Origin of the sequence: Metabacillus lacus (assembly GCF_009674805.1) — a bacterium.
GTDB lineage: Bacteria > Bacillota > Bacilli > Bacillales > Bacillaceae > Metabacillus_C > Metabacillus_C lacus.
Genome location: NZ_WKKI01000016.1, coordinates 1 through 57,671 on the forward strand (window position 1 = coordinate 1; position 57,671 = coordinate 57,671).

Genomic DNA, 57,671 nt, shown 5'->3' on the forward strand with positions numbered 1-57,671 from the left:
AAAGAAAATAATATCCAATTTTTGGATAACTGGGTTCAATTACAACCCCCTAGACTTTTTGGCTCTGAACGAAGAAGTTTGGATGGTAAAATTATACTTAAATTACATATAGAGTAAACTCGGTATACCCTTGTGGATATTTTTACAATGCTAGTGGAATTACTCCGTTTATTTCGGCTGATGTTCGGTATTTTTTTTGAATAGGCGGAATTACTCCGTTTATTTGGGTCGATATTCGGCGGCGGAGTTCCTCCGTTAATTCGGTTGATCTTCGGAAAAGGAATACCTCCGTTCAAATAAGTACAGCGCCTTTCACAAACCGCCTCCCCAACCTATCTAAAGCCTCTGTTTCTGCAAAATCAGAATCCCAAAATAAAAAACATTGAAGTCCCCAGTGGAACTTCAATGTTTTTTAAAATTATTGTGCATCAACGATTTCAGCTTTGTACATTTGCTTCTTATGCACTGTGATTCCGAGTTCTTTTGCCAGTTTTTTGAGTTCTCTCTCTTCCCTTTCGGTGACGATTGAGATCACTCTTCCCTTCGCACCTTGTCTGCCTGTTCTGCCTGATCTGTGTACATATTGGTCAGTGTCTTTTGCCAGGTCATAATGAATGACATTTTCCAGTCCCTGAATATCGAGGCCTCTTGCCGCTACATCTGAGGCCAGCAGCAGGTTGGATTTTCCGGAGCGGAAGTTTCTTAATGCTGCTTCTCTGTCGGCTTTTTTCGATTCACTGTGGAGGACGCCGTTTTCCAGACCTTTGTATTCAAGCTTGGATGATAGTACAGATAGCTCGCCAATATCCTTGATAAATGCGAGAGCTTTCATGTTCTGGGTTTTAATCAGCTTATCGAGTATGACGATTTTGTCGCGGGCTTCCGCCACAAAGTAAATGTGCTCCACATTGCCACGGTCAGCTTCCTTTCTTTCAACCGTGATGACCTCTGGATCCTTCATCAGCTGAAGCGCTTCTGAATGTGTTTTTTCAGGAAGTGTCGCCGAGAACAGCAGCAGCTGCCTGTCATTCAAGGTTGATTTAATAATTCCTTTTACTGTGTTGCTGTGTTCGGGAACAAGCAGGCTATCGGCTTCGTCCAGCACAATTGTTTTCACTTCATGCATTTTTAATTTCTTATTCTTAATAAGTTCAGAAATTCTGCCAGGCGTTCCTACAACGACCTGCGGGCGCTTTTTCAGCTTGTCCAGCTGTCTTTTCATATTCGCACCGCCAATGAAGGAAGCAGAAGCAATGCCGCTCCCCTCAGACCATTTTTGAAGCTCCTGAAGAATCTGCATCACCAGTTCGTGTGAAGATGCCAAAATAACAGCTTGAATATGTTTTTTCTCAGCATCTATTTTGTTCAGCAGGGGCAGCAGATAGGCGAGGGTTTTTCCGGTACCTGTCGGAGACTCTGCCAGAACATCCCTTCCTGCCAGGATAACTGGAACCGCCGCGTTCTGAATATCTGTAGCGTCCTCAAAGCCTGCTTTTTCCCAGGCTGTTTTTATAAAAGGTTTCATTGTGTTTACGTCCATTCTGTCTCTCCTTCAATTCAGGCTATAGCTTTGAAAGCTGTGCCGGTTCTATAAGCTATTATAAAGCAAAATGATCTGAAAAGAAAAAGCAGACAGCGGACAAGTCTAATTGCTTTCTCTCAATAATATATTGGTTGAGAAGGGAGTGAACCATTCATCATGTTTCAGAATAAAAAACTTACAAGAAGATTGCTCTATTTTTTTGCAGCTGTACTGCTGTTTAGCGGGATCGCCACAGGTTTTCTGTATCACTATACCAATAGGAGCCTTCCGGTGAGCTCCGGGCAGCTTGTGATACCCGGGTTAAAAGAGAAAGTGACTGTCTCAAGGGATGAAAAGGGAGTTCCCCATGTGTATGCTGAAAATGAGCAGGATTTATATATTGCCCAGGGATATGTACAAGCACAGGACAGATTGTTTCAAATGGACTTAAGCAGAAGACAGGCTTCCGGTACGTTGAGCGAAGCCGTCGGGGAAGCCGCTGTTGACCGGGATAAATTTTTTCGTACATTAGGTTTGAGAAGAGCAGCAGAAAAGTCATATCAAAATTATGAACATAACTCAAAAAAGGTGCTGCAGTGGTTTGCCGATGGTGTTAATGCGTTCATTCAGGACGCATCCCAAAAGGGCAGCCTTCCTCCTGAATTTACGGTGCTTGGGTATCAGCCACAGCCCTGGACGCCTGTTGATTCACTGACGATCGGAAAATATATGGCCTTCGACTTGGGAGGACACTGGTCCGGGCAGGCTTTCCGCTACTGGGCCCTTCAAACATTCCCTAAAGAAAAGGCGATGGAGCTGTTTCCTTCCTATCCCAAGGATGCACCCCATATTCTGGAGAGCTATCAGCAGGCAAAGCTGGATCTTGAGGACAGCTTTACTTCAGCTGTTATTCCCCCTGAGCATAATGGCAGCAATAACTGGGTACTCAGCGGAAGCAAAAGCGCTAGCGGAAAGCCTCTGCTGGCCGATGATCCCCACCTGTCACTAGGCACGCCTTCCATTTGGTATCAAATGCACCTAGCTACCGATGCTCTCAATGTGAGCGGTGTGATATTCGCTGGAATTCCCGGCATTATTCTTGGGCACAACAAACATATTGCCTGGGGCGTTACCAATACAGGACCTGATGTGCAGGATTTATATATAGAAAAGAGGCATCCCAATGATCCACATGTTTTTCTCTATAACGAGAAATGGGAAAAAGCAAATGTCATTGAAGAGCCCATTCGTGTCAAAAACGGAACTGCCATTCCATATGAAGTCATTGAAACACGGCACGGACCCATCATTTCTGAGTTTGCGCATGATCAGAAAAAGCGGACCGCACTCTCCATGAAATGGACTGCTCTTCAGCCCTCGGCTGAGCTTCAGGCAATTCTCAACATGAATAAAGCTCAAAATTGGAATGAATTCGAAAAGGCCCTGGAAGATTTTCATGTTCCTGCGCAAAATTTTGTTTTTGCTGATATTCATGGAAACATTGCCTATAAGGCAAACGGGAAAATTCCTATTCGCAAAAAGGGAGACGGTATGCTGCCAGTTCCGGGCTGGACAGATGAATATGAGTGGGAAGGGTTTATTCCTTACGAGAAATTGCCGAAGTCGGTGAATCCCGAAAAAGGCTATATAGCAACTGCCAACAACAAGGTTGTAAGCGACTCCTACCCTTACCATATCAGCCACCATTGGGCTCAGCCTTACAGATATATGAGAATAGCAGAATTTCTCGAAGAAAAAGAGACTTACACACTGGATGATATGCAGAATCTGCAAATGGACATCAAAAATTTATATGCAAAAGAATTTCTTCCCCGCTTCCTAATGAAACTGCAAGCTCTTCCACTGACGGAAATAGAAGAAGCTGCCCTAAGGGAATTAACTAACTGGGATGGTCAGGACGATAAAAATTCCCCTGCTCCGCTCATCTTTCATCTTTGGATGAAACAAATAGCTGATGTGCTTTTCAAGGACAGCATTCCAAAGAAGATGGACAAATTATTTGAGGGCAAACAAAGTATTACAGATGAATTGCTCAGAAGATCTTTTAGTGAAAAAGACCCTGTTTGGATAAAAGAAAAAGGCGGTATAAATAAAGTATTGGCTGTATCGTTTCATCAGACAATCAACAAGCTTGACGAACAGTATGGAAACGATCCAGCCACCTGGAAATGGGGACATTATCATCAACTGGATTTTCCGCATCCGCTTTCCTCTGCTTCAGGCCTGTTAAAATCAATATTGAATCCTGTGAAACCAACCCCTCTCGGAGGAAGCCAGATTACTGTCATGGCAGCAAACTACGGACAGGACGGCATTGTCCGCCACGGAGCTTCCTGGCGATTTACGATTGATATGGCCGACAGCTCAAAGGGGCATCATATTGTTGGACCCGGACAGTCCGGGCACTTCAGAAGCCGCTGGTATCATGATCAGTATCAGGACTGGGTTCAAGGAACATATCATATCACTGATTTGGACAAAAAACCTCAGCAGCCAAATATTCTATATTTGGTTCCAGGTTCGTAACTGGTTCTTTATGGACCAGTTTTTTTCATGGGTATTTTACGATTTTTAATGTTATACTGTGTGAGTTATGAAATGGAAAAAGTAAGGAAGTGAGCTGCATGAAACAGTTTCAGATCTTCTTTGTGCTCACAGGCATTATGATGATTTGGGGATTTAACGTTTCAGCTATCAAAATCATTGTTGAGGATTTTATGCCAATCACCATTACAGCTCTCCGTATTTTTATAGCGGGCTGTGCTGTGCTGTCCGTATTGGCTTTGGCAGGTAAATTTCGGCTGCCGGTCAGAAAGGAATGGAAGTTCATCACCATTGGCGCTTTGTTCAATGTTGTGGGGCACCATTATTTTCTGGCGGCAGGTCTTACCCATACTTCTGCGGTCAATGCCGGGCTTATTCTCGGGCTTGGGCCATTACTGACCGCACTATTATCTATGATGTTTTTGAGAAAAAAACCGACTCTCATCCGGTTTTCAGGATTTATCCTGGGTGCAGCAGGTGTAAGTGTCACCATTCTCGGGAACGGGTCGGGCCTTAGCGGGATGAGTCTTGGTGATCTGCAAATCTTCTTGTCTATCTTCTCTCAGGCTATTAGTTTTATCATTATCAGCCAGGCAGTGAAATCTCTTGATCCAAGGCTGCTCACCGGCTACATGCTGATATTCGGCTCTGCCGTCTTATTTATGATCAGCCTTGCAACAGAGCCCGGCGGACTCGCAAGCCTCGCAGAAGGATCTGCCCTATCCTGGTCTGTCATGCTGTCATCTGCCATTCTGGCCACTGCCCTCGGGCACATGACCTATAATGTGGCCATCAGCAGAGTTGGTGCAGCTGAAGCTTCAATTTTTATCAATCTCAGCACATTCTTCTCTCTGCTCGGTGCAGCCATCTTTTTGGGAGACCAAATCGTCTCTGCCCACCTGTTAGGGCTCGCCTTTATCATCACAGGAGTTGTCCTCGGATCAGGTGCATTCGAAGAAATAATCAGAAGAACAAAGCAGCAGCCAGTAAGATCTTAATGTATTCTTCAGAAAAAGCTCCGAATGCCGGAGCTTTTTTTATTATGAAGATAGGAACATAGTGAATTTCTTAGTCCCAATAGTTAAAGAGAATCTGTCCAATTGTTTCAGGACTCCAGAAAGAAATCTGTTTGACCTCTGCACTGTTTAAATCTGTACTCTTTAATGAAGCCAAATGAAAGGGGGCATTCAGTTCATCTGCACCTATGATCTCATAATGGGAAGAAAAAGGTTCATTCACAGCAGCAGGGCTGTTAGTGAATGCTATGCCTTCAAATCCCACCTCTGAAGCAAATGCTAGATATGGATAAACTTCATTCAGCAGAATATAAAAATGGTTATCCCTCATTTCAACATGTGCGCAGAAAAAGTTAGCTGGATATTGAGGTGGAGAAACATTGTTCACTTTTCCGTGATTATCACGTGCAAAATAATAGCACAATTCTTTGAATAGATGCCCATCAACCTGATGAGGTGGTGAATGATTGTCATCAGTAAAGCCTGTTATTCCATTGAGCAGAAGCTTTTCCATTGTCTTTACCCTTCTTTCTAATAGGGGAGGGGCTGTTTTACATGCCGGACGCTTTTTTTATAAGGGATTCTCAGGATGATAGAACAAAGTGATCTTCTTTGTTCTACTATTTTGCTAAATTCCAAAGATACTATAACAAACACCACCTTTTTGTTATACTATCTCAATTATAGTAGAAAACAAAACGACCCTCTTTGTTATACTATCTCGCTAAATTCCCAAGATACTATAACAAACACCACCCTTTTGTTATACTATCTCAATTATAGTAGAACAAAACGACCCTCTTTGTTCTACTATCTCGCTAAATTCCCAAGATACTATAACAAACACCACCTTTTTGTTATACTATCTCAATTATAGTAGAACAAAACGCCCCTCTTTGTTATACTATCCCGCTAAATTCCGAAGATACTATAACAAACTCCACCCTTTTGTTATACTATCTCAATTATAGTAGAACAAAACGACCCTCTTTGTTCTACTATCCCGCTAAATTCCCAAGATACTATAACAAACACCACCCTTTTGTTATACTATCTCAATTATAGTAGAACAAAACGCTCCTCTTTGTTCTACTATCCCGCTAAATCCTGAAGATACTATAACAAACACCACCCTTTTGTTATACTATCTCAATTATAGTAGAACAAAACGACCCTCTCTGCTCTACTATCTCGCACTATCCCAAAAACCATCCCCTAAATAACAGTAAAATGCCTCCACTCATATGGAAAGAGCGACTGATATTTGCTGTATAGAAATCTGTCGTCAATGAGGACGATCGTTCCTTTGTCTTCTTCCGTCCGGATCAGCCTGCCCCCGGCCTGAAGTACCTTGTTCATGCCGGGAAATGTATATGCGTAGTCGTAGCCGCTTTTTCCGATGCTATTGTAGTAATTCTTCATCAGGTTGCGCTCCAGTGAGAGCTGCGGCAAACCGACTCCTACTACAATCACCCCCTGCAGCGCATCACCGCGAAGGTCTATACCTTCTGAGAAGATTCCTCCCATGACTGCAAAGCCGATCAGCTGACTTTTCTCCTGCTGCTGAAACAATTTTAGGAAGTCCTCCCGCTCACTTTCCTGCATGATCCTGTTTTGCGCAATGGTTTTCACTTCGGGATAGATTTCAGTAAAGCTTTCATACAGATTGTCCATATATTGATACGATGGAAAAAACACGAGAATATTTCCCTCCTGTTCCAGGGAGGTGTTCCTGATTGTCTCCAGGATCTGCTGCTTTGTGGTTTCCCTGTCCTTGTACCTTGTGGACAGGGGCTTAATGTGAATCTTCAGGTTTTCTCTTTGAAATGGAGAAGGAATTGACTTGCTGTCATATTCTTCACCTGCGCCAAGGATTTCCTGAAAATAGTCGAGAGGCATCAGTGTTGCTGAAAAATAAATTTTAGCTTTGTAGCCTCTTCCCTGTTTTTGAAGAAGATGTGATGGATCCAGGCATAATAGTGTGACAACCACTTCGCTTCTTTCACAGTGAAACAGTGTTAAAAATCTTTCGTCATAGAGGCCTGAAATTCTTAAAAAATTACCGGTTTGAAAGAAAGTGTCCAGCAAAAGAGCGCTATCCTCCGCTCCCTGCAGCAACTGCTTTTCAGCGGCGCTAATAAATTGTTCAGCAAGCATAAGCAGCTCTTCCGGAACCTCTTCTTTCACCCCTTCCTTTTCTGGCTCCAGTTCCTTTCTGATCTTTAAAAGAAAGCTGTTCAGTGCCTTTGCAGCTTCATGCACTTCCCTGTTTTTCCCCTTCCATTCTCTTTGAAGCTGAAGAAAGGATGACTTTTCAAGCGTTGCAGAAAACATGCCCCTCGCCCTGTCCGGCAGGTTATGGGCTTCGTCCACAAGGAGAATACTGTTCTTTTTATGTTCCTCCAGAAAACGTTTTAATGAAATTCGCGGGTCAAATACATAGTTATAATCACAAATAATGATATCTGCCAAATAAGCGAGATCCAGCGAGTATTCAAAAGGGCAGACGGTGTGCTTTCTTGCATACTTCTGAATCACGTCTCTGGTCATCAGTGTTTCATTTCTGAGTATATCAAGAACTGCCTCATTGATTCTGTCATAGTAACCTTCCTGAAAAGGACAGGCACCGCTTTCGCAGTGAAATTGTTCTTTAAAGCACATTTTCTCCTTCGCTGTCAGAGTGACTGTATATGCATGCAGTCCGGCCTTTTTGAGAAGGGCAGTCGTTTCTTCTGCTGCAGTTCTTGTGATGGTTTTTGCAGTCACATACAATATTCTCTGCGCCAGCCCCTCCCCTATGCTTTTGATGGCCGGAAACAGTGTGGAAATGGTTTTGCCGGTCCCTGTCGGCGCCTGTGCAAACAAGTTTCTATTGTGGGCAATAGACTGATAAACAGCACCGGCAAATTCCCTTTGATTGGCCCTGTAGGAGGAAAAAGGAAAAGAAAGCTGTTTAATGGTTTCTGTCCGTTTTTTCGTATGATGTTCCCGCAGCTCTGCAAACGGGGTATAAATGGTGAGGACGTTCTCTACAAATGCTTTCAGCTCAGGCAGTGTGCAGATTCTTAAAAATCGCTTATGCTCTTCAGTTACCGCATGGACATATGTAAGCTGCACAGTAATCTGCTCCTCTTCTTCTTGAAGGGCGTACATATAGGCATAAACCATCGCCTGTGCCCAGTGAACTGGATAGCTGTCCTCTTCAAGCTCAGAAAGATCCCGTAACGTTGTCTTAATTTCATCTATGACCATGCCGTTGTCTGTTAAAAGGAGGCCGTCACATCTGCCTTCAAGAGCAAAAGTGTAGTCTCCGTGATTCACGATTGCGCTGAGATATTTTTCTTTTTCATCTTCATCACCGTATGCTGCCTGCACTTTTTGATGAAGTCTTGTTCCCTCAGACATTCTTACTGCTGATGTGAAGCTTGAAGAAATACTGCCGCTTCTGAATGCATATTCAACCAGTGTTCTAACTGATATTTTCACCTCGGTTTTCATACAATTCCCCTTTGCTAGGGACGCGGGGACGGTTCCCTTGTCCCATGATGATCTTATTTTACCAAAGAAAAGAAGCATCCATATGGTGAAAAGCTTTCACCTGGATGCTTCTCTTTTTAAGTTGTCTATTTCCAGTTAAAATGTTAAGGAATACACAATGCTTTCATAAGGGCGGAGCTTGATTTTCCCCTCTTCCTCAGCACTTTCCTCCCCATAGTTTCCGATCAGCTTTTTCTTTGTTACAAAGCCGCCAGCTTCTTCAGGCCATTCCAATGCTGTTTCATCACCGTAAAAGTTGTTGACCACCAGCAGCTTTTCATTGCCCAGTGTTCTGATATAGGCAAAAATGGAAGGATGATTTTCGAGAATCAGGTCATACGCTCCGTACACAATGATCTCATGTTTCTTCCGCAGCTCTATCAGCTTTTTGTAATGATAAAAAATAGAGTCAGCATTCTCAAGGGCACTTTCTACATTTATCTCATGATAATTCGGATGAACTCCGATCCACGGCTTCGCTTCCGAAAAGCCTGCATATTCGCTGCTGTCCCACTGCATAGGCGTTCTGGCGTTGTCCCTGCTTTTTGCGTAGATAGATGCCATAATGTCTTCATGCTGCTTTCCTTCTTCTAATGCTTCACGATAGTAATTAAGTGTTTCAATGTCTTTATATTCTTCAAGGGATTGAAATTGAATATTGGTCATTCCAATCTCTTCGCCTTGATAAATATAGGGAGTGCCCTTCATCATATGAAGAATGGTAGCCAGCATTTTCGCAGACTCTGTATGATATTCACTGTCATTCCCAAAACGGGAAACCACCCGCGGCTGATCATGATTATTCCAGTACAAGCTGTTCCAGCCGTTATTTTCGAGCTCCTTTTGCCACTTGGTTAAGTTTTGTTTCAGTTCCAGCAGATTCAGCGGTTTTAATCCCCACTTTGGTTTGCCGGGATATTTATCAAGCCCCATATGTTCGAATTGAAAAACCATATTCAACTCTTTGCGCTCCTCCCCTGTATACAGCAGGGCCAAGTCAGGAGAAACCTTCGGGCATTCACCAACTGTCATCATGTCGTACTGTGACAGTACTTTTTCATTCATTTCCCTTAAGTAGTCGTGCACTTTTGGACCGTTGAACTGATAATCCATCAGTACCTCACGCCCATTTTTATAGTCTTCATAGGAAGAGAGAAACTCTTTCTTTGAAATCATGTTAATAACATCCAGCCTGAATCCGTCTATTCCCTTATCAAGCCAGAATTTCATCATATTATACACTGACTCGCGGAGCTTTGGATTCTCCCAATTCAAATCTGGCTGCTTTTTTGAAAACATATGAAGATAATATTCATCTGTAGCTTCATCATACTCCCAGGCTGAGCCCCCGAATGTGGCCTTCCAGTCTGTTGGAGGACCGCCATTTTTCCCCGGTCTCCAAATATAATAATCACGATACTCGTTATCCTTGGATTTTTTCGATTCCATAAACCAAGCGTGCTCATCTGACGAATGATTCACTACCAGATCCATGACAAGCTTCATTTCTCTCCTATGCATTTCTGCCAGCAGAGTATCCCAGTCCTCCATGGTGCCGAATTCTGTCATAATTTCTTCGTAGTCGCTGATATCATAGCCCATGTCATCATTCGGAGATTGATAAACCGGCGAAAGCCAGACAACGTCTATGCCCAGGTTTTTCAAATAATCCAGCTTTGTCAAGATTCCCGGGATATCCCCGATGCCGTCTCCATTGCTGTCCATAAAGCTGCGGGGATAAATTTGATATACAACACTTTCTTTCCACCATTGTTTACTCATAGATGTTCACTCCTTGTATGTCTATATACTACTTACACTTTGTCTGATACAAATATTGTGGGGCAGAATCCGTTTTTCATACAACAATTCGCCTGCTTCAATTCCCTGTATCATCATATTTGCTGCCTCCCGCCCCAGAGCTGTATAGGAATACTGAACTCCTGATAACGGGATAATGGAAGCCTGGGCCAAATCAGTATCATCCAGACCCATCACTGACACGTCTTCCGGCACCCTGTAACCGTGCTGAAGCAGACAATTTACAGCACCGACAGCCATGCCGTCATTTCCCGCCAGTACTGCAGTAGGCTTTTCTTGTTCATTAAGAATTTGCTTCATCAGCGTGTATCCGTCCCCAATATGATAGGAGCCCCTTTTTTGAAGTGCAGGACGCAGATAGACACCATACTCTTTTAATGCTGCTTTTACACCGTTTTCTCTCAGTACAGCACTGTCCGAGCTTTCCGGACCTCCTATATAGGCAAACCTCCTGTGCCCCAAAGAAAGCAGGGAGGATGCGGCTTCTTTCGCAAGCTGAAAATTGTCAAAACCTGCATTGGAAATACCTGCACTGTCCGTATCCTGCATTAGAATAACCACCGGGAAAGGTAATTTTTTCATAATCTTTTCATGTTCCTCTGTAAACTGGCGCGTTGCAAAGACCATGCCTTCAACCCTTTTCTGCCTGAACAGCTCTATCTGTTTCATTTCATTTTCAAAGATGCCATTGGAACCGGCAATGAGAAGACTGTAGCCATTTTCACTCAATTGCTCATTTAACCCGTTTACGGCTTTTGGTATTCCTTCCCCTGTCATCGCATGAACAATCAAACCAATGAGATTGGTTTTCTTTTCAGCTAATTCCCGAGCCAAAACATTGGGGCGGTAGCCTGTCTGTTCAATCAGTTCTTCGATCTTTTTCCTGGTGCTTTCTTTCACTTTTCCGCTATGATTCAGCACCCTTGAAACGGTTGCGGTGGAGACTCCCGCAAGCTTCGCAATCTCCTTCATATTTAAATCATTCACTTTCATCATGAACCCTCTTTTAAATTGCATATAAAATGTAATGCATTACATTCCTCGTAAATAAGTATAGGAGAAAAAGAGATCAGGGTCAAACACATCTTAAACCTCCTGAAATGACTCTTATGTTACAAAATATTTACACCAATGTTTCTGTAAGCGATTTTCCTGAAGAATCCTGCTGATATAAGGAACTTTAGTCTTCCAGAATAGGAAAATTATTATATACTTTCCCTTTTAAACACATAATTAGCCAATAATTGTTACATTTCTCTATTTAACTGTAATAAAAATAGAATAACACTGAAACACCCCTGTCATATAAAACTGATATCTTAAGTCATTATAAGAACAACAACAAAAGGGGACTTTCAATTTTGAAAAAGTTTATTGTAACACTCTCAACTGTTATGCTTTTGTCACTTGGGTTTTCTGGTCAAGCTTTTGCCGCAAGCTATAAGGTTCAATCAGGCGATACGTTGTGGAGCATTGCAAAGAAAAACAAAGTTACCGTTGCACAGTTAAAAAGCTGGAATAAACTTTCATCAGATAACATTAAGCCCAATCAAGTTCTTCAGCTTTCCGGAAAGAGTGCACCAGCTGCTGCTTCTGCAAAAAATTCTGCTCCTACCCAAAACTATAAAGAACTGACAGTAACAGCAACTGCCTACACTGCAAGCTGCAAAGGCTGCAGCGGCATTACAGCTACCGGCATTAACTTAAAGAAAAACCCAAATGCAAAGGTTATATCCGTAGATCCGAGAGTCATTCCGCTTGGATCAAAAGTATATGTAGAAGGCTATGGATATGCGATTGCTGCTGATAAAGGCCATGCAATTAAAAACAATAAAATTGATGTATTCTTCTCCTCTCATTCAACCGCAAAAAAATGGGGAGTTAAAAAAGTGAAAATTAAAGTGTATCAATAATCAATAGAATACGAAAAAGGGTGTTCCAATAGCAGATGCTGGAACACCCTTTTTCGTATTTGTCGTTTCAGCTTATATTGGAACACGATTGATCTCGAAAAGAAGTGCAGCGATGCCAATTTCAGAACATAGAAAAAAAGCCAAATTCACATTGGCTTTTAAAAGAATATGTGTCAGAAAGTGAGTACTGTTTCTGCAAACATATCAGCTGCACTATTAGATTAGTAACTTGTGTCTAAGGTCCAATCCGGCTCATTATTACTGTGTTTTTGCAGGAACCTTTTGAGCGATCAGGGCAGGCTGACTTTTATCCTTGAAAAGAGGGATAATAATTGCCACGCCAATGATGAACAGCACGGCGGATGTTTGGTAGACGGCTGTAATTCCTGCGAGATTCTTTATCGGACCAGCCAGGCTCATCATGACCACCATTGCCCCCATAAAGAGCGGCGTCATAATTCCGTTAACTCTGCCGACAAATGCTTCTTCCGAGTTTTGCAAAATCATGGTATTAATGCTGATCTGGATAGCAGGCATCATGAGGCCGCTTAGAAATTGCGCTGCGAGAGAAAGCCAGATTATCTGTGAAAAACCCATAATAGAGAATGAAATGGCGTCAAACACCATGCCTGCGGCCAGCAGTTTGATAGGGGCTATCTTTTTTGAGAGAACCAGAGCAGCTCCTCCTCCAAAAATCATGGCCACTCCATTCACCGCCATAAACCATTGCAAAAACTCTTTTTCGGCACCCAGCTGTTCTGTGACGATAAAAATGCCAAGCGGCTGAGTCAAACCGATTGCAAGGCCCGCCACAAAAAAATTGCCTCCGAGAATGGTCAAAAAACGATTATTTCTTACATACTGAAAGCCCTTGATTAAATCTTGCTTAATGGTTGAAGTTTCTTTTTGCGCAGCCTGCTGATCTTGCGGAAGAAACAGCAGCGCTCCGGCAGATAAAAGAAACATGATGCCGGTTATAGCGATGGATATGATGATGCCATACTGCTGAAAGACAAAGGTGCCGATGACCGGGCCGAGAATCATAAAAATGGCGAACATAGACTGATAGATGCTCATGCCCATTTGAATCTGTTCTTCGGGAACATGCTTTTTGAACAGCTTCATCCCGGATGGCTGGGAAAATTGTGACAAGATGGCTGAAATGAGCATGGCAAAAAACACTGCTTTCCATGTACCGAACTCAAGGGTCAAGAGCACCGCAAACACAGATACAGCACTGAGAACATCACACCAGATCATGGTGCGTTTCGGCCGCCAGCGGTCTGCAAAGGCTCCCCCGATAATAGAAAATATAAAGATGGGAGCAAACTCGGCCACAGAAATCATTGAAACGGCGAATGGATCTCCATTTGTCATTTCCATTACGAACAACAGCACAGAAAAATTTCTTATCCAGATGCCAAGCTGCAAAAAAAGCCCGGATAGCAGAATTGCCCTTACGAATCGATTTCGCAATAAAGCTGAAAGTCCTGCATTTTGACTCATCTCACTTCTTCCCCTCGCCCTGATTTCAAAAGTATCTATATCATCTCAACAGAGTTATTTTTTCAGCTGTATGCTTTTGCCTTTTCATCTCCAGGAAGCAAGATCGTAACCGTTGTCCCGGTGCCTTCTTCACTCTCAATGGTCATTCTGCCATGATGGTCCTCCAGTATTTTAAAGCAGGTCATCAATCCGAGACCTGTACCCTTTTCCTTTGTGGAATAAAAGGGTTCTCCAAGCTGAGAAAGGCGATCCTTTGGAATTCCGCAGCCATTATCTGCGACTTTTATGGAAATACTGCCTGATGATAAGGCTGAAATCGTTACCTCTACGAAACCTCTTTCTCTGATTGCATCCAGAGCGTTTTGAATTACATTTAACAGCACTTGTTTTAATGAATTTGAATCTCCGAGAATTTCCGGGATGTGTCCCTTTACTTTCAAAGAAATATCCTGATTCTGCAAAGCCGCTTGAGCCTTTAAAAGCTGTACAACCTGCCTGGCTAAATCATCTGCTGCAAGATATTCCTTCTTTTCAATATGTGGCTTTGACATGCTCAAAAACTCTGAAATAATGCTTTCTACCCTCTCCAGCTCCTGCAGCACAATTTCTGTATACAGGGGATTATATTCTTTTGTAGAAGAAAATAATTGCATAAAACCCTTAATAGGTGTTAATGGATTTCTGATTTCATGTGCAACTGCAGCTGCCAGCTGTCCAACAACAGCGAGTTTTTCCGATTTTCTGATCAGCTGGTTGGTCTCGACTCTTTGCTGTATATCACGTGAGACTGAAATAAGCTCCCGAAGCTCATTAGTAGCATCATCAAACATTCCTTTAATAGCAGTTTCCATCCAGACAAGAGAGCCGTCTCTCCTGACAGCCCTAAACTGCACAACTACTGCAGGGTTGTCGGGGCTCATTCTGCTCACAGCTTCCCTCAGTAAATGATGATCTTCTTCAAGTATATATTCCAAAGGCCTTTTATAAATCATTTCCTCTGGTAAAAATCCTAAGATTGTTTGAACAGAAGGACAAACATATAAATAGGTAGAGTCCACATCATGAAGATTTATCATGTCAGTGGAATGCTCTGCAAGCAGCCGGTATTTTCGCTCGCTTTGTACTTTCTCAGTAATATCAATTACCTGTGCAAGAAGGTAATCCTTCCCTGACGTACAGTCCTGGATAAGTGAAACCTTGAGAATTCCTATTTTAATGACTGTATTTCTCGTCACAAACCGCTTTTCTCCTTGAAATTCCTTTTTATGTCCGGATGCGATGGTTTTCAACACCATGATATCCTGCTCTCTGCTTTCAACAGGAAGCATTTCACTGAGTGTCTGAAGGGTCAGATCTTTTTCTTCATAGCCAATAAACTCATAAAATGCAGGATTGCAGGCAACCTCGCTAAAATCTGTTGTACTGACCAACTGAGGAAGACTTGACTGATAGAAAATTTCTTTAAATATAGTTGACTGAAACATTTTTCCCTTCACCACACTCCTAAATAGATACACAACTTTAAATATAACAATAAATTACATTTATATCTATAGTGATTTATTAACGGATTCATAGACGGCTATTCAGCAGATCAGGGTTTTCAGCATCCACTATGTTGTACCCGGCATCACCTGCGCAACTGTAATAAGCGGAGCCTTTCCGGTTAAACGTAAAAATGTGCTATTTTTAGTATAAATAAGGGCAGCTTTTTCGGTTATGCTCCTGAAAAACCCTTATTTCAGGCTGTTTTGGGTCCATAGCCGGAAAACCTCCGGCTATTCAGGGCTTTTTTTATGCTATTTATCCAATAAGCGGAATTGTTACGCCTATTCTGCAGGCCAGGGTCCTCGGCACCTCCCATGTTGTACCCGGCATCACCTGCGCAACTTTAATAAGCGGAGCCTTTCCGGTTAAACGTAAAAATGTGCTATTTTTAGTATAAATAAGGGCAGCTTTTCCGGTTATACACCTGAAAAACCCTTATTTCAGGCTGTTTTGGGTCCATAGCCGGAATACCTCCGGCTATTCAGGGCTTTTTTGCTGCTATTTATCCAATAAGCGGAATTGTTACGCCTATTATGCAGACCAGGGTCCTCGGCACCTCCCATGTTGTACCCGGCATCATATGTGAAACCAAAAACATGCAGAGCCTTTCTTTGCTAAACCGAAAACTGTGCTTTCTTGGTGAAATTAAGGGCAGCTTTTTGAGTTATGCCTGTATCGTTCTATAAAAAAAGAGCAGAAATCATATAGATTTCTGCCCTTCATGAACATGCGCTAGTAAGAGTTCCGCTGTATGAGCCAGCGTGTTAATAGAACCCACCATATTCTTTGTATTGTCTCTTTGGGATGAAGTTAATGCCTGAATTTCTTCTGAGCTTGCAGCAAGCTCTTCCACAAAGCCCGAAACCTCTTCAATCCCCGTGGAGATATCTTTAAAGTTTTTGATTACCTCAGTGAAATAGCTGCTCATCTCCCTTACTGCCGTCAGCGTTTCCATTGAGTCTTCCGCAATTTGATTAAAAGAAATTGTTCCGCTTTCCATCACTGCATTCTGCCTGCTGAGCTGTTCATTGCTCAGCGATACTGCTTTTTCGGTCTCAGCTACTTCAAGTGTCAAGCTTTCCACTACCTGAGTAATTTCATGCGTGGCTTTGGCCGTCTCCGCAGACAGCTTTCTAACCTCTTCAGCAACAACAGTAAAGCCCTTGCCATGTTCGCCGGCCCGGGCCGCCTCTATGGAAGCATTCAGAGCCAAAAGGTTTGTCTGTTCCGATATGGTTGATATCCTGTTTGTGAATCTCTCTATGCTCTCAAAACTTTTGGAAAGCTGCTGTATGGAAGCCGTTGAAGAAGCAAGGCTTTCCTTTAAATCATCCAGCTGCTCCCCTGCTGTTTTCATCACACTGATGCTTTGCTGTGAAACGTCAGAGGATGACTCTACTTTTTTCAATGCTGCATGAACCTTTTCTTCAGCGGCAGAGAGCACCTGTTCACTGCGATCATTTATAGAAGTGATTTTTTCCAATTCTCCTGCGTATCTAGCTGTACCCAGCGACATTTCTGTCATGGCAGCTGCTATTTCCTGCATAGATTGTCCTGACTCTGACAGTCTTTCCTTCACATCTCCTGAGGAAGAAAAAACGTGCTGAGCCGTCTCTTTGGAACGCCCGATCACCTCTGACAGTTCCCCGGACTGCAAAGTCATTTGCCGCTCTTTTTCCATCACAGAGCTGATAACTCTTCTTCCGCAATAGCTGACAAAAGCAGCAGCAAGCCACGTCATAATATAGAGGACAAACACAATTGTTAAATCCATTATATTTTCAATGGAAGACTTTTCTGAAGCAACAAACAGCACCAGCAGGATGAGCCCGTAAAAACCTCCGAGCAGGACAATTCTTGTACTTAAATACAACATAGTCAGTACCAGATATAAAAACAAAACAATCCAGATTCTGTCTGACGGAAGGATGTATATGACGATTCCAACCACTGCAACAGTCACTGTAACGACTGCATATTTTGTCCACTGAAGGTTACCCTTCCATTTATAAAAACCCAGCAGCACAAGCCCCAGAGCGAAAGTAGAGAAAATAAACAGCAGCATGTCAGCAAAGCTGATAAAATCCATTAAATGAAACATAATTATCAGCGGATAAGCAGCCAGCAGCATTCCGCTAATCAAATAACTGAGCAGCTTGGTTCCCAGCACCTCAAATTCAGAAGCTTGTTGATTTCCCAAAAAACATATCCCCTTTAGAATAAAAATAAATACCTCTATATGGTATATCGGTCCATATTCCTATATCACAAGGTGTTTTTCTGGGAATTTTTTCACACTGGTTTATAAACGTGAGACAGCCTGAAACTGGCTGTAGTAAAGATGATGGTAAAATCCCTTACTTTTCAAAAGTTTGCTGTGAGATCCTCTCTCACTGATAACCCCATTTTCCAGCACAAGTATTTGGTCAGCCTGTTTAATCGTATTCAGCCGGTGAGCAATGACAAAGCTTGTCCTTCCCTCCATGAGCCTTCTCACAGCTTCCTGAATCTTCAGCTCAGTGATGGTATCAATGCTGCTTGTTGCCTCATCCATAATCAGAATCTTGGGATCAGCAAGAATGGCCCTTGCGATAGAAAGCAGCTGCTTTTGCCCTTGGCTGATGCCGCCCCCTTCCTGCGAAAGCACTGTATCATAGCCGCCGGGAAGTCTTTTAATAAAGGAATGCGCGTTGGCAAGCTTTGCAGCCCGTTCCACTTTGGCATCATCCGCATCAAGCTTTCCGTACCTGATGTTTTCCCTTATCGTACCCTGAAACAGAAAGGAATCCTGCAGAACAAAAGCCATTTGCCGCCGCAGACTTTCCCTTGTAACAGAACTTATATCTGTTCCATCAATATAAATAGAGCCGCTGTCAGGTTCGTAAAAACGGGACAGAAGATTAATAACCGTCGTTTTTCCCGCACCTGTTGGCCCGACAAGCGCAATTGTTTCTCCGGGATCTGCAGTAAAAGATAGCCCGGAAACAGTTTTGCTTTCTTTTTCATAAGAAAATGAGACAGATTGAAAGGAGACTTTCCCCTGCACCTCGCCAAGCTGCGCCGCGCTTTTTTCATCTGACTCTTCTTCCTCTTCATCAAGAACCTCAAATACGCGTTCTGCACCTGCTACTGCAGACAGGAGTGTATTGAACTGGTTGGCTAAATCGTTTAACGGCCTTGTAAACTGCCTTGCATACTCTGTGAAAATCACAATGGTACCGATTGAGATCATTTGATTCAGCGCCATTACCCCTCCCACTCCCGCAATCAAGGCAAAGCTTACATTATTTAAAACGTTCATTAATTTTGGAATAAAACCAGAAAAAGTTTGGGCCCAAAATCCAGCCTGCCGAAGTTTCTCGCCTCTCTTCATAAATTCATCGGCCACTTTTTGCTCCTGAGAGAAAGTCTTGACTATTTTCTGGCCTGAAATCATTTCCTGAATATACCCGTTCAAGCTGCCGAGATTTTTTTGCTGCTCCTTATAAAGCTTGCCTGTTCTGCTTGTAATCCACTTCATCCCAAAATACATGACTGGAATAATCGTCATTGTAATGAGTGTCAGCAAAGGGCTGAGATAGAGCATCACCGCAACAGTGCCAATCAGGGTTAATATGCTCGATACTATTTGGATAACGGAGGAATTCAGGGTAGAACTTACATTTTCAATATCGTTTGTCACCCTGCTCATTAGTTCACCATGCTGCCGCTTATCAAAATATGAGATAGGCAGACGGTGAAAATGGCGGAACAGCTGCTTTCTCATAGAAGAAACAGTTCCCTGTGCGATGGTGATCATCCAGAAATTCTGAAAGAGCATGCTAATCGAATAAATCAAATAGACTCCAGCCAGAAGAAGCAAAAGAGCGAAAAATCCATCCGGCTCCCTGCTGACAATAAAGCGATCAATTCCCCTGCCTACAAGATAAGGACCCAGAAGACCCAGAGCCGAACTTATCACCACCATCAGCAGAACGAGTGTAAACAACCCCCGGTATCCTGCAAGGTAACGCCATACGCGCATAACCGTCCCGGACCAGTTGCGCACCTTTTTGTTCCCGGGCTTTTGCTCCGGCGCGTTCTCTTTTCCTGTATGAATGGGCGGTTTTTTGTAGCGAAAGGGCTTACGGATTTCCTCAAGCATGCTCTTCCTCCTCTCCGAATTGCGTAGAATACAGCTCCTGGTAAAGTGTGGACTCTCTCAGCAGCTCTTCATGAGTACCGTTTGCAGTTACCCTGCCGTCCTCAATCAGCAAAATTTGATCCATCTTCATCGCAGTGCTGATTTTTTGGGTAATGATGACAAGAGTAGATCTGTAGGACTCTAGATTTTCCAAAAGCAGGGCCTCTGTCTGAAGATCAAGTGCACTGGTGCTGTCGTCGAGCAGCAGAATAGCTGGCTTCCGAATCAGGGCGCGCGCAATTGAAATACGCTGTTTCTGTCCCCCTGACAGGTTCACTCCTTTTTGTCCAATAACAGTTTCGTATTGCTTAGGCAGCCTCATAATAGTTGAATGTATTTGTGCGTGCCTTGCTGCTTCTTCAATTTCTTCTTGTGAGGCATCTTCTTTTCCCCAAAGAATGTTTTCTTTGATCGTTCCCGTAAAGAGCATTGCCTCCTGAGGCACCAAGCCAATTTGCTTTCGCAGCTGCTTTACCGGAAGATCCCTGACATTTTTTCCGTCAATCCTCACTTCCCCTTCAGTTGTGTCATACAGGCGGGGAATCAGCTGAAACAGCGTGGATTTGCCAGAGCCAGTTGCACCAATGACTGCCGCGGAGCTTCCTGCAGGAACCGTGAATGTCAGCTCCTCCAATACATTGCCCCCTGATTCAGGATATTGAAAAGAAACATTACTGTATTCAATGCCTCCCTGAATACGTGATGAACTTTCAAGATTACTTCCATTAAGAAGATCAATGTCTGTTTCCAGCACCTCCGCCATTCGCGCAGACGAAGCTCTTGCCCTTGAAAAGGCCATAATAATGAAAGACATAATTGATAATGCAGAGGTAATTCGAAAAGCGTAATTCACGACTGCCACCACTTGTCCGACCTGTGCATCCCCTGCGGTTATATGAACTCTCCCAAACCAAAGAATGGAAAGTACGCTGACATTCATCACAAGCAGCAGTACCGGCATTGTTGTTTCCATGATGCGCAGAGCACCTACTGTTTGATCCTTCAGCTCCTCGTTAGAGTCTGAGAACCGGGTGATTTCGTGATTTCTTCTCAAAAATGCTTTGATCAGCCGCATGCCTGTTAAATTCTCCTGCATCACATTGTTGACAGAATCCAGACGTTTTTGGACTTCGTTAAACATTCTTCCCCCTTTTTTCATCACCCACAACAGGAATAGAAATAAGACAGGCACAACGATTGCGAGCAAAAATGCAAGCTGCACATGCACAAAAAACGCCATCAGCACTCCGCCCACAACGAGCAAAGGCGCCCTGAGCATAATGCGAAGAATCATAAACACCGTATTCTGCACTTGAGTTACATCATTGGTCAGACGGGTGATTAGTGAAGATGTTTGAAATGAATGGAAATTAAAAAATGAAAAGTCCTGAATTTTATTGAATAAGCTTTTTCGCACATCAAATCCAAAGCTTTGACTAACATGTGAAGCATAAAAAGAGTTAATAATGCCGCATGCAAAGGCAAAAACTGAAAAACCGAGGAGCACCCCTCCCCATCTGAGCACAACTGCCAGATCATTTTGCAGGATGCCGTCATCAATAATTTTTGCAATAATTAAAGGCTGCATCAGTTCTACTCCCAATTCAAACAGCATAAGAGCAAGTGCAATTGCAACAGCCACCCTGTATGGATTTAAAAACTTGAACATTATTTTCATAAAATCCTCCAAGTATGTTTGTTCCGCTTCAGCTAACAATGAGTATGTGTATGTTTCATTCTAACTTGTTTTTACAAAAATTATAAATAATAAGAGTTTAGACAATCGAAATTTTTTCAAGAAGCGGGCAGTCATTTTTGTTAGTGCCTGGAGTGAGGACAAAAGTGAAAAGAACGGCAAGTGAATATGGGTTATGAAGGACAAAACTCGGTGAAAATGCTGCAGGAATGTCCTTCATAAGGGCGATGAAGGACAAAACTGGGCGAAAATGCTGCAGGAATGTCCTTCATAAGGTCGATGAAGGACAAAACTGGGTGGAAATGCAGCAGAAATGTCCTTCATAAGGTCGATGAAGGACAAAACTGGGTGGAAATGCAGCAGAAATGTCCTTCATAAGGTCGATGAAGGACAAAACTGAGTGAAAATGCAGCGGAAATGTCCTTCATAGAGGCGATGAAGGACAAATCTCAGCGAATATGCTGCACAAATGTCCTTCATAGAGGCGATGAAGGACAAAACTCAGCGAAAATACAGCGGAAATGTCCTTCATAAGGCCGATGAAGGACAAAACTCGGTGAAAATGCTGCAGGAATGTCCTTCATAAAAGGCGATGAAGGACAAAACTCAGTGAATATGCTGCAGGAATGTCCTTCATAAGGGTCATGAAGGACAAAACTGGGTGAAAATGCTGCAGGAATGTCCTTCATAAGGGTCATGAAGGACAAAACTGGGTGGAAATGCAGCAGAAATGTCCTTCATAAGGTCGATGAAGGACAAAACTGGGCGAAAATGCTGCAGGAATGTCCTTCATCAGGCCGATGAAGGACAAAACTGAGTAGTACAGCAGCTCAAATGTCCTTCATAAGGGCGATGAAGGACAATACTCAGCGAATATGCTGCACAAATGTCCTTCATAGAGGCGATGAAGGACAAATCTCAGCGAAAATGCAGCTCAAATGTCCTTCATAGAGGCGATGAAGGACAAAACTAATCGAAAATGCAGCTCAAATGTCCTTCATAAGGCCGATGAAGGACAAATCTCAGCGAAAATGCAGCAGGAATGTCCTTCATCAAACACTTATATAAAAGTAAAAATACTCTTTAAAGAAATATTGACTATTCAGCTACCCCTCATATAAATTGAAAACAGGAGGCTCTACAGATGCAGGAAACAGATGCTGATCAATACACAAGTGCGTCAACACCACATGTTGATGGAAAAGACGAAGGAATTATCAATGACCCTTCCGCTGCACAAAGTACAACAATGGGAATAACCGTTGACACCAATAGAGAATTTTCACAAAAAAGCGGCACTTTTCAAGGAGTTCATTTACGTCCTGACAGCAGAATGAGTGATTTTTCGACACTCATGAAAGGAAAAAAAACTGAATAAAACAGCTAAATTACTTAAAGGAGTTACTTTTTTTACCTGAATGGGTACATAACAAGTAACCATAGCAAATGAGGAGGTGCAGTAACATGATTATTGTATATTTAAGCATTGCTCTTGTAGTTGGTTCTTTAATTTTTATGGGGATATATGCGTTCAAAACCTATAAACAGGTGAAACCGACAGTGAATAGAATTATCAATACGACCACAAGAATGAAGGAAAGCACCGATACAATTAAGGCAAAAGCCAATGTTCTTGCAGCTAATCAGCAGCAGCTGATAGAGGATATTGACGTTAAAAAAGAAAAAGTGAACTTTACAGTGAAAACAGCAAAACAAACTCCTAAAACACTAAAACAGTTTTGGAATATTAACCCTTTTGCTAAAGACCGCCGCTTACAAAGAGAACGAAGCAAAAGACGCAGAACACTTTATTCACAGCAGTAGAACACAAGGACTTCCCTTGTGTTTTTTTTGGATTATTTTATGTAAATAAACTATATTATAATAATATCCTAACTATAGTTAATTTTACCTATAGTTCTTTTGTTTCTTTTTCCTCAAAACTATTGCACTTCCTAAATTTCCAAAAAATACTTTTAAATTTTTATCATAAAATAAGTTTTCCATTAATTTATATTGGGAATATAAGCTATATAACAATAAAAAAAATCTTAGAAAAGGAAAGGTGATTTCAAATGGGTTTTATTATGTACTTAATCGTCGGAGGTATAATCGGCTGGTTAGCAGGACTTATTCTTGGTAAAGACATCCCAGGCGGCATTATCGGAAATATTATTGCAGGTATCATTGGTGCCTGGATTGGTGGATCACTTCTTGGAGACTTCGGTCCAACCGTAGCTGATATTGCATTAATTCCTGCATTAATTGGTGCAATTATTCTGGTTTTCGTTGCAAGCTTGATTCTTCGCAACATGAGAAGAACTGCACGATAATCCAACTGTATACAATGATACTCAAAGAGGATGACCTAAAAGAGCCGAAGCTTCGGCCTTTTGGGCCATCCTTTTTGCATGCATTCTTTGTCTGAGAGATTCTACTCTGGGAGGGCTGCTTTGAGAGAGAGGTGTGCATCCTCATTCTTCGGGGGAATCATTGCTGAAGTTTGCTTCTGCTGAATATAAGGTTCAGATGAAGGAACCAAGCCAAGGAAAATAAGCGAATCTTTTCCGGTTAATTGCAGTAAATAGCTTTTCTTAGTGAAAATAAGAGAAGACTTTCCGTTTATGCTGTTGAAAACCCTCTATTTCTTGCTATTTGAAACTCATAGCCGGAATGTCTCCGGCTATTAACAGCTTTTTTACTGATTTTTTTGCTTAAGGGGAAATTCTACGTTTATTTATCTAAAAAGAAGCTTAACCAGCTTCCTCTGCCTGCCTTATGTTGTGGCGTTGAGATAGATGCATTTCACAATAACATAGAATAATTTACTGTTTCTGGTATCATATAAAGAGAGGCTTCTTGAGATTACGTGGAATAGAAGTTATGAAAAATGTATTTACTAATAAGGGGGATTACAGATGAAAGATCCAATAAGAATTATGCTGTTAGGAATTGCAATATTGATAGTGAGTGTATTTATTCAGAATATGTCTCTAGGAGGAATGGACTCTCCTTCGAACACTGTGCAAATTATCTTTGCAATAGGCCTTATTACTACACTAGCAGGTTTTTTCTACAAGAAATAGTGGTGGAGCTGCATTTTACTGTACTCCCTTCTGCATAAAAAAAACAAGTCCTATTTTCAGGACTTGCCATGTCATAACCGCAGTGCTTCTATTAATCTTATTTTTGATAAGTAGATTGATTTCCACCAGTGGTTTTTCGCTTGTTCAACATCTTTCTGGCAATTGGGTAAATGATTGGAGCCCATTTAATTGCACTTCTGATCAGCCTTCCCATCTCTACCATCCTCCTCGGGTAATGTATTAACCTTTTCCCCTTTCAGAAGGCTTACAAACTCTTTAGTGGCTCTAGAATAGATCATCGTGATTGTCGAGTCCGCTAATCTGAAGCATAACAAGCAGCCGGATGGTTTCATCATAATAATTTCCCTCGTAATTTTCATCAGCAACTGTATTCCATAAATCTTGATGCCAGCTGCTGTCACCTTCAACCGCATAGGCAGCTGCTGTAAACGGAGCTGTAAAGGCTAAATCGGAATGTGAGGAAACAGGTGTTCCATCGAGCCTGTAGCCCGCGAGAATACTTTCCGGATTTCCCCCTGTCTCCTTCTTCATCCATTCATTCAACTTCGTGATCATGCTGCGGAGCCTTTCATCCTCTTTCACTGCTAAACCGGCAGCAGCCCTCCATGGATATCTGCAGGCATTGTAATAATAGTCTCCATCGTAAGGCGATTCTAAAAACTGTGCCTCGACCGGAAGAAAGAGCTCTTCTTCTTTTGCGGCAAAGTCAGGCATCAGAGCTGTGGCTGGGGAATGCTTTTCATACAGATCCTGCATGATGGCAATGGTTTTCTCATACACATTCATCCACCTGCTGTCCCCTGTTGCTTGATAAAATGCATAGAAGTGTCCCGGCATCCAGTCTGAGCTTCTCGTTGCCTTCCTGTATTGCATGTCTCCCTTATCTGCCCAGTCACCAAGCAGAAGGATCCAGTCCTCCTGGTCCACGACCGACTCCATGAGAGCTTCAATAATTTGTAATGCCTCTTGTTTGTAGTCGATCTCACGGCTTCCCCATTTTTGGTCTGCAATTAGGAGCGAGAGCGCGATGTCCATATCTCCATCCGCTGCGGAAGATGTTTTTTCAGGCTGCATATCCTCCATCCTTCCGTCACTCCCTCTCACCTGCTTCCAAGCCATCAAGGCACTGTTTTCCGATGAGGGAAAACTTTTAAAGTACTGAAACATACCGTCAAAATGCTGTCTTGCTGAAGAATCATGATCCGCCATGGCAGCGAAAATGAGCATGCCATAGCCATGCGCCTCAGAGACGGTATCGTGGCTGCTGTTGTAGGATATGTAATAACCTTCGTCAGCAGCTTTCACGTACCTTTTCTTCCAATCCTCATACACAGATAATGTTTCTTCCACTCTGTGATCTTCTTCCATAAGTGCCGGGGACAGCTCCTTTATACTTTTTACGTGCAGCAAAATTGCAATGGCAATCATGCCTGTTACGACTGCGAATAAGCATGCTGAAATTTTCAGAGCGGTTCCCTTCATAATAAAATGAGATTTTCCTCCTTTAAGACGTTAAGCTCCGATGTCCGCTTCATTCGGCACTTCCTGTACGCTTCCTGTACGCTGAAGCTTATTCCAGCCCATCATACCGCCGCGCGCCGCAAATACGAATGATTTCCAAACAACAAGAGCAAAGAACTGCCGATAGACCATGCGCTGAATAAACAGCAGAAGCAGCGGCTTTGTTTTTTCTCCTTCAAGCTTGAAAGCATATACTGAAATACATGTGTCAATCAATAAGAATGCAAAGTAAAAGCCCAGGACTTGGGGGGACTTTGCAAGAATCCCAATCAGCAGGATAATGTCGATTGCAGGTGAAGCAGCCTGAAGAACGTATTGAAAAATCATATTCGGAAAACCAAAGAACCCAAGACCTTTTTGCTTTCTGTTAAATAGCGCACCTTTATGCTTCCATAAACATTGGAGAATTCCGTATGTCCATCTATATCTTTGCTTGATAAAAGCCCCCGCTGTTTCTGGTGCTTCCGTATATGCAATTGCCCCTGCTTCACACGGAATTTTATAACCCTTTCTTAACAGGCGGATGGTTGTATCTGTATCCTCGGCAAGTGTATCTTCGGAGAACAGCCCGACTTCCTGTACAGCTTTCTTCCTCCATGCGCCAATTGCTCCTGGAACAACCGGAATACAATTCAATTCATGAAATGCCCGTTTCTCAAGGTTAAAGCCTGTCACATATTCAACATGCTGCCATAAAGTGATAAGATTTTTGATATTTCCTATTTTTACATTGCCGGCCACCGAAGCAACAGCAGGATCTGTAAAGTGCCTTACCATCAGTGATATAGCTCGCTTCGTCAAAATTGTATCTGCATCCAGCGTTACAATGATTTCCCCTTTTGCTTCAGCAAACCCTCTATTTAACGCGGAACATTTTCCGCCGTTTGGTTTTTTCAAAAGTTTGATCATGGAATGACCGCTGAATTCCTGCTGTACGACTGCAGCTGTATTGTCCTTTGAACCATCATCCACCACGATGATTTCAAAATTCCGATAGTCGCTATTTAAAATGGTTCGGATCGTTTTTGAAATAACAGTCTCCTCGTTGTACGCTGCTATCAAAACTGTAACAAAAGGAGAATATTCACTCTGCAAAGGCATCAGCCTTTCCTTTTTTCTTTGTCTGAAGCTGAAAAAGACAAGCACGGAAAGTCTAATAATACCTATCGTAATAATGCTGTAGAAGAAGATCTGCCAAAAGCTTGTGAAAGAAGAAATGGTTCCTGATCCCACTTTATAGAAAGGAGCAATCACAGCTTCTTCCTCTTCAACTTTCGGCATAATCTCATCTCGTGACTTATTCAGCATCTTGCTGACCGGCACTAACGTATAACCCTCTTCCTGCAGTGATTCAATAATCATCGGCAGTGCTTTTACCGTTTCAGAGCGGTCTCCTCCTGCATCATGCAGGAGAACGATTTGACCTTTTTTGGCTCCCTCCATGACTTTTTCATAAATGTCTTCAGCTGATTGATTATCCCAGTCCTTGGGATCAATGAGAGAGTCTATAAACGTGTAGCCCATCTCCTGAACCTTTTTGATCGTTTTTACATTCTCTATGGAAGGTGCTTCCGGTATTTCATCCTGCGTTTCATCTTCATTGTGAATGGCAAGAAATGGCGGTCTAAAAATCATAGAGGAATGACCGGTAATTCCTTGAATCAGACGCTGTGTGGAATTTAACTCCAGCTGCAGTTCCCTTTCATTCAATTTCGAAATATTTGCATGTGTAAACGTATGGTTGCCTATATCATGGCCTTCATCGAAAGTTCTTTTAACAGTCCCCGGATGAAGAGACATGTGCTTTCCGATTGTAAAGAAGGTGGCTTTGACTTCGTATTCTTTTAAAATATCGAGAATTTGGTTTGTATATTTAGGGTGAGGCCCATCATCAAAGGTGAGGGCAATTTCTTTTTCTCCTCCCTGAAACCGTTCAATTTGATAATTGGAAGGAAGATGATTGTAAGCAGCCTCTGTCACGATGCCCTCTTCCATTACAATGCTTCTTGCGCCGTCAAGTGCTGAGCCTGATACCTTAAAGATGTCCCCTGCGCCTGCCTGATGCACAGATTTGCTTTGCGCCACGATCTTCAGGATATCTCCATGCTCTGCTGAGGACTGTGTATGATTTTTTAAGATCTGCCAGATTGTCTGGTCCTCAGAACCTAGATTCCAGAGCCCAATGCTGTTAATATCGTTTGCCTTGGCTACTTTTGCAGAATTATAAAAGGTTACAGCATCCTGAAACCAAATTACCCGGTTCTCTTCACCTTCTTTATAACGAACGTATGGGGTTAAGCTGTTTTCGTCCCATTGAACTGCAAGCCCCTCTTTCTCTGCAAACAGCATAATTTCTTGAAAGCTGAGGGTGTTTGCTTTTTCTCTCCCCTTCTCTTGCCAGTCGTAACCGTGGTTGCCTAAGACCAGAACAATCTTATCAGGGCTGATGTCTGCAGCTTTTGCGATACTGTCCATCTGTTTCAAAGTTGTTAAGGGTCCCGGCCGATCAGTTTCATTTCGTTCATCGAGGGCCAGCAGTATCACTTTATCTGCAATTTCCGAAAGTTTTTGTGTTTCAAATGCTTTTTTCTTTTCCGGCAAATGAAGAGTCATCATTAACTCTGTGCTCTCAAAAACTGTTTTAAGTTCTTTTACAAATGCAGTAAATGCTTTTTTATCTTTCGTATGAATATCTGGAAGATGTATATGAATGCCGTCATAGCCGTTTCCAAGCACACTCTGCTGGAGCTTGCTGATAAAATCCTGTCTTGTCTTGCTGCTTCCCACTAGCTTGCTTACTGTGTCGGCAGTTCCCTGGCTGCTGAGAGAGACACTCGGCACTACCTTGATATCTTTCTCCTGAGTGATCATTTTCAGCCTTTCACTGTGATGCTCGATCAGCTTGCCATTCCCTCCAATATGGTAGGTGTCAGGAATAAGCACATCAATCAGCTCAAGATTGGATTCCAGTGAATCCAGCCCTGAATGGTTTTCATATTCTCCATAGAAGCCTTGATAAAATGCGTAAACCTCACTCTGAAGCTGTTCATTTCCATTTTCATCAGCCGGAAACAAGGCTGTTGGATTTCCGGTTGCTGCAGCAATTGGCTGAGTAACAGCCTGTATATTGCTTTCATTAACTGCCAGTCCCTTTAATGAAGGCTGTCCCACCAGTCCAAAGGAAATAAATCCGACCAGCAGAATTATGCCGGAGAGCACTGTCAGCATGGCAGCCTTTGATATTTTCCATCGTTTTCCTGATTTGTCATAAAATACGAAAGTTTCTGCAGATTTTTTCAGATTCTTCATTCGGCACCCCTCAGCTTTTGTTCTTAATAGTGAATGTTAAGGCAATCATATAACGAACTTGTCAACTTCGTTAAACCCCATTTCACGTGATTACAGCTGATTAGCAGGTGTATTGCTAATTATTTTAGCTATTTTCTACATCATTCTCTAAATTCGTTCTTTTTAAAGAATTTTCGTGTTTCATTTAAAGAAATATCGGGTAATAAGTCGCATTTTGATAGCCGGAATACTATTTTATAGGCAGTCGTACTTAAAAGTCGTTAGTCCTGCGGTCTTTGATTATTTTCTTATTTTTCCTTTTTCTTAATATAATTACATCACCAAGGAATGAAAAGGTATGTATCTATTTTAACTTGATTCACCACTAAAATAAAATAGGCGGAGCATTTACCTTTATAGGCAGAAAATAGCTTATTTTAGTGAAAATAAGGGTAGCTTTTCCGGTTATGCTGATAAAGCACCCTCCATTTCACGCTATTTGAGGTTCATAGGCGGAATACCTCCTTCTATTTACAGCTTCTTTCATGATATTTTATAGATAAGCGGAAATGTTACGCCTATTCCTCAAATGCGATGCACAGCCAGATTCCCCAGCAGGTTTACGTTGTACTACGCCGCTGCAAATGCCTTATGTTGACGGCTTCAACAAGTAAGAGCAGCATACCCAAATAAAAAAACAAGGGAAGTCATCCACGATGCTTCCCTTGTTACTGCCAGCCTACTTTCCGTAAACTGTTTCTTTATGTGCTTCTATGATAAATTCGTACTGCAGCAGTCTTACTTCAAAAAGCTTGAGAGGGTCATAATAGAGCTTCGGATTTGCCTTCATGACAGACATCGTTTCCTTGTCCCTTTGGATTTCTCCCTCCACTTCTTTAATGGTCTCTCTTAAAAATGCAGCCGGCTCTCTGAAAAAGCTGTGAATGTCAGGCTGGATTGATCTTTCAAACATGTCAAACTGCAGGAAAAAGTTATGTGAAACAGATGCAGCCACATCGCTGTAGCTTTCACTTTCAATATACTTTTTGTATTGATTGAACAGCAGTGTTTTGTTTTGCGGAAGAGCGCCAAAGAGCCTTCCAGCACCTTTCAGGAGAAGCTGCGCCGGGTTCGTTCTATTAAGAATATTTTCTTTTTCCACCTGAGTTCTATTCAGCATCCGCTGGATGTCCCGCTCCCAATCTGCAAAAATGCCAAAATCGCAGGAAAGGTTGATTTTATCGCTTCTATACAGCGCATTAAAGGTATCGCTCATATCCGACAGATACTCCTGGCTTCCCGAAAGCTCTTCCTTAGATTCCTGAATCCAGATTTCAAGTGCTCCGGCGTATTGAGGTACAAGCTCCTCTCTAAGATAATCCTGAATTTTCACGTTCATCTTATTGTTCAGCTCTATATGAATCGTACTAAAATCATCATCCTCACTCAGTTCCTTCGAACAGTCCCTCAGCAGTGATGGAAGCTTCTCTTTCAGCCTTTCGTCCATTTCCCGTTTGATGTCCTGATAGGAGGCTTTGATGGAGGTTACCTTATCTCCCTCCATATCATTAAGCTTGTGCACAAGCCCCTTCAGCCTGCTCAAAATATCTTCATTAAAGGAAATAGAACCCTGAAGTGCATTTTCCGTTTCAGCCCGCTTATCAAGAAGCTCTGTTAAGGTTGTACGGATATAATACAGCAGCTGTGCAGTTCTCATTTCTTCTTTTTCCCTGCCTGTGAGAGTAAATCCTTCCCCTATAAATTTTGCAAGCTCGGCACGCTGCTGTTCTACAGCTTTCAGCGAAGAATAAGGGAATACAAGCGCCTCAGGGAAATAGTCATGAACGGAATCTTCCACTGTGGAAATAATGCTTCTGATTTCATTTTCGTCCACAATGGCATCCATTTTATTAAGAACAAAGTGAATAGGGATATGCCCTGCTTTTCCGCGAATCTCCAGCAGATTTTCCAGCTCGGCATTCGACAGCCTGGTTCTTGCATTCACAAGATATAGAATTCCGTCTGCTAGAGGAAGATAGTCCTTGACTCCCTTGCCGTCCACTCCCATTTGATCCATTACCGGTGTATGAATCAGCACGAGTGAATGAGTTTCAAGGAATGAAGATGGCTGCTTCGCATGCACCCATGATGAACTCGAGGATTCCAGTTCCTTCAGTTCTCCCTGCTTTTTCCCGGAGTCACTGATTTCATATAGCTCCGCTTCACGGCTCCCTGACAGCATTACAACGTCAGCAGACGGAATTGAGGCAGCAGGATCATCCAAAAGAGAATTCATGAATGACGTTTTGCCGCTCCCGGAATCACCGACAACGAAGAAGTGCCTGCTTTTGGCATCTGCAAGCTGTTGAACAAGCCATCTAACTTTATATCCCACGTTAATGTGGTTGGTTTTTGCCCATTTCATGATAGATTCAAACAAGCTCACAATATAAGGAAGGTTGTTCACGCTGCTTACAGAATTAAAGATGATTGATTCTGCTCCTTTTAATGAATCAAGGCTGATGGTGGACGGAAATACTTCATTCCAGGCCATAATGGCTGCAGAAGCGAAAACCTTTCTGTCCTGATCTGCCGTCAGCATCCAATTTTCAAGCAGACCTGGAACAACACCTTCAATCTCACTGATAAAATATTTGCCGTCAATCAGTTCAATATAAGTTTCCTCAAACATTGCTGATAAGTTCTTCCATGATAGTGGTGCTGAAAGATTTATGCTTCTAAACACTGTATTCAGCGTTTTCAGCCACTGCAGATAGTTCTCCTGATAGCGGTAGCTTTTCCAAAGCGATACAGCAAGCTGAGAGAAGTATTCTGGATTAACAGTGTATAGTGTTGTCAGTGTTTCATAGAAATACTGAGGATCCAGGCTTCTTGTAGAACCGCCATCCACATATCTTTTCAAAGCTTGAAACCATGCAGGATCTCCTGTTCTGGTGAACTCATTTACTGACAATTCAACCGCATTGTTCCAATCTTCTCTCTCCTCATAAAACAATCTTGCCGCCTCGGTGATGTTAGCATAATCGGGATCAAGGGCAATCGCCACTTTCAGCACTTCATAAGCAAGATCCATTTTTTCTCTTTCGACATAGAGGGCAAAAAGCTTTATGGCAATTTCCATTGACAGAGTCTTAGATTCAGGGTCAATAGAATTATAAATATCTTCTGCTGCAAACAGCAGTTCCAGTTCATAATAGGAATCTGCTATATTTTTCTTCGCCCATGGCTGCAGCTCGTTTGAAATGTTTTCCCATTTAAAAATAGCAGCTTCATAATCTTTATTGTGAAAATAAACTTCTCCCTGTGCAAAACGGACAAAAGATAAGTCATAAACATCCTGCTTTTGTTCTGTTAAGTATGCTTCTCCCAAAATCTGTACGGGGTGGAGATTGCGGTCCCCTTCCAGAAGAAACGTACTGTAGTAGGTTTTTGATACCAATAATTTCTCGTCCATATGGCCCTCCGTTTAAAATATTTCCCTGACAAACTGCAAGCTGAATTATTGAATAAATCCTGTTATGTATGCACTTATTATAGCAAATTCCTGCGTTCCTTTATTGTGAATATACCCATCCTGCTTCTCCTCACAAACTTTTCATCATGATATAGTACGAAAGATCCCTCCTGTTTTGAACCATTATCTCTATAAATTATTTCCCCGGCACTATGAATCTCTTTTTAGTTTTACGTATCTAGGATATGGGGTGTTTCTCATTCACATGATAGGTTGTTCTACATTTTAGACTCACGAAAAAGAAAGTCAGAAATTTTCCCCCAACTTATATCTTCGTTAGCATCTTTATCACCTTAAGCGTTATATGATTTTATTTTAAAAGAGACTACATACTAGTTCTGTGCTAAGTTTAGAAGTCCTGTTGATTGGAGTGGAAGGTGCGCAGATTTCTGCGGGAACAGTTAGACAGGTGAGACGCAGGAGGCGCATACGGCGTTGGGCGTTGAGGGGGGCTCCCCGCCAGTTCCGCGGAAAGCAAAGCGCCTGGAACGGAAATCAACAGCCCTCATTTTCCCACTAAACAAAAAGACTATAGACACGCGGGATGACCACCCGTTTTGTCTACAGTCTGAGAAAGAAACATTGTCTGCTCTTTTTTACACTTTCACTGTTTTTTCCGCCATGCTGATCTGATGTCTTACCTGCTGAAAAGATGTGCCCCCTGCACTGTTTCTTGCATTGACTACATGTTCAGGCGCAAGCACCTGATAAATGTCTTCGTTGAAAAGCGGGCTGTATTTTCTATATTCATCAAGGGAAAGCTCCAGAAGATATTTTTTCTGCTGAATCGCATAAAGAACAATCTGCCCGATGATTTCATGAGCCTGCCTGAATGGAACGCCGTTTGATGCAAGGTAGTCAGCAATATCTGTTGCATTTGAATAGTCAGTATTCACCGCACTGCGCATGTTTTCACTGTTGACTGACATCGTAGAAAGCATCGGAGCGAGAAGCTTCAGCGACCCCTCCAGCGTTTCAGCTGTATCAAACATTCCCTCTTTGTCTTCCTGCATATCTTTGTTATAAGCAAGGGGAAGCCCTTTTAGGACAGTCAGAAGACCAATCAGGTTTCCATATACCCTCCCCGTTTTGGCACGGAGCAGCTCCGGAACATCAGGATTCTTTTTCTGCGGCATGATGCTCGAGCCTGTGCAAAAAGAATCATCCAGCTCAATAAACTGAAATTCCTGGCTGGACCAAATGACGAGCTCCTCAGACAGGCGGGAGATGTGCATCATCATAATGCTGGCAATGGATAAAAATTCCGCTATAAAATCACGGTCGCTGACTGCGTCCATGCTGTTCGGATAAATTCTCTCAAAGCCCAGCAGCTCGGCAGCTCTCTCCCTGTCAATTGGAAAAGTGGTTCCAGCGAGTGCCCCTGCACCAAGCGGAAGCCAGCTGATGCGCTTTAAGCTGTCTGACAACCGTTCTTTATCACGTTCAAACATCCAGAAATATGCCATCAGGTGGTGAGCAAATGAAACAGGCTGTGCCCGCTGCAGATGTGTATATCCCGGCAGAATGGTTTCAACATGCTTCTTTGCCTGCTCCAGCAGAGACTGCTGTACCGCTTCTGTTAATGAAATCAGCACCTCTGTTTTGGCTTTTAAGTACAAATGCATATCGGTGGCCACCTGATCATTCCGGCTTCTGCCGGTGTGAAGCTTTCCGCCCGTCTGGCCGATTTCATCGAGCAGCTGCTTTTCCAGATTCATATGAATATCTTCATGCTTCACATCAAATTGAAGCTCATTGTTCTCCGCCTTTTTTTGCAGCACCAAAAGACCTTGTTGAATTGTTTGGGTATCCTCTTTTGAAAGAATGCCGCATTCGCCAAGCATCTGCACGTGTGCAAGGCTTCCCTGCAGATCCTCTTTTACCAGTTTTTGATCAAAGGAAATGGAAGCTGTAAACTCTTCCACCAGCTCATCTGTTTCTTTTGTAAAACGTCCGCCCCATAGCTTGCTCATTCTGTGTCTCCTCTCTTTGTAAAAGATGAAAAGCGGGAGTTACCCGCTTTTTACTTGTGTTGTTCCTGCAGTACTTCCTGTTTGTTCGCTTGTGAGTATACTTTGGTCGGCAAGCCCCACAGTTTGATAAAACCGACAGCAGCATTGTGGTCAAAAGCGTCACCCTTTGAGTACGTAGCCAGCTCTTCATTGTAAAGGCTGTTTGCAGAGCGGCGTCCAACCACTAAGTGATTTCCTTTATGCAGCTTCACACGAATGGTGCCTGTTACTGCTTTTTGAGTTTCGTCAATAAATGCCTCGAGCGCATTTCGTACAGGCGAGTACCATAGTCCCTCATAGATAATTTTTGCCATCTGCTGATCAACCTGCACCTTAAACTGGGTCACTTCACGCGGAAGTGTCAAAAACTCCAGCTCCCGGTGTGCGTTGATCAGGATTAGTGCCCCCGGATTTTCATAAACTTCACGTGATTTAATGCCTACCAGCCGGTTCTCAATGTGGTCTATCCGCCCGATGCCGTGCTTTCCGCCAATTGCATTTAAGGTTTCAATCAGCTGAACAAGCGGAAGAGATTCTCCATTTAATGCGGTTGGGACACCTTTCACAAAATCGATTTCAATATATTCAGGCTCGTCAGGAGTATTTGAAATGTGATTCGTCCAGTCAAAAGCCGCTTCCGGCGCTTCTGCCCAAGGATCTTCTAACACTCCAGCTTCACAGGCGCGTCCCCAGATGTTTGCATCTATTGAAAATGGATTATTAAGGTCAACCGGTATCGGAATTCCCTTTTCTTCAGCATAGGCGATTTCTTCGTCTCTTGTCATGCCCCATTCCCGCACAGGTGCAAGCACCTTTAAATCCGGAGCCAGTGCTGCAAGCGATACCTCAAACCGTACTTGATCATTTCCCTTTCCTGTACAGCCATGGGCAACCGCCACTGCTCCTTCTTTTTTGGCTACTTCCACAAGAAGTCTGGAAATAAGCGGGCGTGATAAAGCTGAGGAAAGAGGATACTTTCCTTCATACAAGCAGTTTGCCTTTAACGCAGGAAGCAGATAATCTTTTGCGAGAAGCTCTTTTGCATCAATCATATAAGCTTTGACAGCTCCTACGTTCAAAGCTTTCTTTCTGATTGCTTCAAGATCTTTCCCTTCTCCAACATCAAGACCGAGCGCAATCACATCATAACCGTATTTTTCCTGTATCCATTTTACTGAAACGGAGGTATCCAGACCCCCGGAATAGGCGAGTACTACCTTTTCTTTCTTCAAAACAAGTCCCCATTTCTTTGTATAAATATTTGTACAAACTTATTTTTATACATTTATAACATTATAAAGTCAGCTTAATAGTGCCGTAAGAACAGCCTTCTGGGCATGAAGCCTGTTTTCCGCTTCATCAAATACATGTGAATGCGGGCCATCGATGATGTCTGCCGTTACCTCTTCTCCCCTATGTGCAGGAAGGCAGTGCAGGAACATAAAATCCTTTTTAGCATATCTGCACAACTTCTCGTTCACCTGATAAGGAGATAAAATAGAAAAACGTTTCTGCTCTTCTTCTTCCTGGCCCATACTGGTCCAGACATCTGTTACAACAACATCCGCTTCACTGACTGCAGCAGCCGGATTATGCTCAATCACAACTTTGCTTCCGCTGATTTCAGCCTCTGCCCTTGCAGCCGCTTCAATGTCTGCCAATGGTGAGAATGATTCAGGACAGCCAATGCTAATATCCATTCCGGTCTTAACAGCACCCTCCAGCAGCGAATGAGCCATATTGTTGCTTCCATCTCCCAAGTAGGCGAGCTTTAAGCCTTTTAATTTATTCTTTTTTTCATATATTGTTAACAAGTCAGCCAGCACCTGTGCAGGATGGTGCTCATCTGTTAGTCCGTTTATCACCGGTACAGAAGAAGAGTCAGCAAAGCTTTCAATCTTTTCGTGCCCGAAGGTTCTGACCATGATACCGTCCACGTACCGGGACAGCACTTTTGCCGTATCAGAGATACTCTCACCTCTGCCCAGCTGAATATCCTTTGAACTGAGGAAGATAGCATGCCCTCCCAGCTGCAGCATAGCAGCTTCAAAAGAAACCCTTGTTCTCGTCGAGGACTTTTCGAAAATCATGCCCAGCACTTTTCCCTGAAGCAGGGGCTGCTGTCTGCCTTGCTTGTGCATGGCTTTTATTTCACTCGCCAGCTCCAGCAGATATTGAATTTCTTCGCCACTATAATCCGCCAGAGCCAGAAAATGCCGTCCTTTCAGATTGTGTTTTTTCGGCTGTATGCCAGTTGCAGCTTTCAGCATGTCAATATACCTCACCTTCTGTTAGTTTCTTCACCAAAAAATATTCCTGAATGGCCCTTGGTGTTTGTTCTGCTGCAGCCTTTGTTTGAACAAGGGCTGCAGCTGTATCTATATGAGTGAAACAAGGGATATTGTGAGCGGCTGCCAGTTCCCTGAGCTCAAAACCGAACGTATTCTTATTTCTCCCCTGACTTGGAATGTTGATCAGCGCTGTGATTTTTCCGTCCTTCACCAGCTCCCTAAAGGCAGAGGCTTCTTTAGACATCCTTTTGCAGCTAATACCGTGCTGTCTGAAGAAGGAATGCGTCCCTCCCGTTGCCAGTAATTGTATTCCCCGTTTCACAAGCTCTCTTGCAAGAGACAGTGATTCTTCTTTAGAATGATCCGGCAGTGACCAAAGAACAGCTGCAGGCTTGCTGCTTGCAGTAAATGGATTCACTTTGCCCGCAAGCACCGCTTTTTCAAAGGCTTCCTCATAGCTGTTACCCAGCCCCAGCACTTCACCCGTTGATTTCATTTCAGGACCAAGAATATGATCCATTCCCTTCAGTTTCAAAGCTGAAAAAACAGGTGCCTTCACAGCATAATGTTCAGGCTCTTTCATAAGCCCGGTATCTCCGTTTATATCCTTCAGTGCATAGCCCAATTGAACCTTCACACCCCACTCCACAAGCGGAACACCTGTGATTTTGCTGATAATGGGGACGGTTCTTGATGATCGCGGATTCACTTCCAGCACATACACACATTCTCCATGGACGACAAATTGAATGTTCATCACTCCCTTAACAGGAAGCGCCTTTGCTATTTTTTCTGCATAGCAGACAATTGTTTGCTTGACTTCTTCCGCTATTGTAATCGGCGGAAACACCGTAATGCTGTCACCGGAATGAACGCCTGCACGCTCTATATGCTCAAAGATTCTGGGAATCAAAATGTCTTCCCCGTCACTGATTACATCTGCTTCACATTCAAAGCCTGGAATATATTTGTCAACCAGAAGCGGCCACTGCCTTGATTGCTGCTCACTTTCCATTCGCTGTGCATAATCCGCAAGATCCTTCTTCTGATAAAAAACAAACATGTTCTGTCCCCCTATTACAAAGGAAGGCCTTACCAGAACCGGGTATCCTAATTTCTCTGCCGCCAGCAGCAGCTCTTCTGCATTTTGGGCATATGCCCCGGAAATATGAGGAATGTCAAGCTCACTTAAAAGTTCATAAAATTTCTTCCTGTCCTCAAGCTTTTCAATGGAATCCGCGGTTGTTCCAAGAACGTTCACACCCTCCTGCGTCAGCTGCTCAGCAAGATTGATGGCTGTTTGCCCTCCAAACTGTATCAGCACACCGGCAGGCTTTTCTTTTTCAATCACATGCAAGATATCTTCCACGGTTAATGGCTCAAAATACAGTGAATTCGCAATGGAGTAATCTGTGCTCACCGTTTCGGGATTATTGTTGATTACAATTGCCCCGTAGCCCATCTTTTTAACTGCCAGCGCAGCATGGACGGAACAATAATCAAATTCAATTCCCTGCCCGATTCTGATTGGCCCTGATCCAAGAACAATGATTTTCTTCTGAGGAAGTACTGTGACTTCATCTTCACCCTGCCAGGTTGAATAATAGTAAGGTGTAACGGCGTCGAATTCGGCTGCGCATGTATCTACAAGCTTGTATGCCGGACGCAGGCCCAATTCCAGCCGCTTTTTACGAATTGATGCTTCCTGAACACCGAGCAGCTGTGCGAGGCAGGAATCTCCCATATTTTTAAGCTTTGCTTCCTTCAGCAGCTGAACCGGCATTTCTTTCCAGGTGCAGCCGGCAATCACTGCCTCCATGTCTGCCATATCCTTCAGCTTATACAAAAACCATAAATCGATTTCTGTCGAGCTGTGAATCTCCTGCGGGGAATAGCCTCTTGCAAAAGCTTCTCCTATTACAAAAAGCCTGATATCAGTAGGCTGCTTTAGAAAAGCAATCAGTTCTTCGTTTGCAAGCTTTTTCATTGCACCATTGTGTGCAAGAGTTTGTTCCTTGATGTCCATAGAGCGGATTGCTTTATATAAAGCCCCTTCAAAGGTTCTGTCAACTGCCATCACTTCTCCCGTAGCCTTCATTTGCGTGCCGAGTGTCCGGTCGGCTTCTGTAAATTTATCAAAAGGAAAACGCGGAAGCTTTACGACAATATAATCTATAGCAGGCTCAAATGATGCATAGGTAGTGCCTGTGATAGGATTCAAAAGTTCATCCAGGTGATAGCCCAGCGCACATTTGGCAGCCATTCTTGCTATAGGGTAGCCTGTTGCTTTTGACGCCAGCGCGGATGATCTGCTGACCCGCGGATTCACTTCAATAATGCGGTATTCATTCGAATAAGGATCCAGCGCAAACTGAATATTGCAGCCGCCGATGATCTGAAGCGCTCGAATGATTTTGACCGAGGCATCTCTCAGCATTTGGTACTGTACATCAGTCAGGGTTTGGGAAGGAGCGACAACAATTGAATCGCCCGTGTGTACACCAACAGGATCGAGATTTTCCATGTTGCAGACAATGATGCACGTATCGTTTTCATCTCTCATGACTTCGTACTCAATTTCCTTCCAGCCCTTGATGCTCTTTTCCAGCAGCACCTGAGAAATCGGGCTTTGAGACAAGCCTCTTTTCAGCACAGCTTGCAGCTCTTCGGATGTGCCAGCAAATCCTCCTCCGGCTCCTCCAAGTGTATAGGCGGGCCTTACGATCACCGGATAGCCGATGCTTTCTGCAAAGGCTGCGCCTTCTTCAATCGTCGTAATAATGGAAGACTCCGGGATTGGCTCTTGAAGAGAGAGCATCAGATTTCTGAACCGCTCTCTGTCTTCACCGTTCTGAATGGACTCTACCGATGTGCCGAGAAGCTTAACGCCGTGAGCCTGGAGAATTCCTCTTTCATACAATTCAACTGTCAAATTCAGTCCTGTCTGGCCGCCCAAAGTGCCGATGATTCCATCAGGAAGCTCTTTTTTAATAATCTCCTCAAGCACTTCGGCAGTCAGAGGCTCTATATAAACTTTTTCTGCAAAAGACGAATCCGTCATAATGGTTGCAGGGTTGCTGTTCACCAGCACAACCTCAATTCCTTCTTCTTTCAGCGCGAGGCATGCCTGCGTGCCCGCATAGTCAAACTCTGCTGCCTGCCCGATGACAATAGGCCCTGACCCGATGACAAGCACTTTTTTAATCTGTTTATTTAACGGCATAGCTAATCTCTCCTGCAGCTTTAGGGTTTATCTTTTCTATGAAACTCTTAAATATATAAGCGGTGTCGCTTGGCCCGGGGTGTGCCTCGGGATGGAATTGGACGGTTGTGATGTGGTGCACCATGTGCTGAAGTCCTTCTACCGTTTTGTCATTTACATTTCTGAAGGTCACCTCAAACAGCGACGATGGAATACTTTCTTCAATCACTGTGTAACCGTGGTTCTGGGAAGTGATAAACACCTTTCCTGTTTCAGCTTCCTTGACCGGATGATTGCCTCCCCTGTGTCCAAACGACAGCTTTTTAGTTTGAGCTCCGTGTGCGAGAGCCAGGAGCTGGTGTCCCAGGCAGATTCCCAGGGAAGGATAATACTCGCTGATTTTTTTAATTTCAGGCAATCTTTCCTTCAGTTTCATGGGATCTCCCGGCCCATTGCTGAACAGCACACCATCCGGCTTGAGCGTTTTAAGCTGCTCCAGTGTCATATGATAGGGAACAATTGTTACAGAGCAGTTTTCCTTGAGCAGTGCGTGCAGGATCGATTTTTTATATCCGTAATCCATCAGCACAACATGCGGGCCGTTATTTTTAAATGTAAGAATATTCTTCGTAGAGACCTCTTCAACCCCTGGAGGCATTTCAGCAAGCAGCTTCTGATCAGCAGCCTTGTTTTTCGAAAGAACGCCTTTTACGGTGCCCAGTTCTCTTATTTTTTTGACAAGCGCTCTTGTATCAATCCCTGTAAGTCCCGGAATGCCCGCCTTATCCAGCTGATCAGAAAAATTTTCCGCAGCCTGAAAGTGGCTGGGCTTTTCACAAAGCTCCCCCATCACCACTCCTGAAAGAGCAGGCTGGAATGCCTCATTGTCATACTGATTGATTCCATAATTGCCGATCATTGGGTAGCAGAAGGCAAGAATCTGTCCGGCATAGGAAGGATCTGTCATCATTTCCTGATAGCCGGTCATGCTTGTGTTAAATACAACTTCACCTGATGTTTCCCTTTCGGATCCAATCCATTCTCCTTCAAACATATCTCCCGTTTCAAGAATCAAATAGCCTTTTTCCATGTCTCTATCTCCTCTCAGCTGTAAAGGGCTGTGTCTAAGATCCCTTTAAAACGAAGAATAAATTCATCAATTTCCTCCCTGCTAACGTTCAGCGGAGGAAGCAGCCGGACAACATCCGGTCCTGCCGTAAGCAGAAGCACTTCATGCTTCAGCGCTTCGGCTGCTATCTTTGCCGCTTTTTCCTCTATGACGATTCCAAGCAGCAAGCCCTTTCCCCTGATCTCAGCATGCACGCCTGCATTGCTTAGGCATGCCTGCAATTGCTGCTGCAGATAACTGCTCATTTCAGCAGCATGCTCGAGGAGGTTGTTTTCTTCTATATATTGCAGTGTTGCCAGGCCGGCCGTACATGCGAGCGGATTTCCGCCAAAAGTGCTTCCATGGCTCCCCGCCTCAAAAGCTTTTGCAGCTTCATCCTTGGCAAGCATGGCTCCGATTGGAAAGCCTGAGCCCAGCCCTTTTGCCATCGTAATTACATCCGGTGATATACCGTAGTGTTCATACGCAAACATGCTTCCTGTTCTCCCAGCGCCTGTTTGGACTTCATCGACCATCAGGAGTATGCCCTGTTCTTTGCAGCTGCGCGCAAGTTCCTGAATCCAGAGCGGATCTGCAGGAATAACTCCTCCTTCACCCTGAACCATTTCCAGCAGGACTGCACACGTTTTACCATCGTGATTCAATTCCTGCAGTGCACCTGTATCATTGAAAGGAAGCAAGCGGAATCCTGTAAGGAGAGGGGCAAAGCCTTTTTGAATTTTGCTCTGACCTGTTGCTGACAGCGCAGCTAGTGTGCGTCCGTGAAAGGATTGCTTGAAAGTGACAATAACAGGATTCTGCACGCCTTTTATATCATTTGCATATTTTCTTGCCAGCTTGATGGCTGCTTCATTTGCTTCGGCTCCGCTGTTGCAGAAAAATACCTTATCAGCAGAGCTGCGCTTCGTCAGGTGCGCAGCAAGTTCTTCCTGAACGGGTATGGTATAAAGATTGGAGCAATGCCACAGTGTTTCAAGCTGCTCGGAAATTTTACTTTGTACATATTGAGGAGCGTGGCCCAAGTTGCAAACCGCAATCCCTGAAGTAAAATCCAAATACTTCTTCCCTTCTGTGTCCCATACGAAGGTTCCTTTTCCTCTTTGAATGGATAATGGAAAACGGTTGTATGTCCCCATAACGGAAGACGCTTTTACAGAAGAAATGTCAGGCATGCTGCTTTACCTCCCCGCCGAGTATGATTTTGGTTCCGATCTCTTTTCCTTCACAGAAATCGAGAAGACTGTTCTCCTCTAATCCATTTAATATGACGGTTTCGGGCACCTTGTGCATCAGCCCATCAATTGCAGCTTTCACTTTCGGAATCATGCCCCCGGTAATGATTTTTTGCTCTATTAATGTTTCAGCATCTTCTTTTGTAAGAGAAGAAAGCTTCCTTTTCCCTGTATTTCCTTCCGTATAAATACCTGAAATATCGCTGATAAAGCAAAGCCTGCCTTTCAATGCACCGGCTATAGCGGAGGCTGCAGTATCACCATTCACATTGTACCTCTGGCCGTTTTCATCCACGCCGACAGGTGAAATAACCGGTATATTTCCCGTTTTCACAATTGCTTCTATCAGCTTAGTGTTCACTTCAACCACTTCACCGACAAGTCCAAGCCCGCCTGCTTCCTGAGATGCTTTTGCCAGCAGCAGACGGCCGTCTGCTCCGCTGACTCCATATGCGGATCCGCCCGCCTTCATCAGCCTGCCCACAGCCTGCTTGTTGACCGAACCTGACAGGACCATTTCAACCACTTCCATGACCTGGCTGCTTGTCACCCGCAGTCCGTTTACAAACTCTGTGGGAATTTCAAGTTTTTTCAGCATGGAGGAAATAAGCGGGCCTCCTCCGTGAACAAGTACGGGCTGCCACTTTCCTCCCGCATTCAGTTCAACGATGCTTTTATAAAATGATTCCGGCAGCCTTTCAAAGACACTGCCTCCGCATTTGATGATCAAATATTTCATTTTGGCCCCCCTAAGTCCTGTAAGAAGCGTTAATTCTGACATAATCATAAGTGAGGTCGCAGCCCCAGGCAGTTGCCTCGGCACTTCCCTGACAGCAGTCTACCGTGATTTCTATCAGTTCCTGCGATAAATAGTCCTTTGCCTCTTCTTCCGAAAAGGAAGCAGGAAGGCCTTTTTCAAAAACCAGGTGAGGGCCGATGTACACCTTTAATGAATTGGGTTCAACTTTTACACTGCTGTAGCCTACGGCACAAACTATTCTCCCCCAGTTAGGATCACTTCCATAAACTGCTGTTTTCACTAGATTGGAAGAAATAACAGTCTTGGCCAGCGCCCGTGCGCCTTCCACAGTTTCAGCACCCTTCACGTTCACGGAAACCAGCTTTGTTGCACCCTCCCCGTCTCTCGCAATTTGTTTTGCCAGAGATTCACATATGAGACCCAGCCCCTGTACGAAGTGCGCCCAATCCTTGTGCTCCCTTGATAGGGCGGTATTCCCCGCACTACCATTCGCCATCAGCAGCACCATGTCGTTTGTGCTTGTATCACCATCTACAGTGATCATATTAAAAGTGGAATTTGTCGCATCTTTCAGCGCCAGCTGCAAATCTTCCGGCTCAACAGCTGCATCTGTTGTAATAAAAGCAAGCATCGTTGCCATGTTGGGATGAATCATTCCCGATCCCTTAGCGGCACCTCCAATTGTGATTGCTTTCCCGTTGATCTCAACTGTTACTGCAGCTTTCTTTGTTCCTGTATCGGTTGTCAGGATGGCTTTTTCAAAACGCTCTGCTGTCCCGTGTTCCGGGTTCATCAGAGACGGAATTCCGGTTCTGATTTTATCAATTGCAAGCTCTTCTCCAATTACCCCTGTTGAAGCGACAGCCACCAAAGTTTCGCTGAGACCTTCACTTTCAGCAAAAAGCCGCCTCATTTCATAGGCATCTTTCATGCCCTGCTCGCCTGTACAGGCATTCGCGTTTCCTGAATTGACAATAATGGCGGAAAGCTTTCCATCCGCTGCGATACTTTCCTGGGTAACCAGCAACGGAGCTGCCTGAAACAAATTGGTTGTATAAACCGCCGCTGCCGCCGCTGGAATGTCAGACTTGATGTATCCTAAATCCAGCCGCTTTCTTTTAAGGCCGCAATGTACGCCTCCTGCCGAAAAGCCTGAAGGTGATGTAATATCTCCATCTGTTAATATTGAAATTTTGCTTCCCTCTATTGCCTGCATGCACGTCTTCCTTTCGTTTTTAAGGATAATTTGGTACGAATTGGAGCCCAGAAGCGGTGTCCCATCTATTCATCAAATTCATGTTCTGGACAGCCTGGCCGGCGGCTCCTTTTAACAAATTATCTATTGCTGCCACAATCGTTATCCTGTTTGTCCTGGGATCACAGTGCAAGCCGATATCACAATAATTGCTTCCCGATACTTCCTTTGTGGCAGGTAATCTGCCAGCTTTTTTTATCCGCACAAAAGGGTGCTCATTGTAGAATTCCTCATAAAGCTTTTGCAGTTCTTCCGTGATGCATGGCTTTTTCATGTCAGCATAAATGGTACATAAAATACCTCGCACCATTGGAACCAGATGGGCCGTAAAAGTCACGGTTGCCCTGTCAGCTGCTTCAGCGTTCAGCACTTGCTCTATTTCAGGAATATGCTGATGAACACCCAGCTTATAAGCTTTCGTATTTTCATTAGCTTCAGAGTAATGGACGCCGAGAGAAAGGCTTCTCCCTGCCCCTGAAATTCCTGACTTGCCATCAATGATGATAGAGTTACCTTTAATCAGTCCTGCCTGCACAGCCGGAATCAGCCCCAGAAGGGCCGCGGTAGGATAGCACCCCGGATTCGCTATTAATCTTGCAGTTTTAATTTTTTGCGGATATATTTCGCTAAGTCCATACACTGCATTCTCCAGATATTCCTTCTCCGGTGAGTTGTGCTGATACCATTTTTCATAAACTTCCGGCTCACTAAGCCTGAAATCCCCTGCCAAATCTATACAGCGTATGCCGCGCTCAAGAAATTGGGGCACAAGGCTGGAGCTTGCTCCAGATGGAGCAGCAAAGAACATGGTATCCACTTTCTCAGCTAGAATGTCAGGCTGCAGATCCTCCAGTTTGAACTTGCAGATATCTGTTAAGTGAGGATAGATTTCCTGTATATCTGTTTCAGCTTTTGACTGAGATGCAATTACAGCCAGTTCTGCATGCGGGTGGTGAACCAAACACTTTATCAGCTCTGCTCCGCTGTAGCCTGTGCCGCCTATAACGCCAACTCTCAAGTTACTCATCTCCCTGCCAGTCCGGTAATATGTGAATTATTATACATTTATGAGTATTTTTATTCAACAACATTCTGAAAAAATAATAAAATTTTTATAAATATTATCGTTTTCAATCAGTATTCATTCTTATAATTATTCAATTATATGAATAAACAGCAGGGAGGTTCCAAAGCCCATGCTGTTTTTTTGCAGAACTGTCTATATAATGAAGTCAACAAGCATGTAAGGAGGAATTGTACTTGCAGAATACGAGATTAAGAGAACTGGCTGAAAACTGGCTTCCAGAAGCAACCATTTCTATGATTGGGGAAGCATATAATGGAGGAAAGTTATCAGCACAGGAAGTTGTGCTTATGTATTTATACCGCATTTCCAAGCTTGACAAAGAGCTTCACTCCATCATAGAGATTAACCCTGATGCATTGCAGATTGCAGAAGCTTTGGATGCGGAAAGAAGAACAACAGGGCCGCGGGGGCCGCTCCACGGAATTCCCCTGCTTTTAAAAGATAACATCGATACTGGAGACAAGATGCATACCAGCGCAGGATCAAAGGCGCTGGCCTTCCATTATGCAAGGGAAGATTCTTTTGCCGTCCGCCAGCTGAGAGAGGCAGGCGCAGTGTTTATTGGAAAGACCAACATGACAGAATGGGCAAATTTCATGTCAGAGTCCATGAAGAACGGCTATAGCTCAAGGGGAGGACAAACAAAGAACCCTTATGGGCCTGGAGTATTTGACACCGGAGGATCCAGCAGTGGATCCGGGGCAGCCATTGCCGCCAATCTTTCAGCGGCGGCAGTCGGTACTGAAACCTCTGGCTCTATCCTCAGTCCTGCTAGCTCAAATTCTATTGTCGGCATCAAACCGACAGTAGGATTAATCAGCAGGTCCGGCATCATTCCCATATCTTTCAGCCAGGATACTGCCGGACCTATGGCCAGAACGGTAACGGATGCAGCCATTCTGCTTTCTGTTTTAAGCCGCCATGATCAGAGAGATCCTGTTACCTTGGCAAATCCGGAGCCCCATCGGCAATATGAGTATTCCTTAAACAGACACGGACTGACAGGGATGAAGATCGGTATACCGAGAAAGCAGTACTTTGATGTTCTTGATGAACCGGAAGCTGCTCTTGCTGAAGCGGCAATTGCTATTTTAAAAGAACAGGGTGCAATTGTGGTGGATTCTATCACTATTCCTTTTGCAGAAGAACATGAAGACTACCAAACGCTTCTATATGAATTCAAACCGGCTCTTAATGCCTATTTTCATGCAGCCGGCCACAATGTTCCTGTGACCAGCCTTCAGCAGGTGATAGCCTACAATCTTGCTCATCCAGAAGACATGCTCAAATACGGCCAGGGCATTCTGCTGGAAAGCGAAGAACTGTCAGGAACGTTGAAGGAAGAGGAGTACTTTGCTGCCCGTGAAAAGGATTTGTATCTATCCAGGGAAGCAGGGCTGCTGGCTCTGTTTAAAGATCATCAGCTGGATGCTCTGCTTCTACCAAAAGAACGGGGATGTGAAATTCCGGCCAAAGCAGGATATCCTTCCATCACTGTGCCTGCCGGTTACACTCCGGAGGGTAAACCGTTTGGCATAACCTTTTCTGGTCTGAGCTTTCAGGAAAGCAAGCTGATTTCAATGGCATTCTCTTACGAACAGGCCACTCTGCTTCGCAGGCAGCCGAACCTGTAATGATTAGCAAAAACCCCGGAGCCTATTTAAGGCTTCCGGGGTTTTTTTATTGAGTGTTGAGTTATTAGCAATGCTATTTTTGTGGTACGTTAGACAACATGCGTTGCAACAGGACGTCGCGCCCTTAGCATGACTTAAAGAACAACCATCATTCCGGCTTGTTATCAAGTCCATAAGATTGTGTAAATACCTATTTAAATAGGAAAAGATTGTTTTTTTGAAAAAGGGTTGAAAGGGGCCTTGGAAAGCCACTATATAAACGGAGAAACTCCGCCTATTCAGAGAAAACAGCGAAAATAGCCTAAAATAAACGGAGGGATTCCGTCTATGGACCTAAAAAACGGCTAAATGGTTGAATTTCAGCACCTTAAGCGGAATTCATTCCCTTATTTCCCCTATAAATGGCCTATTCTGAATGTAACCGGAATCTTCCGCTTATTTTTTCTTTGTTGGGATATGGCGTGACTATTCCTTTCCACACAATTATACGCAGCCCGACACGACGTCGGACAGTCATGCGTTGCCACAGGACGTGGCGCTCTTAGCTTGACTTCCTTTAAAACGGAGCCTTCCGCTTTTCTACATTGTCCAGCTCCACCGGCCAGCGGCTCGAGGTCATAAGCTGTCTTGGCCATAAGGTCAAAGAACGACCTCATGCCCAAGATGGCTTATGCTTGTCGCCGCTGAACGGGGCCTTCCGCTTTTCTTCATTGTCCAGCTCCGGCAGCTAGGCCCTCGAGGTCATAAGCTGTCTTGGCCATAAGGTCAAAGAACGACCTTCCGTCCAAGCCATCTTATGCTTGTCGGAGCCCGACACGACGTCGGACAGTCATGCGTTGCCACAGGACGTGGCGCTCTTAGCATGACTTCCTTTATACCGCTGCCTCCGCTTTTCTTCATTGGCCAGCTCCAGGCGCCAGCGGCTCGAGGTCATAAGCCATCTTGGTCAAGAGGTCAAAGAGCGACCTCATGCCCAAGCTGTCTTATGCTTGTCGCCGCTGAACGGCGCCTTCCGCTTTTCTTCATTGGCCAGCTCCAGGCGCCAACGGCTCGAGGTCATAAGCCAATCCGGCTTGAAGGTTAAAGAACAACCTTCATTCCGGCTCGTCTTATGCTTGTCGCCGCTGAACGGGCGCCTTCCGCTTTTCTTATTCCACTATCCCAAATTTATATTTTGTAACCGAGTTGTATTGCTGGTCTTTGTCCAGCACGATGGACGGGAAGTGCGGATGCTTGAACGGGTCCGGCAGTTTTTGCGTTTCCAGACAGAGACCAAGATAAGGGCGGGATTGAACTCCTCTGATAGAAAAAGATTCTTCCAGCTGATTGCCTGTATATAGGACAACTCCCGGTTCTGTTGTTTCTACTGTTAGAGTTCTTCCGCTTGTTTCATCCACAAGGAAAATTTCTCCCGCATTGTTTTCATCCAGCAAAAACGGATGATCGTAGCCGCCGCCTGCAAGCAGGTTTTGCGGGTGTTCAGAGTTTACTCCGTCCACAATCTTTCTGCCTTCTTTAAAATCAAAAGGAGTTCCGGCTGCCTCAACTACGTTTCCAGTTGGGAGCAGGTCATCACCAAGTTCAAGAAAACGGCTGCTTTTCATTGTAAGCTTATGATTCAAAACATCTTCCTTTAGATCTCCGCTTAAGTTGAAATAAGAGTGGTTTGTAAGATTTAAGACCGTTTTTTGGTCTGTCATTGCTTGATAGGTAATGGTTAGTTCATTCTGATCTGACAGCTCATAAAGGACAGTCACAGTTACCATACCCGGATACCCTTCTTCTCCATCAGGGCTTACGTATGTAAATTTCACACCAGAGGCAGTCTCTTCCGCATCCCACACTTTATTGTTGAATCCTTGCGGTCCGCCGTGAAGATGGTTGTTTCCTTCGTTTTGAGGGAGTATGTAGGTTTCGCCGTCAAGAGTAAATGATGATCCTCCAATCCGTCCGGCAACCCTGCCCACAACCGCTCCAAAGTATGGAGAATACTCCAGGTAATCTCCTATGTTATCAAAGCCAAGAACAACATTTTCTAAATTCCCATTAAAGTCAGGGCTAGTCAGTTTTGTAATGATGCACCCGTAATTGATGCATTCCAGCTCAACTCCATTGCTGTTTTTAATAGAGTATGCAAAAATGTCTCTGCCTTCCAGCACATCGAATTTTCTTTTCGTTATATTCATAAATGGGCTCCTTTAAGCGTATTCAAACTTTTCTCTATTATACAATAATAGAAACTATGAATCTAATGTCAGCCCGTTGTCCAACTCATTCAGCTCCAAAAAGAGCGGGCGTTCCTGCCCGTGGGGAGTATCAGGATAGTGAGTGCATAAGATGAGTTTTCCCTCCATATTACGGAACAGGCTTGAATGGCCTGCGTTTCTGTCCAGGAGAAGATCATCTCCATGTGTCCATGGTCCTTCTACCTTCCCGCTTTTTGATCTGGCAACAGCTACAGTATACCCGCCAGAGCCTATGTCTCCATCATCTTTGACAGAGTAGCTTGACCACAGCATCAGCAGCTCTCCACTTTTTGTCGTGTACATAAAAGGTGCATCGGTCAGAAAGCCGCTCTTTTCAATTCTGGGATCTGAAAACTTGCGGATCCAGCTCATTTCAGCAGCATTCAAAATATCTACAGGCTCTCCCCTCGACTGCTTTAAGTCTTCAGATAACCGAATTGCCTTTATTTTCCCTTCATATTCCTGTGTCCACTCATGACAGAACACCAGCCACTTTTGCCCCTCCTGGTCACAATAATACGTTCCGTCCAAGCACTCCCACTCTTTGGGAGTAAGCGGCCCGGGACTGTGGGGCTTATAAGGACCAGCGGGGCAGCTGGAGATGAGGGCACCTGTTCCGCGGCGCTCTCCTATACCTCCTTTAAAACTGGCAAACATATAATAGAAACCGTCCTTTTCAAAAACCTCTGGAGCCCAGTAATGCCTGACACCCCAAAAGCCTTTTGGAGGGATAAAGGCGCAATAAGGCCCTTCCCAATCCTCCAGATTGCTGCTTACAAAAACATCAAACTGCGGTTCCCTATCACCGCAGCCGTCTGCAAAAGTAGTTCCAAATAAATAGTAGACTTTTCTTTTGTGGTCCGTAAAAACAAATGGGTCTCTTATATAAATTTCCTCTGTTTTTAACTTTTTGATGGAGCGAAAACCCTTCTCCATTATTTCACCATTTCGTCATGCCACATATCATTAATTTCCCTGATTTTTTTAAGTTCGCATTTCGGCTTACGGTCATACGTTAACAGGCCATTGATTTCCTGTTCAACATCTGTAAGCTGCGTATAGCAGTAGCCGTGCAGAATTTCCGAGCTGTAAACAGCCTCCATGACACGCTGATAGTCGGAGATAAATTCTTCGACGCTTCCTGCAGAGGTGTAGCCCCATCCAGCATCTTCCCCAACTTTAAACCCTATTCCTCCAAACTCTGTTAACAGAATCGGCTCTCCCTGATGCTCAAATCCATCTGCATAAATGCCTCTTCTTGCGGGTTTGGAATTCAGCAGTTCCTCTTTTTTTCCAATTGATTGCTTAAAGGCCTCATATTTCGCCATTTCATTCTGGCTGCCATGGTTGTAGTTATGCACAGCACAAATATCTGTTGCCGTGAGCTCCCAGCCATCATTTGAGATCACAAGACGCGTTGTATCTAATGAATGAATCAGGTGGTACATCGCCAGTGAATGATGCTGCTGCTGTTTGCTTCCCTTTACATTTGGAATGCCCCAGCTTTCATTCAGCGGAACCCAGGCTACAATCGAGGGATGGTTATAATCTCTTTCGATAATTTCCATCCACTCTCTCGTCAGGCGGGAAACTGCATCCTCACTGTAGGAAGCAGATGCTGCACATTCTCCCCATACGAGGAAACCCAGGGTGTCTGCCCAATAAAGGAAGCGCGGATCTTCAACCTTTTGATGCTTTCTGCAACCATTAAAGCCCATTTCCTTTGAAAGCTCGATATCCTTCTTTAAATCTTCATCTGAAGGAGCGGTTAAAAGTCCTTCAGGCCAGTATCCCTGATCGAGGACAAGCTTTTGATAATAGGGCTTATTGTTTAGATAAACCATTCCGTTTTGAATGTGTACTTTTCTCATTCCAAAATACGAAGCAGTGCGATCCAGCACTTTCCCTTGATCCTTCAGCTCTATCTTCACATCAAATAAATTTGGATTTTCCGGGGTCCAGTTCCAGCCGTCATGGTGGAATCCTGTTCTGAAGATTTTTCTGTTATATAAATCAAACGTTCGTTTAACCATTTTTTCATACAGGGCTATACTGTCCTTTACAATCACTTCGCCTTTAAAACTGATTACAATCTCTGCAGTCTTGCCCGCGAAATTTCCTGCCACTTCAATTTCAGCTTCAACACTGCCATGATCGACATCCGGTGTAAATCTTATCTTTGCAAGATGGACAGGGTCCACAGCTTCCAGCCAGACAGTCTGCCAAATTCCTGTGGTACGTGTGTACCAGATTGAATCAGATTTCTCAATCCAAAATTGCTTGCCTCTTGGAATCGTTTCATCTTCAGAAGGGTCTTCGACTCTTACTGTTACAGTTTCAACTCCTCCTGACAGGTAGTTTGTGATATCAAAAGAGAAAGAGATGTGCCCTCCCTCATGGAAGCCGGCCAGCTGACCATTTACATACACCCAAGCCCGGTAATCAACTGCTCCAAAGTGGAGAATCACCTGTTTTTCGGCCCATTCTGCCGGCACCTGAAACTGGCGTTTATACCAAACAATATCATGAAAGGATGGATCATGAATTCCGCTCAGCTGAGTTTGGTAGGCAAATGGAACTTGAATTTTTTGTTCAAGCTGATGTCCGTCTGCCTGCCACTTTTCCCTTAAGCCGGAATTACTGTCGTCAAAAGAGAAATCCCATTCTCCATTTAAATTGATCCAATTTTCTCTCACAAGCAGGGGCCTTGGGTATTCGGTGCGATATGTTGTCATCTGTATCTCTCCTTTTTACTTGTTTTTGTTTATTTAATACCTGAGTTTGTTACGCTCTTTACGAAATACTTATTTGCAATAAGGAAAACAATCAGGGCTGGAATAGTAGCTATAGCAGTTGATGCCATCATTTTTGCCGGATTCACAAAGTTTGCTCCTTGAATCAAAGCTGCTATCCCTGTTGTGACTGTTCTCATTTCATTGGAATTAATGACAAGAGACGGCCATAGAAAGTCATTATATATATTCAGGAAAGTGATCACACCAAGCGTCATGACAACTGGTTTAATGGACGGAAAAATCACCTTTGTTAAAATATCCATCTGTGATGCACCGTCAATGTATGCAGCTTCCTCAAGCTCCTTAGGAAAGGAAAGCAGGAAGTTATAGATAAGAAATACTCCTAGTGTGCTGGCAGAGTACGGCAAAATCAGCGGCACAAAGGTATCGAGCAAATTCACACTCTTGAACAGATAAAACATAGGAAACAGCGTAACGATCCCCGGAATTGTTAAACCTGCAATGATAAAAACCATAAAGACTTTTTTGCCCGGTATGCGAAGCCTGGCTAAGGCATAAGCGGCCAGGACATTCACAACAACGACCAGCGTAGTTCCAATCAAAGTGATAATGCCTGTGTTGAATAGCCACAGAATAATTGGAGCCTGAGATGCATCAGTAAATATTTCCGCGTAATTTGCCAAAGTCCAATCTGAAGGCAAAATGGATGGGTTGCTCATTGCATCGCTGAGCGTCTTGAAGGAAGTAAAGATCATCCAAATAATCGGCAGTAAAAATACAATGGATAAAAGGAACGCGATGATAATAACAGGCAGGGACTTTTTCATGCTTGCGTTCATTTTGCCACCTCCTTATATTCCTTCTTTCGATAGGCAAACCAGTATTGTGAACCAGTGACAATCATCATGATCAGCCCCATAAGAATGGCCATAGCTGAACCGACTCCCAGCTGATTTAAATTAAATACAGCTTGCTGAATTGTCATAATAAGGGACGTTGTGGTTTGTTCAGGTCCGCCATTTGTGATCAAAAGGGTTTGGCCATAGAGATTAAAGGATGCAATCACAGTTGTGATGAAAATAAATACAGTCACATTCCGGATTTCCGGCAATGTAATATAGCGCAGCTTATTGAATGCACCAGCACCATCTAGATCTGCTGCTTCATAAAGGCTTCCATCAACCTCGTCAAGAGCATTGACAAACAAAAGCATGTTAAAGCCGATGGTCCACCAGACCGTTGCAATCAAGATTGTAATCCAAGCATAAGGCTGTTCCCCGAGCCAGTTGACAGGCTCATTGAGAAAGCTGTTTACATACCCGGCATTGCTGTTAAACAGCCAGAGAAAAATGGCGGAAACAGCTGTTACAGAAACTGAGTAGGATAAAAAGAAGATTGTCCGGAAGATTGGCTTTAGAATTCCAGGCAATTTGTCTATGACAAGTGCAAGTGCCAAACTGATTAAGATTAAAGGGGGCACACTGATCACAACATACACAAGTGTGTTAATCAGGCCTCTGACAAACATGTCATTGTATATGGTCCCTGGCGTTAGTATGTTTATATAATTGTTAAATCCCACAAATCCATTGTTGCCGTTTGAAATGTTCCAGTTGAAAAAGCTGATGACGACTCCGTATAAAAGCGGAGTCAGCCAGAACAGCGAAAATAACAAAACAAACGGGGCTATCAGGATAAAGGCCCATTTTTTTGATTTTTTGTTATACATAATAACCTCCGGATTTGGCTATAGTATTCTCTAAAACTATCAGCCTGCTAAAGTGTCTATTTTGTTGGCTCAGCTTCAGAGATTTGCCGCGCTCTGTCTGTTGCATGGTCCAAAGCTCTCATAAGATCTTCCTTTGTTAAGTTCCGATTGGACACAACCCTGTTAAACACGGTTGCATTCATGTATCGCATCTGCTCATCGAACAAATAAACTTTTGGGGCAGGTGCAAAGGAATCAAACTGAAGTGTATTGGCATAAGCCACTTCATACTGTTCCTGATTTTGCTCCAGATATTCTATTGTTTGGAGGTGAAGCGGCGCTTGTCCGCCTTCTGCCCAATTCACGAGGTTTTCCGGCGTAAACATATAATGTAAAAACGCAGCAATTCCTTCCTTCACCTGCGGATCTTCAACAGCAGAACTCATCGCAATGGTGTGAGCGTTTCCATACACAGCCTGAGTATCTCCCAGAACAGGTACAGGGGCTACCCCCAGAGAATCCCCAAACTGTTCTTTCGCACCCCCATAAAACCAGGGTCCAGTCAGCGCCAAAGCTGTTTGTACTGCTCTGCTTCCTTCACCCGCCTGCTTCATAAATGCTTGAAATTCTCCATCAGCCCCAAGACCTGGAGGGGAGATAGAATCTTCCCAGATCATTTTGTTATACTCAAGAAGAGCATCAGCTAATTCAGGCTGGTGAAAATTCAAGTAATTATCTTTTTTCAATTCAATCCCTTTTTGAGCAGCCATCGTCATAATGTAGTACTCTACCAGTCCTGCTGGGGGAATACCCATCGCATAAAGATTAGGGCTTTGGGATTGCAGTCTTTCATTTAAAGCTAGAATATCCTCATAGTTTTCAACTGGCTCCGATACAAGCTCCTTATTGTAAAGCATTGTCATCGGATGAATATCCAGCGGTACTGCAAACATTTTTCCATCAATCGTTGAGGATTCAATTCCAGCTTGATGAAAATCCGATTCTTCTAATCCAGCCATCTCCATAATCGGTGAAATATCCTGAATCAGAGTATCTTTTTGATAGGTTTCCAGATTGGTACCATGAATCACGACCAAATCCTGGTTGCCAGATTTAAATTTTGTATAATGATCTCTCTCCTGATGCTCAACCACATGGTATTGATCCTGCGACTGGTTAAAGCCCTCTGTAATTTTCCTCATATAGGCTCCATCACCGCCCGTAAATCCATTCAAGAATGAAATTTCAATTTTTCCTTGTTCTGTATTGGCAAAAGTTCTTTCGTAATAAGATTTGTATCCGAAATAAGAACCAAAAAACAGGACAAGAGCCGCTATAATGAAAATATTTTTACCTTTCATGCAGTAAGCCCTCCTTATACGGCTAACAGTTTAATAAAGCGTTTCCAAATTTAATTTTATTATTACATAAATTTATAGAATAAATCAACTATTATTATAACAATTAAATATAAAATAATAACTCTACAGCTAAGAAAGGAGGTTGTTTCCCCTTCAGCAGCGTATGAGTGCAGATACCTGACTCTCTCCATAAAAGGGAGCAATGCTCTAAATCCAACATACTATTTAATGCGCTAAAAAAGGTGCCCCGCTTGAGCGGAACACCTTGGATTATCCCGATAAACACCTGTTTTACAGGTCCTACCGATAAAAAACTCTACTCATTATTCACGAGAGAATACTTGATGTTCATCAAAAGATCCTGCTCGTAGTTGCCGAACCGGGAACCAAAAAGATTCATTCCTCCCGCGTTCTGTGCATCTTTTTTTATACCAAGTTTTAATGAAATATAAGGCTGCCCTAGCAGCTTCAAATCATCGATTGTGGTATCAGATATTTTCACACCATCAATAAAGCTGCCCGCTTTGCTGATTTTCCACTTTTTCAATAAACCAAACTGTGTGTTATGAGTTTCCCACCAGCTTGGAGTTAGAAATCCCCGCTCTCCTCCAAAATCTCCAGGTGATGTCCAAGTACCGATTTCTTTCTCATTAATCACCAGCGAGATATCTGAAGGCCAATCCATTTTATGATAGGGCGCTTCAGAACAGAGCTCCGCCGAAAAGTTCAATTCATCAATCTGCACTCCGTAAGGTATCCTGTTAGGAAATCGATACTCCACAAACCCGGATCTGAACCAGATCAGCTGCGCATCTTTATGTTCCGGCTCATAGAAAGAGCGGGGGTCATCCAATATATGAATGATGCCGCTGTCACTCAGCAGCCCGCAGGAAGGCTCTGCTTCACAGCTGACGTACTCTCCAATTGGCATCTCTACTGTTACTGAATCTTCATTTATTTGTTTTGGTTCTTCCAGATTAATGATGATCCGGTCGTAAAGTCTGCTGTTAATCTTCTGACTCCCCCTGCCGGGAACCATTTCTGTACTGATTAACCCGCTGTCCTCGAGCTTCTTCACATAAACTGCAGCCGTTGAAAACGGTACTTCCAGCTTTTCTGATAATTCGTTCACATTCCTGGGACCTTCCGCCAGAATCTCGATTATTTTCATTCTTTGCTCATGACCTAATGCTTTACATATTTCTATAGCATCCTGTAAGGTAAGCTGTAATGTTCTCAAGTGCTACGTACCCCTTCACTTTTTATTACATATTTTATTGTTATAAAGATTATCTTCCATCGCTTTCTTAATGTCAAGATGTGTAATAAAAAACCTCAGTATGTTAATCTTCATCCTTTACATCAATATCTTCAGGAAGGGGTTCACTCATTACCTCTTCAACAAGTTTTTTGTATTTTTCCACCTGTTCCAGATGTGTGTTGAATTGTTCTTTGTACAGCAGATATTGGTCCCCATCATATACCGCTCGAAAACGTTTTTGCTGTATGCATGTTTTTATATAATCTTCAGTAAGATTGAGATATTCAGCTGCTTCTTTAATCGTTAAGTACATAACCTGCTCCTTTTGTTACGTTTATTTTCCCATATTGTAGCACAGGTGAGATTTCTTCAGGAATCAGAAGCTACGGAGGGGTTAATCGCTTCCATAAACTTATTATTTAAATTTTTCTGAATTTTTGTTTTATTACTTCTCTCATTCTGTTAAAATGTTTCATATTCAGTTTATACATATGGAAAGGGAGGCAGCCACTATGATTACTTTTATCGGAGCACTTATATTATTACTTCTTGGCTATGCACTATATTCAAAATTCGTTGAGCGTGTATTTGTCATCAATGATGCCAACCCCACACCTGCTTATACAAAACGGGACAATTTTGATTTTGTTCCTATGAGCTGGTGGAAGGGAAGTCTGATTCAGTTATTAAATATTGCCGGGCTTGGTCCTATTTACGGAGCAATCCTCGGCGCACTATATGGTCCGGTTGCTTTTATCTGGATTGTCATCGGCTGTATCTTTGCAGGTGCTGTTCATGACTATTTTTCAGGGATGCTGTCCATGCGCCATAATGGAGAACAATATCCATCAGTAGTTGGCCGCTATCTGGGGAAAAACGTTCAGAGATTTATCAGCGTAGTTTCCCTTGTTTTGATGATCCTGGTTGCAGCTGCGTTTACGGCCGGCCCTGCACAGCTGATTGCCCAGCTGACTCCGTT

Annotated in this window: 38 protein-coding genes (1 of these 38 running past the window's edge); 8 read left to right on the top strand and 30 right to left on the bottom strand. The window is 43.5% G+C overall.

Annotated elements, in window-relative coordinates; translation table 11 throughout:
* Positions 1-418 precede the first annotated feature (418 nt).
* Positions 419-1,540 carry a DEAD/DEAH box helicase gene (locus tag GJU40_RS09945; RefSeq protein WP_154307608.1) on the bottom strand — a complete coding sequence of 374 codons (1,122 nt, stop codon included), beginning with the start codon at positions 1,538-1,540 and terminating at the stop codon, positions 419-421.
* A gap of 159 nt (positions 1,541-1,699) precedes the next feature.
* Here GJU40_RS09945 and GJU40_RS09950 point away from each other — a divergent pair, with 159 nt between their 5' ends.
* Positions 1,700-4,069: a penicillin acylase family protein gene (locus tag GJU40_RS09950; protein ID WP_154307609.1), complete on the top strand. Its 2,370-nt coding sequence runs from the start codon at positions 1,700-1,702 to the stop codon at positions 4,067-4,069.
* Between the two features lie 98 nt (positions 4,070-4,167).
* Positions 4,168-5,085 (top strand): DMT family transporter, encoded by a 918-nt coding sequence (locus GJU40_RS09955; RefSeq protein WP_154307610.1) that lies wholly within the window; start codon positions 4,168-4,170, stop codon positions 5,083-5,085.
* 70 nt (positions 5,086-5,155) lie between these two features.
* Here GJU40_RS09955 and GJU40_RS09960 read toward each other — a convergent pair whose 3' ends face one another.
* From GJU40_RS09960 to GJU40_RS09975, 4 genes are all read right to left on the bottom strand, one after another.
* Positions 5,156-5,617 (bottom strand): hypothetical protein, encoded by a 462-nt coding sequence (locus GJU40_RS09960; RefSeq protein WP_154307611.1) that lies wholly within the window; start codon positions 5,615-5,617, stop codon positions 5,156-5,158.
* A gap of 701 nt (positions 5,618-6,318) precedes the next feature.
* Complete coding sequence (locus GJU40_RS09965) at positions 6,319-8,601, bottom strand: ATP-dependent DNA helicase (RefSeq protein ID WP_154307612.1); 2,283 nt, start codon at positions 8,599-8,601, stop codon at positions 6,319-6,321.
* A gap of 135 nt (positions 8,602-8,736) precedes the next feature.
* Positions 8,737-10,422, bottom strand: coding sequence for a glycoside hydrolase family 13 protein (locus GJU40_RS09970; protein ID WP_154307613.1), 1,686 nt, complete (start codon positions 10,420-10,422; stop codon positions 8,737-8,739).
* Between the two features lie 21 nt (positions 10,423-10,443).
* Positions 10,444-11,457, bottom strand: coding sequence for a LacI family DNA-binding transcriptional regulator (locus GJU40_RS09975; protein WP_170289373.1), 1,014 nt, complete (start codon positions 11,455-11,457; stop codon positions 10,444-10,446).
* Positions 11,458-11,822: 365 nt separating this feature from the next.
* On the opposite strand from GJU40_RS09975, the gene GJU40_RS09980 reads away from it, so the two are divergent.
* A complete protein-coding gene (locus GJU40_RS09980; protein WP_154307615.1) occupies positions 11,823-12,374 on the top strand; it encodes a 3D domain-containing protein in 552 nt (183 codons plus the stop codon).
* 258 nt (positions 12,375-12,632) lie between these two features.
* Here the strand turns inward: GJU40_RS09980 and GJU40_RS09985 are convergent, their stop codons facing one another.
* From GJU40_RS09985 to GJU40_RS10005, 5 genes are all read right to left on the bottom strand, one after another.
* A complete protein-coding gene (locus GJU40_RS09985; RefSeq protein ID WP_154307616.1) occupies positions 12,633-13,880 on the bottom strand; it encodes an MFS transporter in 1,248 nt (415 codons plus the stop codon).
* Between the two features lie 62 nt (positions 13,881-13,942).
* Positions 13,943-15,364: a PAS domain S-box protein gene (locus tag GJU40_RS09990; protein ID WP_154307617.1), complete on the bottom strand. Its 1,422-nt coding sequence runs from the start codon at positions 15,362-15,364 to the stop codon at positions 13,943-13,945.
* Between the two features lie 764 nt (positions 15,365-16,128).
* Entirely contained in the window at positions 16,129-17,628 is a 1,500-nt protein-coding gene (locus GJU40_RS09995; protein ID WP_154307618.1) for a methyl-accepting chemotaxis protein, read from the bottom strand.
* Positions 17,629-17,730: 102 nt separating this feature from the next.
* Positions 17,731-19,572: an ABC transporter ATP-binding protein gene (locus GJU40_RS10000; RefSeq protein ID WP_154307619.1), complete on the bottom strand. Its 1,842-nt coding sequence runs from the start codon at positions 19,570-19,572 to the stop codon at positions 17,731-17,733.
* On the bottom strand, positions 19,565-21,289 hold the full coding sequence (locus GJU40_RS10005; protein WP_154307620.1) for an ABC transporter ATP-binding protein: 1,725 nt from the start codon (positions 21,287-21,289) through the stop codon (positions 19,565-19,567). The genes GJU40_RS10000 and GJU40_RS10005 overlap by 8 nt, the downstream gene beginning before the upstream one ends.
* A gap of 1,162 nt (positions 21,290-22,451) precedes the next feature.
* Here GJU40_RS10005 and GJU40_RS10020 point away from each other — a divergent pair.
* From GJU40_RS10020 to GJU40_RS10030, 3 genes are all read left to right on the top strand, one after another.
* The gene (locus tag GJU40_RS10020) at positions 22,452-22,685 is read left to right on the top strand and encodes a hypothetical protein (RefSeq protein WP_154307623.1); all 234 of its coding nucleotides are present in this window, start codon (positions 22,452-22,454) and stop codon (positions 22,683-22,685) included.
* A gap of 86 nt (positions 22,686-22,771) precedes the next feature.
* Positions 22,772-23,131, top strand: coding sequence for a DUF948 domain-containing protein (locus GJU40_RS10025; protein ID WP_170289374.1), 360 nt, complete (start codon positions 22,772-22,774; stop codon positions 23,129-23,131).
* Between the two features lie 251 nt (positions 23,132-23,382).
* A complete protein-coding gene (locus GJU40_RS10030; protein ID WP_154307625.1) occupies positions 23,383-23,640 on the top strand; it encodes a GlsB/YeaQ/YmgE family stress response membrane protein in 258 nt (85 codons plus the stop codon).
* Positions 23,641-24,678: 1,038 nt separating this feature from the next.
* Here the strand turns inward: GJU40_RS10030 and GJU40_RS10035 are convergent.
* From GJU40_RS10035 to argC, 12 genes are all read right to left on the bottom strand, one after another.
* Positions 24,679-25,896, bottom strand: coding sequence for a family 8 glycosyl hydrolase (locus GJU40_RS10035; RefSeq protein ID WP_154307626.1), 1,218 nt, complete (start codon positions 25,894-25,896; stop codon positions 24,679-24,681).
* A 30-nt stretch (positions 25,897-25,926) separates the two neighbouring features.
* Positions 25,927-29,244 carry a trifunctional glycoside hydrolase family 18/polysaccharide deacetylase/glycosyltransferase family 2 protein gene (locus tag GJU40_RS10040; RefSeq protein ID WP_154307627.1) on the bottom strand — a complete coding sequence of 1,106 codons (3,318 nt, stop codon included), beginning with the start codon at positions 29,242-29,244 and terminating at the stop codon, positions 25,927-25,929.
* A gap of 718 nt (positions 29,245-29,962) precedes the next feature.
* Positions 29,963-32,698, bottom strand: a complete 2,736-nt coding sequence (locus GJU40_RS10045; protein ID WP_154307628.1) for a GTPase domain-containing protein — start codon at positions 32,696-32,698, stop codon at positions 29,963-29,965.
* 656 nt (positions 32,699-33,354) lie between these two features.
* Positions 33,355-34,731, bottom strand: coding sequence for an argininosuccinate lyase (gene argH, locus GJU40_RS10050; protein ID WP_154307629.1), 1,377 nt, complete (start codon positions 34,729-34,731; stop codon positions 33,355-33,357).
* Positions 34,732-34,781: 50 nt separating this feature from the next.
* Complete coding sequence (locus GJU40_RS10055; protein ID WP_154307630.1) at positions 34,782-36,002, bottom strand: argininosuccinate synthase; 1,221 nt, start codon at positions 36,000-36,002, stop codon at positions 34,782-34,784.
* Between the two features lie 69 nt (positions 36,003-36,071).
* Positions 36,072-37,040, bottom strand: coding sequence for an ornithine carbamoyltransferase (argF, locus tag GJU40_RS10060; protein WP_154307631.1), 969 nt, complete (start codon positions 37,038-37,040; stop codon positions 36,072-36,074).
* 1 nt (position 37,041) lies between these two features.
* Positions 37,042-40,284 (bottom strand): carbamoyl-phosphate synthase (glutamine-hydrolyzing) large subunit, encoded by a 3,243-nt coding sequence (gene carB, locus GJU40_RS10065; RefSeq protein ID WP_154307632.1) that lies wholly within the window; start codon positions 40,282-40,284, stop codon positions 37,042-37,044.
* Positions 40,271-41,353 carry a carbamoyl phosphate synthase small subunit gene (locus tag GJU40_RS10070; RefSeq protein WP_154307633.1) on the bottom strand — a complete coding sequence of 361 codons (1,083 nt, stop codon included), beginning with the start codon at positions 41,351-41,353 and terminating at the stop codon, positions 40,271-40,273. The genes carB and GJU40_RS10070 overlap by 14 nt, the downstream gene beginning before the upstream one ends.
* Positions 41,354-41,367: 14 nt before the next feature.
* Positions 41,368-42,564 (bottom strand): acetylornithine transaminase, encoded by a 1,197-nt coding sequence (argD, locus tag GJU40_RS10075; protein WP_154307634.1) that lies wholly within the window; start codon positions 42,562-42,564, stop codon positions 41,368-41,370.
* Positions 42,557-43,363, bottom strand: coding sequence for an acetylglutamate kinase (gene argB / locus GJU40_RS10080; protein ID WP_154307635.1), 807 nt, complete (start codon positions 43,361-43,363; stop codon positions 42,557-42,559). The genes argD and argB overlap by 8 nt, the downstream gene beginning before the upstream one ends.
* Before the next feature lie 10 nt (positions 43,364-43,373).
* Complete coding sequence (gene argJ / locus GJU40_RS10085) at positions 43,374-44,600, bottom strand: bifunctional ornithine acetyltransferase/N-acetylglutamate synthase (RefSeq protein ID WP_154307636.1); 1,227 nt, start codon at positions 44,598-44,600, stop codon at positions 43,374-43,376.
* A gap of 19 nt (positions 44,601-44,619) precedes the next feature.
* Positions 44,620-45,666 (bottom strand): N-acetyl-gamma-glutamyl-phosphate reductase, encoded by a 1,047-nt coding sequence (gene argC / locus GJU40_RS10090; RefSeq protein WP_154307637.1) that lies wholly within the window; start codon positions 45,664-45,666, stop codon positions 44,620-44,622.
* Positions 45,667-45,899: 233 nt separating this feature from the next.
* Here argC and GJU40_RS10095 point away from each other — a divergent pair, with 233 nt between their 5' ends.
* A complete protein-coding gene (locus tag GJU40_RS10095; protein ID WP_154307638.1) occupies positions 45,900-47,360 on the top strand; it encodes an amidase family protein in 1,461 nt (486 codons plus the stop codon).
* Positions 47,361-48,508: 1,148 nt separating this feature from the next.
* Here GJU40_RS10095 and GJU40_RS10100 read toward each other — a convergent pair.
* From GJU40_RS10100 to GJU40_RS10135, 8 genes are all read right to left on the bottom strand, one after another.
* Positions 48,509-49,546, bottom strand: coding sequence for an aldose epimerase family protein (locus tag GJU40_RS10100; protein WP_154307639.1), 1,038 nt, complete (start codon positions 49,544-49,546; stop codon positions 48,509-48,511).
* A gap of 54 nt (positions 49,547-49,600) precedes the next feature.
* Positions 49,601-50,542 carry a glycoside hydrolase family 43 protein gene (locus GJU40_RS10105; protein WP_154307640.1) on the bottom strand — a complete coding sequence of 314 codons (942 nt, stop codon included), beginning with the start codon at positions 50,540-50,542 and terminating at the stop codon, positions 49,601-49,603.
* Positions 50,542-52,341 carry a glycoside hydrolase family 2 protein gene (locus GJU40_RS10110; RefSeq protein ID WP_154307641.1) on the bottom strand — a complete coding sequence of 600 codons (1,800 nt, stop codon included), beginning with the start codon at positions 52,339-52,341 and terminating at the stop codon, positions 50,542-50,544. The genes GJU40_RS10105 and GJU40_RS10110 overlap by 1 nt, the downstream gene beginning before the upstream one ends.
* 29 nt (positions 52,342-52,370) lie before the next feature.
* The gene (locus tag GJU40_RS10115) at positions 52,371-53,201 is read right to left on the bottom strand and encodes a carbohydrate ABC transporter permease (RefSeq protein ID WP_212029817.1); all 831 of its coding nucleotides are present in this window, start codon (positions 53,199-53,201) and stop codon (positions 52,371-52,373) included.
* On the bottom strand, positions 53,198-54,091 hold the full coding sequence (locus GJU40_RS10120; RefSeq protein ID WP_154307642.1) for a carbohydrate ABC transporter permease: 894 nt from the start codon (positions 54,089-54,091) through the stop codon (positions 53,198-53,200). Before GJU40_RS10120 ends, GJU40_RS10115 begins: the two co-directional genes overlap by 4 nt.
* 56 nt (positions 54,092-54,147) lie before the next feature.
* On the bottom strand, positions 54,148-55,431 hold the full coding sequence (locus GJU40_RS10125; protein ID WP_154307643.1) for an extracellular solute-binding protein: 1,284 nt from the start codon (positions 55,429-55,431) through the stop codon (positions 54,148-54,150).
* 316 nt (positions 55,432-55,747) lie between these two features.
* The gene (locus GJU40_RS10130; RefSeq protein WP_154307644.1) at positions 55,748-56,671 is read right to left on the bottom strand and encodes an ArsR/SmtB family transcription factor; all 924 of its coding nucleotides are present in this window, start codon (positions 56,669-56,671) and stop codon (positions 55,748-55,750) included.
* Positions 56,672-56,774: 103 nt separating this feature from the next.
* Positions 56,775-57,005 (bottom strand): excisionase family DNA-binding protein, encoded by a 231-nt coding sequence (locus GJU40_RS10135; protein WP_154307645.1) that lies wholly within the window; start codon positions 57,003-57,005, stop codon positions 56,775-56,777.
* Between the two features lie 199 nt (positions 57,006-57,204).
* Here GJU40_RS10135 and GJU40_RS10140 point away from each other — a divergent pair, with 199 nt between their 5' ends.
* Positions 57,205-57,671, top strand: partial view of a carbon starvation CstA family protein gene (locus tag GJU40_RS10140; protein ID WP_154307646.1) — the beginning only. 967 nt of this gene lie beyond the right edge of the window; 467 of the gene's 1,434 nt are visible here — the first part of the coding sequence; its start codon is at positions 57,205-57,207; its stop codon lies beyond the right edge, outside the window.

Coding starts and splice junctions, on each gene's coding strand:
- GJU40_RS09945 (WP_154307608.1), bottom strand. CDS start 1,540: ATGGACGTAAACACAATGAAACCTTTTATAAAAACAGCCTGGGAAAAA.
- GJU40_RS09950 (WP_154307609.1), top strand. CDS start 1,700: ATGTTTCAGAATAAAAAACTTACAAGAAGATTGCTCTATTTTTTTGCA.
- GJU40_RS09955 (WP_154307610.1), top strand. CDS start 4,168: ATGAAACAGTTTCAGATCTTCTTTGTGCTCACAGGCATTATGATGATT.
- GJU40_RS09960 (WP_154307611.1), bottom strand. CDS start 5,617: ATGGAAAAGCTTCTGCTCAATGGAATAACAGGCTTTACTGATGACAAT.
- GJU40_RS09965 (WP_154307612.1), bottom strand. CDS start 8,601: ATGAAAACCGAGGTGAAAATATCAGTTAGAACACTGGTTGAATATGCA.
- GJU40_RS09970 (WP_154307613.1), bottom strand. CDS start 10,422: ATGAGTAAACAATGGTGGAAAGAAAGTGTTGTATATCAAATTTATCCC.
- GJU40_RS09975 (WP_170289373.1), bottom strand. CDS start 11,457: ATGATGAAAGTGAATGATTTAAATATGAAGGAGATTGCGAAGCTTGCG.
- GJU40_RS09985 (WP_154307616.1), bottom strand. CDS start 13,880: ATGAGTCAAAATGCAGGACTTTCAGCTTTATTGCGAAATCGATTCGTA.
- GJU40_RS09990 (WP_154307617.1), bottom strand. CDS start 15,364: ATGTTTCAGTCAACTATATTTAAAGAAATTTTCTATCAGTCAAGTCTT.
- GJU40_RS10000 (WP_154307619.1), bottom strand. CDS start 19,572: ATGCTTGAGGAAATCCGTAAGCCCTTTCGCTACAAAAAACCGCCCATT.
- GJU40_RS10005 (WP_154307620.1), bottom strand. CDS start 21,289: ATGAAAATAATGTTCAAGTTTTTAAATCCATACAGGGTGGCTGTTGCA.
- GJU40_RS10020 (WP_154307623.1), top strand. CDS start 22,452: ATGCAGGAAACAGATGCTGATCAATACACAAGTGCGTCAACACCACAT.
- GJU40_RS10025 (WP_170289374.1), top strand. CDS start 22,772: ATGATTATTGTATATTTAAGCATTGCTCTTGTAGTTGGTTCTTTAATT.
- GJU40_RS10030 (WP_154307625.1), top strand. CDS start 23,383: ATGGGTTTTATTATGTACTTAATCGTCGGAGGTATAATCGGCTGGTTA.
- GJU40_RS10035 (WP_154307626.1), bottom strand. CDS start 25,896: ATGAAGGGAACCGCTCTGAAAATTTCAGCATGCTTATTCGCAGTCGTA.
- GJU40_RS10040 (WP_154307627.1), bottom strand. CDS start 29,244: ATGAAGAATCTGAAAAAATCTGCAGAAACTTTCGTATTTTATGACAAA.
- GJU40_RS10045 (WP_154307628.1), bottom strand. CDS start 32,698: ATGGACGAGAAATTATTGGTATCAAAAACCTACTACAGTACGTTTCTT.
- argH (WP_154307629.1), bottom strand. CDS start 34,731: ATGAGCAAGCTATGGGGCGGACGTTTTACAAAAGAAACAGATGAGCTG.
- argF (WP_154307631.1), bottom strand. CDS start 37,040: ATGCTGAAAGCTGCAACTGGCATACAGCCGAAAAAACACAATCTGAAA.
- carB (WP_154307632.1), bottom strand. CDS start 40,284: ATGCCGTTAAATAAACAGATTAAAAAAGTGCTTGTCATCGGGTCAGGG.
- GJU40_RS10070 (WP_154307633.1), bottom strand. CDS start 41,353: ATGGAAAAAGGCTATTTGATTCTTGAAACGGGAGATATGTTTGAAGGA.
- argD (WP_154307634.1), bottom strand. CDS start 42,564: ATGCCTGACATTTCTTCTGTAAAAGCGTCTTCCGTTATGGGGACATAC.
- argB (WP_154307635.1), bottom strand. CDS start 43,363: ATGAAATATTTGATCATCAAATGCGGAGGCAGTGTCTTTGAAAGGCTG.
- argJ (WP_154307636.1), bottom strand. CDS start 44,600: ATGCAGGCAATAGAGGGAAGCAAAATTTCAATATTAACAGATGGAGAT.
- argC (WP_154307637.1), bottom strand. CDS start 45,666: ATGAGTAACTTGAGAGTTGGCGTTATAGGCGGCACAGGCTACAGCGGA.
- GJU40_RS10100 (WP_154307639.1), bottom strand. CDS start 49,546: ATGAATATAACGAAAAGAAAATTCGATGTGCTGGAAGGCAGAGACATT.
- GJU40_RS10105 (WP_154307640.1), bottom strand. CDS start 50,542: ATGGAGAAGGGTTTTCGCTCCATCAAAAAGTTAAAAACAGAGGAAATT.
- GJU40_RS10110 (WP_154307641.1), bottom strand. CDS start 52,341: ATGACAACATATCGCACCGAATACCCAAGGCCCCTGCTTGTGAGAGAA.
- GJU40_RS10115 (WP_212029817.1), bottom strand. CDS start 53,201: ATGAACGCAAGCATGAAAAAGTCCCTGCCTGTTATTATCATCGCGTTC.
- GJU40_RS10120 (WP_154307642.1), bottom strand. CDS start 54,091: ATGTATAACAAAAAATCAAAAAAATGGGCCTTTATCCTGATAGCCCCG.
- GJU40_RS10125 (WP_154307643.1), bottom strand. CDS start 55,431: ATGAAAGGTAAAAATATTTTCATTATAGCGGCTCTTGTCCTGTTTTTT.
- GJU40_RS10135 (WP_154307645.1), bottom strand. CDS start 57,005: ATGTACTTAACGATTAAAGAAGCAGCTGAATATCTCAATCTTACTGAA.